At 73.1% G+C, this 51,070-nt stretch carries 43 protein-coding genes, 1 tRNA gene and 2 pseudogenes; 20 read left to right on the top strand and 26 right to left on the bottom strand.

The genetic code is table 11. The features are described from left to right. A pseudogene (locus ABD353_RS17835) lies at nucleotides 1-325 on the top strand (hypothetical protein); the annotation flags it as partial. 37 nt (nucleotides 326-362) lie between these two features. Here the strand turns inward: ABD353_RS17835 and clpB are convergent. Together clpB and ABD353_RS17825 are read right to left on the bottom strand one after the other, a co-directional pair. Continuing rightward, nucleotides 363-2,966: an ATP-dependent chaperone ClpB gene (gene clpB, locus ABD353_RS17830; RefSeq protein WP_344624603.1), complete on the bottom strand. Its 2,604-nt coding sequence runs from the start codon at nucleotides 2,964-2,966 to the stop codon at nucleotides 363-365. A 116-nt stretch (nucleotides 2,967-3,082) separates the two neighbouring features. Continuing rightward, on the bottom strand, nucleotides 3,083-3,997 hold the full coding sequence (locus ABD353_RS17825; RefSeq protein ID WP_344624602.1) for a LysR family transcriptional regulator: 915 nt from the start codon (nucleotides 3,995-3,997) through the stop codon (nucleotides 3,083-3,085). A 70-nt stretch (nucleotides 3,998-4,067) separates the two neighbouring features. Here ABD353_RS17825 and ABD353_RS17820 point away from each other — a divergent pair, with 70 nt between their 5' ends. From ABD353_RS17820 to ABD353_RS17810, 3 genes are all read left to right on the top strand, one after another. Continuing rightward, nucleotides 4,068-5,279, top strand: a complete 1,212-nt coding sequence (locus ABD353_RS17820) for an SLAC1 family transporter (protein WP_344624601.1) — start codon at nucleotides 4,068-4,070, stop codon at nucleotides 5,277-5,279. A gap of 854 nt (nucleotides 5,280-6,133) precedes the next feature. After that, a complete protein-coding gene (locus ABD353_RS17815) occupies nucleotides 6,134-7,108 on the top strand; it encodes a LuxR C-terminal-related transcriptional regulator (RefSeq protein ID WP_344624600.1) in 975 nt (324 codons plus the stop codon). A 98-nt stretch (nucleotides 7,109-7,206) separates the two neighbouring features. Further along, nucleotides 7,207-8,187: a LuxR family transcriptional regulator gene (locus ABD353_RS17810; RefSeq protein WP_344624599.1), complete on the top strand. Its 981-nt coding sequence runs from the start codon at nucleotides 7,207-7,209 to the stop codon at nucleotides 8,185-8,187. 7 nt (nucleotides 8,188-8,194) lie between these two features. Here the strand turns inward: ABD353_RS17810 and ABD353_RS17805 are convergent, their stop codons facing one another. Then, nucleotides 8,195-8,815, bottom strand: a complete 621-nt coding sequence (locus tag ABD353_RS17805) for a hypothetical protein (RefSeq protein ID WP_344624598.1) — start codon at nucleotides 8,813-8,815, stop codon at nucleotides 8,195-8,197. A gap of 400 nt (nucleotides 8,816-9,215) precedes the next feature. Here ABD353_RS17805 and ABD353_RS17800 point away from each other — a divergent pair, with 400 nt between their 5' ends. After that, nucleotides 9,216-9,353 (top strand): hypothetical protein, encoded by a 138-nt coding sequence (locus ABD353_RS17800; RefSeq protein WP_344624597.1) that lies wholly within the window; start codon nucleotides 9,216-9,218, stop codon nucleotides 9,351-9,353. Nucleotides 9,354-9,406: 53 nt separating this feature from the next. On the opposite strand, the gene ABD353_RS17795 is transcribed toward ABD353_RS17800, so the two are convergent. The 5 genes from ABD353_RS17795 to dnaK all read right to left on the bottom strand — a co-directional run bounded on the left by ABD353_RS17795 (nucleotide 9,407) and on the right by dnaK (nucleotide 14,811). Next, a complete protein-coding gene (locus ABD353_RS17795) occupies nucleotides 9,407-10,420 on the bottom strand; it encodes a TrmB family transcriptional regulator (RefSeq protein ID WP_344624596.1) in 1,014 nt (337 codons plus the stop codon). Between the two features lie 209 nt (nucleotides 10,421-10,629). Continuing rightward, nucleotides 10,630-11,136, bottom strand: coding sequence for a heat shock protein transcriptional repressor HspR (locus ABD353_RS17790; RefSeq protein WP_344624595.1), 507 nt, complete (start codon nucleotides 11,134-11,136; stop codon nucleotides 10,630-10,632). A gap of 4 nt (nucleotides 11,137-11,140) precedes the next feature. Then, nucleotides 11,141-12,289, bottom strand: coding sequence for a molecular chaperone DnaJ (dnaJ, locus tag ABD353_RS17785; RefSeq protein ID WP_344624594.1), 1,149 nt, complete (start codon nucleotides 12,287-12,289; stop codon nucleotides 11,141-11,143). Between the two features lie 90 nt (nucleotides 12,290-12,379). Further along, nucleotides 12,380-12,976, bottom strand: coding sequence for a nucleotide exchange factor GrpE (gene grpE / locus ABD353_RS17780; RefSeq protein ID WP_344624593.1), 597 nt, complete (start codon nucleotides 12,974-12,976; stop codon nucleotides 12,380-12,382). Beyond that, nucleotides 12,973-14,811 carry a molecular chaperone DnaK gene (gene dnaK, locus ABD353_RS17775; RefSeq protein ID WP_344624592.1) on the bottom strand — a complete coding sequence of 613 codons (1,839 nt, stop codon included), beginning with the start codon at nucleotides 14,809-14,811 and terminating at the stop codon, nucleotides 12,973-12,975. Before dnaK ends, grpE begins: the two co-directional genes overlap by 4 nt. Nucleotides 14,812-15,129: 318 nt before the next feature. Here dnaK and ABD353_RS17770 point away from each other — a divergent pair, with 318 nt between their 5' ends. From ABD353_RS17770 to ABD353_RS17745, 6 genes and pseudogenes are all read left to right on the top strand, one after another. Further along, entirely contained in the window at nucleotides 15,130-17,346 is a 2,217-nt protein-coding gene (locus tag ABD353_RS17770) for a 4Fe-4S dicluster domain-containing protein (protein WP_344624591.1), read from the top strand. Between the two features lie 94 nt (nucleotides 17,347-17,440). Next, nucleotides 17,441-18,559: a LamG domain-containing protein gene (locus ABD353_RS17765; protein ID WP_344624590.1), complete on the top strand. Its 1,119-nt coding sequence runs from the start codon at nucleotides 17,441-17,443 to the stop codon at nucleotides 18,557-18,559. A gap of 224 nt (nucleotides 18,560-18,783) precedes the next feature. Beyond that, a pseudogene (gene manB, locus ABD353_RS17760) lies at nucleotides 18,784-19,848 on the top strand (mannose-1-phosphate guanylyltransferase); the annotation flags it as partial. A 225-nt stretch (nucleotides 19,849-20,073) separates the two neighbouring features. After that, on the top strand, nucleotides 20,074-21,015 hold the full coding sequence (locus ABD353_RS17755) for a Yip1 family protein (protein ID WP_344624589.1): 942 nt from the start codon (nucleotides 20,074-20,076) through the stop codon (nucleotides 21,013-21,015). A 186-nt stretch (nucleotides 21,016-21,201) separates the two neighbouring features. Then, nucleotides 21,202-22,092: an alanyl-tRNA editing protein gene (locus ABD353_RS17750; protein WP_344624588.1), complete on the top strand. Its 891-nt coding sequence runs from the start codon at nucleotides 21,202-21,204 to the stop codon at nucleotides 22,090-22,092. Between the two features lie 165 nt (nucleotides 22,093-22,257). Continuing rightward, nucleotides 22,258-22,776, top strand: a complete 519-nt coding sequence (locus tag ABD353_RS17745; RefSeq protein ID WP_344624587.1) for an LppU/SCO3897 family protein — start codon at nucleotides 22,258-22,260, stop codon at nucleotides 22,774-22,776. Nucleotides 22,777-22,913: 137 nt separating this feature from the next. On the opposite strand, the gene dcd is transcribed toward ABD353_RS17745, so the two are convergent. Both dcd and ABD353_RS17735 read right to left on the bottom strand, forming a co-directional pair. Then, nucleotides 22,914-23,489 carry a dCTP deaminase gene (gene dcd / locus ABD353_RS17740; protein WP_344624586.1) on the bottom strand — a complete coding sequence of 192 codons (576 nt, stop codon included), beginning with the start codon at nucleotides 23,487-23,489 and terminating at the stop codon, nucleotides 22,914-22,916. 83 nt (nucleotides 23,490-23,572) lie between these two features. Next, nucleotides 23,573-23,794: a hypothetical protein gene (locus tag ABD353_RS17735; RefSeq protein ID WP_344624585.1), complete on the bottom strand. Its 222-nt coding sequence runs from the start codon at nucleotides 23,792-23,794 to the stop codon at nucleotides 23,573-23,575. 320 nt (nucleotides 23,795-24,114) lie between these two features. On the opposite strand from ABD353_RS17735, the gene ABD353_RS17730 reads away from it, so the two are divergent. Continuing rightward, nucleotides 24,115-24,188: transfer RNA gene (locus tag ABD353_RS17730), tRNA-Gly, on the top strand. 78 nt (nucleotides 24,189-24,266) lie between these two features. Here ABD353_RS17730 and ABD353_RS17725 read toward each other — a convergent pair. The 4 genes from ABD353_RS17725 to ABD353_RS17710 all read right to left on the bottom strand — a co-directional run bounded on the left by ABD353_RS17725 (nucleotide 24,267) and on the right by ABD353_RS17710 (nucleotide 27,526). Then, nucleotides 24,267-25,394, bottom strand: coding sequence for a tyrosine-type recombinase/integrase (locus ABD353_RS17725; RefSeq protein WP_344624584.1), 1,128 nt, complete (start codon nucleotides 25,392-25,394; stop codon nucleotides 24,267-24,269). Next, nucleotides 25,394-25,603, bottom strand: coding sequence for an excisionase family DNA-binding protein (locus ABD353_RS17720; RefSeq protein WP_344624583.1), 210 nt, complete (start codon nucleotides 25,601-25,603; stop codon nucleotides 25,394-25,396). Before ABD353_RS17720 ends, ABD353_RS17725 begins: the two co-directional genes overlap by 1 nt. After that, the gene (gene repSA / locus ABD353_RS17715; RefSeq protein WP_344624582.1) at nucleotides 25,603-27,024 is read right to left on the bottom strand and encodes a replication initiator protein RepSA; all 1,422 of its coding nucleotides are present in this window, start codon (nucleotides 27,022-27,024) and stop codon (nucleotides 25,603-25,605) included. Before repSA ends, ABD353_RS17720 begins: the two co-directional genes overlap by 1 nt. A gap of 178 nt (nucleotides 27,025-27,202) precedes the next feature. After that, nucleotides 27,203-27,526: a hypothetical protein gene (locus tag ABD353_RS17710; RefSeq protein ID WP_344624581.1), complete on the bottom strand. Its 324-nt coding sequence runs from the start codon at nucleotides 27,524-27,526 to the stop codon at nucleotides 27,203-27,205. A gap of 184 nt (nucleotides 27,527-27,710) precedes the next feature. On the opposite strand from ABD353_RS17710, the gene ABD353_RS17705 reads away from it, so the two are divergent. The 5 genes from ABD353_RS17705 to ABD353_RS17685 all read left to right on the top strand — a co-directional run bounded on the left by ABD353_RS17705 (nucleotide 27,711) and on the right by ABD353_RS17685 (nucleotide 33,021). Further along, complete coding sequence (locus ABD353_RS17705; RefSeq protein ID WP_344624580.1) at nucleotides 27,711-28,073, top strand: GntR family transcriptional regulator; 363 nt, start codon at nucleotides 27,711-27,713, stop codon at nucleotides 28,071-28,073. A 162-nt stretch (nucleotides 28,074-28,235) separates the two neighbouring features. Continuing rightward, complete coding sequence (locus tag ABD353_RS17700; protein WP_344624579.1) at nucleotides 28,236-29,441, top strand: helix-turn-helix transcriptional regulator; 1,206 nt, start codon at nucleotides 28,236-28,238, stop codon at nucleotides 29,439-29,441. Between the two features lie 1,573 nt (nucleotides 29,442-31,014). Next, nucleotides 31,015-31,170 carry a hypothetical protein gene (locus ABD353_RS17695; RefSeq protein ID WP_344624578.1) on the top strand — a complete coding sequence of 52 codons (156 nt, stop codon included), beginning with the start codon at nucleotides 31,015-31,017 and terminating at the stop codon, nucleotides 31,168-31,170. Nucleotides 31,171-31,200: 30 nt separating this feature from the next. After that, nucleotides 31,201-31,530 carry a hypothetical protein gene (locus tag ABD353_RS17690; protein WP_344624577.1) on the top strand — a complete coding sequence of 110 codons (330 nt, stop codon included), beginning with the start codon at nucleotides 31,201-31,203 and terminating at the stop codon, nucleotides 31,528-31,530. A 657-nt stretch (nucleotides 31,531-32,187) separates the two neighbouring features. After that, nucleotides 32,188-33,021 carry a hypothetical protein gene (locus tag ABD353_RS17685; protein WP_344624576.1) on the top strand — a complete coding sequence of 278 codons (834 nt, stop codon included), beginning with the start codon at nucleotides 32,188-32,190 and terminating at the stop codon, nucleotides 33,019-33,021. Nucleotides 33,022-33,106: 85 nt separating this feature from the next. Here ABD353_RS17685 and ABD353_RS17680 read toward each other — a convergent pair whose 3' ends face one another. Further along, nucleotides 33,107-34,273: a damage-control phosphatase ARMT1 family protein gene (locus tag ABD353_RS17680; protein WP_344624575.1), complete on the bottom strand. Its 1,167-nt coding sequence runs from the start codon at nucleotides 34,271-34,273 to the stop codon at nucleotides 33,107-33,109. A gap of 172 nt (nucleotides 34,274-34,445) precedes the next feature. Between ABD353_RS17680 and metG the strand changes: the two genes are divergently transcribed. Further along, on the top strand, nucleotides 34,446-36,191 hold the full coding sequence (gene metG, locus ABD353_RS17675) for a methionine--tRNA ligase (RefSeq protein ID WP_344624574.1): 1,746 nt from the start codon (nucleotides 34,446-34,448) through the stop codon (nucleotides 36,189-36,191). A gap of 277 nt (nucleotides 36,192-36,468) precedes the next feature. Continuing rightward, nucleotides 36,469-37,221, top strand: a complete 753-nt coding sequence (locus ABD353_RS17670) for a putative protein N(5)-glutamine methyltransferase (protein ID WP_344624573.1) — start codon at nucleotides 36,469-36,471, stop codon at nucleotides 37,219-37,221. Between the two features lie 16 nt (nucleotides 37,222-37,237). Here the strand turns inward: ABD353_RS17670 and ABD353_RS17665 are convergent, their stop codons facing one another. The 6 genes from ABD353_RS17665 to ABD353_RS17640 all read right to left on the bottom strand — a co-directional run bounded on the left by ABD353_RS17665 (nucleotide 37,238) and on the right by ABD353_RS17640 (nucleotide 43,371). Continuing rightward, nucleotides 37,238-37,954, bottom strand: a complete 717-nt coding sequence (locus tag ABD353_RS17665) for a sigma 54 modulation/S30EA ribosomal C-terminal domain-containing protein (protein ID WP_344624572.1) — start codon at nucleotides 37,952-37,954, stop codon at nucleotides 37,238-37,240. 99 nt (nucleotides 37,955-38,053) lie between these two features. Then, nucleotides 38,054-38,431, bottom strand: a complete 378-nt coding sequence (locus tag ABD353_RS17660; RefSeq protein WP_344624571.1) for a hypothetical protein — start codon at nucleotides 38,429-38,431, stop codon at nucleotides 38,054-38,056. An 84-nt stretch (nucleotides 38,432-38,515) separates the two neighbouring features. Continuing rightward, complete coding sequence (ctaD, locus tag ABD353_RS17655; RefSeq protein WP_425555181.1) at nucleotides 38,516-40,267, bottom strand: aa3-type cytochrome oxidase subunit I; 1,752 nt, start codon at nucleotides 40,265-40,267, stop codon at nucleotides 38,516-38,518. Between the two features lie 269 nt (nucleotides 40,268-40,536). Beyond that, complete coding sequence (locus ABD353_RS17650; protein WP_344624570.1) at nucleotides 40,537-41,229, bottom strand: response regulator; 693 nt, start codon at nucleotides 41,227-41,229, stop codon at nucleotides 40,537-40,539. Nucleotides 41,230-41,726: 497 nt separating this feature from the next. Beyond that, complete coding sequence (locus tag ABD353_RS17645; RefSeq protein ID WP_344624569.1) at nucleotides 41,727-42,710, bottom strand: LysR family transcriptional regulator; 984 nt, start codon at nucleotides 42,708-42,710, stop codon at nucleotides 41,727-41,729. 115 nt (nucleotides 42,711-42,825) lie between these two features. Further along, the gene (locus ABD353_RS17640) at nucleotides 42,826-43,371 is read right to left on the bottom strand and encodes a carboxymuconolactone decarboxylase family protein (protein WP_030273068.1); all 546 of its coding nucleotides are present in this window, start codon (nucleotides 43,369-43,371) and stop codon (nucleotides 42,826-42,828) included. A 123-nt stretch (nucleotides 43,372-43,494) separates the two neighbouring features. On the opposite strand from ABD353_RS17640, the gene ABD353_RS17635 reads away from it, so the two are divergent. After that, nucleotides 43,495-44,085, top strand: coding sequence for a TetR/AcrR family transcriptional regulator (locus tag ABD353_RS17635; protein ID WP_344624568.1), 591 nt, complete (start codon nucleotides 43,495-43,497; stop codon nucleotides 44,083-44,085). 28 nt (nucleotides 44,086-44,113) lie between these two features. Here ABD353_RS17635 and ABD353_RS17630 read toward each other — a convergent pair whose 3' ends face one another. The 5 genes from ABD353_RS17630 to ABD353_RS17610 all read right to left on the bottom strand — a co-directional run bounded on the left by ABD353_RS17630 (nucleotide 44,114) and on the right by ABD353_RS17610 (nucleotide 50,975). Further along, nucleotides 44,114-45,820 carry an AMP-binding protein gene (locus tag ABD353_RS17630; protein ID WP_344624567.1) on the bottom strand — a complete coding sequence of 569 codons (1,707 nt, stop codon included), beginning with the start codon at nucleotides 45,818-45,820 and terminating at the stop codon, nucleotides 44,114-44,116. Next, nucleotides 45,817-49,062, bottom strand: a complete 3,246-nt coding sequence (locus ABD353_RS17625) for an FAD/NAD(P)-binding protein (RefSeq protein ID WP_344624566.1) — start codon at nucleotides 49,060-49,062, stop codon at nucleotides 45,817-45,819. The genes ABD353_RS17630 and ABD353_RS17625 overlap by 4 nt, the downstream gene beginning before the upstream one ends. Next, a complete protein-coding gene (locus ABD353_RS17620; RefSeq protein WP_344624565.1) occupies nucleotides 49,059-49,556 on the bottom strand; it encodes a cobalamin B12-binding domain-containing protein in 498 nt (165 codons plus the stop codon). The genes ABD353_RS17625 and ABD353_RS17620 overlap by 4 nt, the downstream gene beginning before the upstream one ends. A gap of 143 nt (nucleotides 49,557-49,699) precedes the next feature. Next, nucleotides 49,700-50,116: a cupin domain-containing protein gene (locus tag ABD353_RS17615; protein WP_344624564.1), complete on the bottom strand. Its 417-nt coding sequence runs from the start codon at nucleotides 50,114-50,116 to the stop codon at nucleotides 49,700-49,702. Then, nucleotides 50,109-50,975 carry a sulfurtransferase gene (locus ABD353_RS17610; protein ID WP_344624563.1) on the bottom strand — a complete coding sequence of 289 codons (867 nt, stop codon included), beginning with the start codon at nucleotides 50,973-50,975 and terminating at the stop codon, nucleotides 50,109-50,111. The genes ABD353_RS17615 and ABD353_RS17610 overlap by 8 nt, the downstream gene beginning before the upstream one ends. Nucleotides 50,976-51,070 lie beyond the last annotated feature (95 nt).

The following is a 51,070-nucleotide window of genomic DNA, read 5'->3' as shown; positions in this document are numbered from 1 at the left end:
GGTGGGGGCCCCGGCCCGGGACGCCCGGGTGGTCGCGGCCACCCGGGCGTGGTCGGCCTGCATGCGGGACGCGGGTTTCGCTGACACCACCCCGGACGGCCTGGTCGCCCGCTACCACGGCCCCGGCCGGCCGACCGCCGAGGAACTGGCCGCGGCCACCGCGGACGAGCGCTGCACCGCGGCCGGCAACCTGGCCGGGATCTGGTTCGCCGCCCTGGCCGGCTACCAGCGGCAGCTGATCGACGCCAACCAGGAGCGGCTGGCGGCCTACCGGAAGTCGGTCGCCGAGCAGGCAGCGCAGCTCGGCCGGGTCGTCGGCGCCTGACCCGGGCCGGCCGGGGCGGGCCCCGGCCGGCGGCGGATCACTTGACCAGCGAGGGCTTCGGCCCGACCGAGAGCCGGTCGTGCTCCTCGTCCCGGTCGACCAGCACGGTGTCGCCGTCGTGCACCCGGCCGGAGAGGATCTCCTTCGCCAGCCGGTCGCCGATCGCCGACTGCACCAGGCGGCGCAGCGGCCGGGCGCCGTAGGCCGGGTCGTAGCCGGTGAGGGCCAGCCAGTCCCGGGCGGCCGGGGTGACCTCCAGGCTGAGCCGGCGGTCGCGCAGCCGGTCGGCGAGCCGGGACACCTGCAGGTCGACGATCCGGCTGAGCTCGTCGGTGCCCAGCGGCTCGAAGACCACGATGTCGTCCAGGCGGTTGAGGAACTCCGGCTTGAAGGCGGTGCGGACCGTCTCCAGGACGAGCTCCTTCTTGCGCTCCTCCGGCGTGGCCGGGTCGACCAGGAACTGGCTGCCCAGGTTCGAGGTCAGGATCAGGATCGCGTTCCGGAAGTCGACCGTGCGGCCCTGGCCGTCGGTGAGCCGGCCGTCGTCCAGCACCTGCAGCAGGACGTCGAAGACCTCGGGGTGGGCCTTCTCCACCTCGTCCAGCAGCACCACGCTGTACGGGCGGCGCCGGACGGCCTCGGTGAGCTGGCCGCCCTCCTCGTAGCCGACGTACCCGGGCGGGGCGCCGACCAGCCGGGAGACCGAGTGCTTCTCGCCGTACTCGCTCATGTCGATGCGGACCATCGCCCGCTCGTCGTCGAAGAGGAAGTCGGCGAGCGCCTTGGCGAGTTCGGTCTTGCCGACGCCGGTGGGGCCCAGGAAGAGGAAGGAACCGGTCGGGCGGTCAGGGTCGGCGATGCCGGAGCGGGTGCGGCGCACCGCGTCCGAGACCGCGGCGACGGCCTCGGCCTGGCCGATCAGGCGGCGGCCGATCTCCTCCTCCATCCGCAGCAGCTTGGCGCTCTCGCCCTCCATCAGGCGGCCGGCCGGGATGCCCGTCCAGGACGCGACCACGTCGGCGACGTCGTCCGGGCCGACCTGCTCCTTGACCATGGTGGCGTTCGGCTCGTCCGCGGCGCGGTCCTGCGCCTCGGCGAGCTCGCGCTCGGCGGCCGGGATCTCGGCGTACATCAGCTTGGAGGCGCGCTCGAAGTCGCCGTCGCGCTGGGCCCGTTCGAGGGCGCCGCGGAGGTCGTCCAGGCGCTCCTTGAGCTCGCCGACCCGGTTGAGGGACTTCTTCTCCTGCTCCCACCGGGCGGTGAGCACGCTCAGGTGCTCCTGCTTGTCGGCGAGGTCGCGGCGCAGCCGGGCCAGGCGGTCCACCGAGGCCGGGTCGGACTCCTTCTCCAGCGCCAGCTCCTCCATCCGCAGCCGGTCGACGGAGCGCTGGAGCTCGTCGATCTCGACGGGCGAGGAGTCGATCTCCATGCGCAGCCGGGAGGCGGCCTCGTCGACCAGGTCGATGGCCTTGTCCGGCAGGAAGCGGGCGGTGATGTAGCGGTTGGAGAGGGTGGCCGCGGCGACCAGCGCCGCGTCCGAGATCTCCACCTTGTGGTGGGCCTCGTAGCGGCCCTTGAGGCCGCGCAGGATGGCGATGGTGTCCTCGACCGAGGGCTCGCCGACCATGACCTGCTGGAAGCGGCGCTCCAGCGCCGGGTCCTTCTCGATCCGCTCGCGGTACTCGTCGAGCGTGGTCGCGCCGACCATCCGCAGCTCGCCGCGGGCGAGCATCGGCTTGAGCATGTTGCCGGCGTCCATCGCGGAGTCGCCTCCGGCGCCCGCGCCGACCATGGTGTGCAGCTCGTCGATGAAGGTGATGACCTGGCCGTCGCTGTCCTTGATGTCGCTCAGGACGGCCTTCAGGCGCTCCTCGAACTCGCCGCGGAACTTCGCGCCGGCCACCATCGCCGAGAGGTCGAGCGCGACCAGCCGCTTGCCGCGCAGCGACTCGGGCACGTCGCCGGCGACGATCCGCTGGGCGAGGCCCTCGACGACGGCGGTCTTGCCGACGCCGGGCTCGCCGATCAGCACCGGGTTGTTCTTGGTGCGGCGGGACAGCACCTGGACGACCCGGCGGATCTCGGTGTCCCGGCCGATGACCGGGTCGAGCTTGCCGTCGCGGGCGGCCTTGGTGAGGTCGGTGCCGTACTTCTCCAGCGCCTTGTAGGTGCCCTCCGGGTCGGCGGAGGTGACCCGGGCGCTGCCGCGGACGTCCTTGAACGCCGCCAGCAGGGCCTTCGGGGTGGCGCCGTTCTGCTTCAGCAGTTCGGCGACGGTGCCGCCCTCGGCGGCGAGGCCGACCATCAGGTGCTCGGTGGACAGGTACTGGTCGTCCAGGTCGGTGGCGCGCTTGCCCGCCTCCTGGAGGACGGCGAGGGTGTCGCGGGCCAGCTGCGGCGCGGCGACGGTGGAGCCCTGTGCGCTGGGCAGGGCGGCGAGCTGCTGGCGGGCGGCGGCGGCGACCTTCGCCGGGTCCGCTCCGACGGCCTCCAGCAGCGGTCGGGCGATGCCCTCCGGCTGCTCCAGCAGCGCCAGCAGGACGTGCACCGGCTTGACGTCCGGGTGTCCTGCGGCGCTGGCCTGCCGGATCGCGGCGGACAGGGCGTCCTGCGTCTTGCTGGTGAACTTGCCGGCATCCACTGGTGGCGTGCTCCTTCCGTTCGGGCATCGAGTCTGCCTCGTACAGCATCCAGTAAGTTGAGTCTATTCCGCTCAACCTTCCCGGTCCAGTGGGTACCGGTCCCGTCACCCGTTGTTCATCCCCGCCGGACGGGCTCCCTGGTCAGGCCCAGCAGCAGCCGGGCGGGGCCGGCGGGCCGGCGTCCGACCGGCCAGACCGCCCGCAGCGGCCGGTGCAGGTCGAGCCCCTCCACCGGGACGGCCACCAGGCGCCGGGTCGCCAGCTCCTCGACCACGGCCAGTTCGGAGAGGCAGACCGGGCCGGCGCCGGTCATCGCGGCCGCCTTCAGCGCGGTCGAGGAGGCCAGCTCCAGGCGGGGCGGCGCCGTCCCGCCGTGCGGGGCGAGCGCCTGGTCCAGCACCTCGCGGGTGCCCGAGCCGGGCTCCCTCAGCACCAGCGGGGTGGCCGCCAGCTCGGCGGCGGTGACCGGTCTGCGGCGACGGGCCCAGGGGTGCTCCGGCGCCACCACCACGACCAGCCGGTCGGCGGCCACCACCGCGCCGGCCAGCCCGGGCGGGGTGCCCGAGCCCTCCACGAAGCCGAGGTCGGCGTCGCCCGCCAGGACGTGCGCCGCCACGTCGGCCGAGTTCGCCGTCCGCAGCGTCACCGCGGTGTCCGGGCTGGCCTTGTTCAGCGCCAGCAGCCACCCGGGCATCAGGTACTCGGCCACGGTCAGGCTCGCCACCACCACCAGCCGGGCGTCCCGGCGGCCGCGCAGCGCGTCGATCCCGGCGTCCAGGGCCTGGGCCGCCTCGACCACGTTGCGGGCCCACTCGACCACCAGCAGCCCGGCCTCGGTGGGCCGCGAGCCGCGCGGCGAGCGCTCCAGCAGGGCGACGCCGATCTGCCGCTCCATCCCGCGGATCCGGGCGCTCGCGGCGGGCTGGCTCACCCCGAGTTCGGCGGCGGCCCGTCCGACGCTGCCCAGCCGGGCGACCGCCAGCAGCAGCTCCAGGGCGCCGATGTCGGGGACCCGCGACGAGAGAGGCATAGAGCCAGGTTATGTCCTCATAGATCGTGGACGGCTACCGGCCGGACCGCCCGCGGCGGAGGCTGCTGGCATGCCCACCCTCACCACCGCACCGCACCCCGCCCCCGCCCCGGCAGCGCCGCCGGCCGCCCCCGCGCCGCCCGCCGGCCACCGGAGCACCGACCGGACAGGCGCTCCCGCGCGGCCCGGCCTCGGCCGGCTCGGTCCGAACTGGTACGCGGCGGTGATGGGCACCGCGATCGTCGCCACCGGCGCGACCGCCGTCCCGGTGGGCCTGCCCGGGCGGACGGGCTTCGCGGCGGTCGTCTGGCTGGTGGCGGTGGCCGCGCTGGCGGCCGTGGCGGCGGCCCGGGCGGTGCAGCTGGTCCGGCACCCCGGCGCCGTCCGCGCGCAGCTGCTGGACGAGCCGGCCACCGCCGTCTTCCAGGGCTGCCCGCCGATGGCGCTGCTCGCCGTGGGGCACGCCACCCTGGTGGCGGGCGCCCCCGTCCTCGGCACCCGCGCCGCGGTCACCGCCGACCTGGTGCTCTGGTGCGCCGGCGCCCTGTACGCGGTCGCCGTCGCCGCGGGCGTCCCGTACCTGATGATCACCCGGCACCGGATCCCGGCCCGCGAGGCCAACCCGACCTGGCTGCTGCCCGCGGTCGCCCCGCTGGTCGCCGCCTCCGCGGGCTCGGCGCTCGTCCCGCACCTGCCGGAGCCCTGGCGGCCGGTACTGCTGTACGCCGGCTGCGGCCTGTTCGGCGCCGGCCTGTTCGGTGTGGCGCTGGTGCTGCCGGTGGTCTTCGCCGGCCTGGTGCACGGGCGGCTCGCCCCGGTGCTCACCCCGTCGCTCTTCCTGGTACTCGGCCCGCTCGGCCAGTCGACCACCGCGGCGGGCGGACTGGCCGACGCCGCGCGCACGGCGGCCCCGGCGCTCGCCGGGCCGGGCCGGGCCCTGTCGGTGCTGTACGGGGTGGCGGTGCTCGGCTTCGCCCTGCTGTGGCTCGTCCCGGCGGTGGCCGCGAACGTGCGGGCCCTGCGGTCCAAGATGCCCTTCGCGATGACCTGGTGGGCCTTCACCTTCCCGGTGGGCACCCTGGTGACCGGGGCGGCGGCACTGGCCCGGCACACCGGTTTCGGCGGCTTCGCCGGGCTGTCCGCGGCCCTGTACGCCCTGCTGCTCGCCGCCTGGGCGGTGGCGGCGGTGCGCACGGCGGCCGCGCTCCCGGCGACCCTCCGGGCGGGTGCGGCGCCCCGTCCGGAGGCGGCCGACGCCCCGGAGCCGGTGCGGAATCCCTGAACGCCGGACCGGCGCGGCCGGCCCGCGGCGCACTTCGGCGGCGTGGCGCAGAACACACCGGGCCGCGAATTGCGGTTATCCCGCGGCGGCGTTCCGGGGCGGCCGGAGCGGACGACGGTAATCCGCCCGGAGATGCTCGGTGCACGAATCCCGCGGCGGCCTTTCCCGGGCATTCGGACAGGCGTCCGGAAGCCGGTGGCACGCGGTGCCATCCGGCGGCTGCCGCCCAGGTCGGAGCCGCTCCGGCAGCGCCGCGGGCCCGTTCGCGGGTACGATCCGGCGCCCGGCGGCGTGCTGCCGCACGAATTCCCCCGCAGGGGGGGATCGGCCGTGTGGAGGGCTCAGGGACGCCGAATGGACGTTTGGTGGGCACCGCACCCCGGGTGGACACCCGGATGTCGACCGGACCGGAGATTTCCGTTCCGCCGCGCGGGCCGGAGACTGCAAGTTCATGCACTTGCGGAAACCTGCAGGCGGTGGCCACTTGTGACTCGGCCGTCACGCTGTGAGGGTGGAACCACGCCAGCCGTCCGGGCAACCGCAGCCCGAGGGACGGTGACTTGCTCTTCAGTGTGGGTGGTGGTGCGTCCGCGCCGCTGCCGCGGGGGGAAGAGCGCCGGCCGGGACGCCATGTGTGGTGATGGCCCCCGGAACCGGACTCGGCGAGGCGTTGCTGCTCCGCCTCGCCGGAAGCGCCTTCGGCAACGGCGTGACATGACGGGTCCCCCGGCCCGCGCGCTCCGTGCGCGCCGGCCGGGGGACGCGTCGAAAAGGGGTACCGAATCCCTCCCGATCCGAACTTGTTGAGATCATGATCCGACACTGAGGGGAAAGTTCGGCAGGGAGACTTCCAGGTGGCTGCGGAACCGACGGACCGGGGCTCCGGACTGCCCGACGAGGCGGGACGCGGGCTCTACCTCGCCGTGCTCGCCCGTGGCGGGCGGATTCCGCTGTCCACCGTCCCCGAGCAGGACCGCGCCGTGGTCGACCAGCTCGTCCGGGTCGGCCTGCTGGTGCCCAATCCGATCGACGGCGCCTACGTGGCGGTCAGCCCGCGCGCCGTGGGCGAGCGGATCGGCTCGGAGATGCGCTCCGCCGCCGCGGACCTGCTCTGGCGGGCCGAACGCCTCCCCGCCGACCTCGACCCGCTCACCCGGGCGTACGACTCGCTCCCCCGGCAGGCGGACGACCCGCAGCGCGCCACCTACGTCCACGGCCGCGAGCGGATCCGCCACCGGATCGCCGAACTCGTCTCCGAGTGCAAGCAGGAGATGCTCACCGCCCAGCCCGGCCCCCGGCAGCCGGCCACCATCACCCTCGCCCGGCCCCAGGACCTCGCCCTGGTGCAGCGCGGCGCCCGGATGCGCACCCTCTACCAGCCGCAGGTCCTCGCCGAGCCGTGGACGCTCGGCTACGCCGCCGAACTCACCGAACAGGGCGCCGGACTGCGCGTCCTCGACGAGTCCTTCGAGCGGATGCTGATCATCGACCGCGCGGTCGCCGTCGTCCCCGCCGCCGACGACTACAGCCGCGCCGCCTTCATCTCCGACCCGGCGGCCGTCGCCTTCCTGGTCAAGACCTTCGAACGGGACTGGGCCCGGGCCGACGTCGTCCAGTGGGCCGAGGTGGACACCCCCGCCGTCGCGGCCTCCGCCGCCAACCGGGTCGGCCGGCTGCTCGCCCAGGGGCTCACCCAGCGGGCCGTCGCCACCCGGCTCGGACTCAGCGAGCGCACCGTCGCCGGACACATCTCCCGGCTGCGCGAGAGGTACGGCGCCCAGACCCTCTTCCAGCTCGGCTGGCTGATGCGGGGGAGCCGCCGTGACTGACCGGACGCGCACGGCACCGCCGCGGATGACATGTCCTGTGACGTTTTCCGCTCGCGAGCGCTCTATCTCCATGGGACGGTCACAGCGGGGAGAGCGGCATGGCTGACGACGGCACGGGAGCGCTCCCGAACGAGGAGGAGCGGGCCCTCTACCGGGCGGTCCTGGCCCAGGGCGGCCGGGTGATGTTCCGCGACGCGCTCGCGGAGAACCCGGAGGCGGTGCTCCGGCTGGTCGAGCTGGGATTCCTGGTGCACCACGCCGAGGACGCCTCGCTCACCGCGGTGAACCCCAGGACGGTCAGCGACCGGCTCAGCGCCGGCCTGCGGTCGGCCGGCACCCGGATGCTGATCCGGGCCGAGCAGATGCCCGGAGCACTGGAGGACCTGGCCCAGGCCTACGACGCCACCCCGCCCCGGGTCGACCGCACCGGCGAGGTCCAGCACGTCCACGGCTTCGGCCAGATCCGGCACCGCCTCCTGCAGCTGGAGGCGGACGCCCGTGAGGAGGGGCTGGCGCTCCAGCCCGGCGGTGCCCGCCCTGCCGGGCACCTGGCGGCCGGCCTGGACCGCGCCCGGGCCTTCCTGGCCCGCGGGGCCACGCTGCGCACCGTCTACCACCCGGGCGCGCGGCTGGACGAGGCGACGGCCGACTACGCGGCCGAACTGACCGAGCTCGGCGCCCGGTTCCGCATCCTCGCCGAGCCCTTCACCCGGATGCTGATCTTCGACCGCCGGATCGCGGTGCTCCCCGCCGCGGCCGACAACAGCAGCGCGGCCTTCGTCGAGGACCCGGCGGTGGTCGGCTACCTGGTCGGCGTCTTCGAGCGCGACTGGGAGCGCGCGGAGCGGGTGCAGTGGCGCACCGCCCCGCAGGACGGCAAGGGCATCCCGGTGCACGAGCAGGTCGGCCGGCTGCTGGCGCAGGGGCTGACCCAGCGGACGGTCGCGAGCCGGCTCGGGCTCGGCGAGCGCACCGTGGCCGCGCACATCGCCCGGCTGCGCGAGCTGTACGGCGCCGAGACGCTCTTCCAGCTCGGCTGGCAGATGCGCGCCGACGCGCCCGAGGAGCGGCCGGAGTGACGCCGCGTCAGCCGGTGGCGATCCCCGGGGACCAGTAGCCGAACGAGTCGCCCTTGGACTGCCGCGGCACCGGGAACTGCTCGCCGGGGGCCGTCCAGAAGCCCTCGCGCAGCGAGAGCGCCATGCCGGCCCAGTCCAGCGCCGTCTCCACGGTGTGCTGCAGGGCGTCCTGCGACCAGCCGTCGTCGAACACCAGCGGCAGCACCGGCGCGACCTGCTCGATGGTGGCGATCAGCGGGTTGTGCGTGATCGCCTCGTCCACCAGCAGCACGATCGGCTTGCGCAGCGCCGAGGCCCAGCCCAGTTCCAGGCTGACACCGGCCGACAGCGGCGCGCCGACGTACGCGAAGACCAGGTCGGCGGTCTGCAGCGCCCGGAAGTCGGAGGGCACCCGGGGCTCGGGGGCGCGGCCGGCGATCGTCCAGGCGTCGCTGTGGTGGGCGCTGTACACGGCCGCGCCGCTGCGCAGCAGGGTCGTCCGCAGGGTGGTCAGCCGGGTGCGGCTGGCCAGGGTCACCACGCTGTCGGCCGGGCCGGTGAGCCGCATCAGCGGTGCGGCCAGGAAGACCCGTGCGCGCCGGCCCTCGGAGGCCTGGGCGGTGCGATGGCGCAGGTAGGGCTCACTCATGTCGACTCCGGGGATTGGCCGCTGGCTGGTCTGGCGTCCGGCGAGCGATTGGCGTCCGGGCTCGCCCCGAGGCGAGTTCCGCTGTGGTGTGGTCGGGGCGGTGCCGTCGTGGCTGCTCGGGCGCCGCGGATGTGGTGTGACCGTGCTGATCGTCCAACGTTCGTGACCGACAAGTCCACCGGCACGTGGTGTCATATGGCTGCCTGGCAGCGAGATGACGCACCCGCGGGAATGCGCCGATCGTGACACCGAGCGTGCTCTTGCGGCATGATTTGGGCCAATGTTCGAGACTTCTCTATTCACTCGGTAGGCATTCCCAGAGGAGGGATCGGTCGCAATGTCTCGTATGCGCCGGTTTGTTCGGCTTGCCGTCGTGCCAGTTGTCATGGGTGCGGCGATATTGACGGGTAGTAATCCGGCTGCGGCCGACAGCGCCTGGACACTCCGCAGCGTGCACGCCGACCAGGCGGCCGCGGCGGAGACCGTGCAGGCCAGGACGGGCTCGCTGTTGCTGCTGGACGACTCCGCCTGGACCTGACGGGCGGCGAAGGTACTGCTCCCGGGCGGGACGGGGCGCCCGGGGTCCGACCGTCAGCCGAAGTCGGCCTGGTCGGCCGGTGACTCCTTCGCCGAGCGGGCGAGCACCCAGCCGAGCTGGAAGAGCGACTCCACCTGGTAGTCCTCGCGCATCTCCGCGATGTGGCGGGCGAGCGTGCGCTCGCTGATGCCCAGGCGCCGGGCGATGACGCGGTGATTGATTCCCTTGAGCATCAGATCGATGATCGTCTGCCGCAGCCGGGAAACCACCTGGGGCGGAACTGTCGGTGAGCCGTCAAAATCCAGGGCCCGACTCCAGTTCCGCTCGAAGACCTCCTCGATCAGGTAGCTGATGACGGCCTGATCGTGAATGAACGCGGCCAAGTTGAGATCGTCGACCACCGGGATCACCGCGGTGCGCCGATCGATCACGATCAATCTGGTGTAGGGCTCGTCCAGCGTTCGGACCCGGCCGCCGGCCGCGGTTATCGAGGCGACATAGTCGCGGGTGGGCGCGTGATACCGGGTGCTCGGGTGGTAGATCGTCCGAATGGTCGCGCCGCGGCGCAGAGTTTCCAGATCCCGGGCGATGACTCCGGCCAGCGCCTCCGGCGGGCGGGGGCCGCCCGGTTGGGCCGCCAGCATCTCCTCGGAGCACCCGCTGACGAGCTGGCCCAGCCGCTGGTTTATCAGCACTTTGCCATGGACGTATTCGATGATCCCGCCCGCCTTGCGCGGGGTGCGGAAGTCCTCGGCGAGGTCCTGGAGGTCGGCCGGCAGGGACACCGCCCGCTGCAGCAGGTCGAGCGCCTTGCGCTGCCACAGGCTGGTCAGCCGGGCCGACAGCTGCTCGGGGTCGACGGCCACCAGCACCGCCGGGTCGTCGGTGTCCGGCACGAGCAGCCCGATGTCGAGCAGCTCGTCCAGGGCCTTGCTGCCCTCCGGGGCCTCCAGGTCGGGGGAGACCCGGCCGTGCGACTTCAGGACGTTGCGGTAGAGCTGGCGGGCCTCGCTCGACAGGACGCCCAGCCCGCGTGGGGTGAGGCCCGGTTCGTCGGTCTCACTCATCAGGCTCCTTGCCATCGGTCAAACCGGTGCGGCGCGGCCGGTACCGCTTCTCCGGGGATCATAGGCGCCCCGGAGCTGCGGGGAGCCCCCGCGCCGGACATTCCCGCCGCCCGTGCACGGTGGAGTACCGCACTGTCTCATCCGACAGCAGGCCGCCGGCACCCCCCGGGAGGAGGGAACCGGCGGCCTGGGAGACCCCTGGGGTCCGGTCAGCGCTTGGGACGCCAGACCACCAGCGCACTGGACTGCTGGACCTGCTGGTACGGCACCAGGTCGCGGCGGTAGGAGGCGTGCACCGCCGCCTCGCGCTGCTGGATGGCGGTGGCGGCCCCGTCGAGGGCGTCGGCGAGCTCCGCCACGCGGGCCTGGAGCGCGGCGACCTGGTTCTCCAGCTCGATGATCCGCTTGATGCCGGCCAGGTTGATGCCTTCGTCCTGGGAGAGGCGCTGGACCTCCCGCAGCTGCTGGATGTCCCGGGCCGAGTAGCGCCGGCCCCGGCCGGCCGTGCGGTCCGGGGAGACCAGGCCGAGCCGGTCGTACTGGCGCAGGGTCTGCGGGTGCAGGCCGGAGAGCTCCGCGGCCACCGAGATCACGTACACCGGGGTGTCCTCGGTCAGCACGTACTGCGGTGCAGGGGTGCCGCGGGGGCGGCGCGGCACCGAGCCGGGAAGGCCCTCGCCGAGGCCCGGGCCGATCGGACTGTCGGGGGTCGTCATCTGGTCACGCTCCCTCCGCCGCCTGGAAGAGGGCGGCACGCGGGTCGTCCGAGGCGGTGGCCTCGCGGTACTGCTCCAGTGCGTTCAGCGCGTCTCCGGTGACGTGCTTGGGGACGACGACCTCGACGGTGACCAGCAGGTCGCCGCGGGTGCCGTCCTTGCGGGTGGCGCCCTTGCCCCGGGCCCGGAGGGTGAGGCCGTTGGCGCTGCCGGCCGGCAGCTTGAGCTTCACCGCGGGCCCGTTGAGGGTCGGGACCTCGATCGTCCCGCCGAGGGCCGCTTCGGGGAAGGTGACCGGCACGGTCACCGTGAGGTTGTCGGCCTTGCGGCCGAACACCGGGTGGGCGTCCACGTGCACGCTGACGTAGAGGTCGCCCGGCTGGCCGCCGCGTTCGCCCTGGGCGCCCTTGCCCTTGAGGCGGATCCGCTGGCCGTCCTGCACCCCGGCCGGGATGCGCACCTGCATCGTCCGGGCCGAGGAGGCGCGGCCGCTGCCGTGGCACACCGTGCAGGGGTCGTCGACGATCATGCCGCGGCCCTTGCAGTCGCGGCACGGGTCGGAGAGGGCGAAGGCGCCCTGGCCGCGGCTGACGGTGCCCGCACCGACGCAGGTCGGGCAGACCCGCGGGGTGGTGCCGGTCTTCGCGCCGGTGCCGGCGCAGGCGCGGCACGGGGCCTGACTGGTCATCCGCAGCGGGACGGTCGCGCCGTCCACCGCCTCGGTGAACGAGAGCGTCACCTCGGTCTCGACGTCGGCGCCGCGCCGCGGCTGGGCCTGCCGGCCGCCGCGGTTGAACAGGCCGCCGAAGACGTCGCCGATGCCGCCGCCCCCGCCGCCGCCACCGGAGCCGGAGAACAGGTCGCCGAAGTCGAAGTTGTAGTTGCCGCCGGCGCCGCCGGGACGGAAGCCCCCGTTGCCGAACAGGCTGCGGGCCTCGTCGTACTCCTTGCGGCGCTTCTCGTCCGACAGGACGTCGTACGCCTCGGAGATGTCCTTGAACCGCTCCTCGGCCTTGGCGTCACCCTTGTTGGCGTCCGGGTGGAACTCGCGGGCCAGCTTGCGGTACGTCTTCTTGATCTCGGCTGCGGTGGCGTCCTTGGGCACGCCGAGGACCTTGTAGTAGTCCTTCTCCACGTAGTCCTTGGTGCTCATGGCTGCCGCCACCTCCCGAAACGTGTCTGAACGGCGCTGCGGAGTCGCACCCCGACGATGTCGGCGTACGACTCCGCAGCACACAGATTGTCAGCTGTCCGCCGCACCGTCACCCTTGGCGGACTCCGGCTTGTCGGCGTCCGGGGCGGACGTGGTCTGGGTGCCCGGCTGGGGCTCCGCGACCGCGACCATCGCCGGGCGGATGATCCGCTCGCCGATCCGGTAGCCGGGCTGGAGGATCTGCACGCAGGTGTCCTCGGTGACGTCCGAGGAGTAGCTGTGCATCAGCGCCTCGTGCAGCGTCGGGTCGAAGGACTCGCCCTCCTTGCCGAACTGCTGCAGGCCCAGCTTGGCGACCACGGTCTCCAGCGACTCGGCGACCGACTTGAAGCCGCCCGTCACCTCGCCGTGGTCGCGGGCCCGGCCGATGTCGTCCAGCACCGGGATCAGCGACTCCAGGATGTTGGAGACGGCGATCTCCCGGACCGTCAGCCGGTCGCGCTCGACCCGCTTGCGGTAGTTCTGGTACTCGGCCTGCAGCCGCTGCAGGTCAGCGGTGCGCTCGCCCGCCTCGCGCTTGGCCGCGGCGAGCTCGTCGGCGCCCGCCACAGCCTCCTCGGCGGCCTTGAGGACGGCCTCCTCGGCGGAGTCGTCGCCGGGCTCGCCGCCCTGCGCCTTCTCCGTCATGCGGCACCGCCCTTGGGCTTCTCGTCGTCGATGATCTCGGCGTCGACCACGTCGTCGTCCTTGGCGCCGGCGGACTCGCCGGCACCGGCCGCCCCGGCGGCGTCGGCCTGCGCGTAGAGCGCGGCGCCGAGCTTCTGGGCGGTGGTGGAGACCTTCTCGGTGGCCTCGCGGATCGCCGCGATGTCCTCGCCCTTCAGCGCCTCCTTGAGCTCGCCGATGGCGGTCTCGACCTCGGTCTTGACGTCGGCGGGCAGCTTGTCGGCGTTGTCGGCGATGAACTTCTCGGTCGAGTAGACGAGCTGCTCGCCCTGGTTGCGGGTCTCCACGGCCTCGCGGCGCTTGTGGTCCTCGTCCGCGTACTGCTCGGCCTCGCGGCGCATGCGGTCGACCTCGTCCTTCGGCAGCGAGGAGCCGCCGGTGACGGTCATCTTCTGCTCCTTGCCGGTGCCGAGGTCCTTCGCGGCCACGTGCATGATGCCGTTGGCGTCGATGTCGAAGGTGACCTCGATCTGCGGCAGGCCGCGCGGCGCCGGCGGCAGGCCGGTCAGCTCGAACATGCCGAGCTTCTTGTTGTACGCCGCGATCTCGCGCTCGCCCTGGTAGACCTGGATCTGCACGGAGGGCTGGTTGTCCTCGGCCGTGGTGAAGATCTCGGAGCGCTTGGTCGGGATCGTGGTGTTGCGCTCGATCAGCTTGGTCATGATGCCGCCCTTGGTCTCGATGCCGAGGGACAGCGGGGTGACGTCGAGCAGCAGGACGTCCTTGACCTCGCCCTTGAGGACACCGGCCTGGAGGGACGCGCCGATGGCGACGACCTCGTCCGGGTTGACGCCCTTGTTGGCGTCCTTGCCGCCGGTCAGCTCGCGGACGAGCTCGGCGACGGCCGGCATGCGGGTCGAGCCGCCGACCAGGACCACGTGGTCGATCTCGGACAGCGCGATGCCGGCGTCCTTGATGACGTTGTGGAACGGGTGCTTGCAGCGCTCGAGCAGGTCCGCGGTCAGCTGCTGGAACTGGGCCCGGGTGAGCTTCTCGTCCAGGTGCAGCGGGCCCTCGGCGGAGGCCGTGATGTAGGGCAGGTTGATCGAGGTCTCGGAGGACGAGGACAGCTCGATCTTGGCCTTCTCGGCCGCCTCGCGGAGGCGCTGGACGGCCATCTTGTCCTTGGACAGGTCGACGCCGTGGCCGGCCTGGAAGGTCTTCACCAGGTGGTCGACGACGCGCTGGTCCCAGTCGTCACCACCGAGGTGGTTGTCACCGTTGGTGGCCTTCACCTCGACGACGCCGTCGCCGATCTCCAGCAGGGACACGTCGAACGTGCCACCGCCGAGGTCGAAGACCAGGATGGTCTGGTCGTCCTTGTCGAGGCCGTACGCCAGGGCGGCGGCGGTCGGCTCGTTGACGATGCGCAGGACGTTGAGGCCCGCGATCTCGCCGGCCTCCTTGGTGGCCTGGCGCTCGGAGTCGTTGAAGTACGCCGGGACGGTGATGACGGCGTCGGTGACCGTCTCGCCCAGGTACGACTCCGCGTCGCGCTTCAGCTTCTGCAGGATGAAGGCGGAGATCTGCTGGGGGTTGAAGTCCTTGCCGTCCAGGTTGATCTTCCAGTCGGTGCCCATGTGGCGCTTGACCGACCGGATCGTCCGGTCCACGTTGGTGACCGCCTGGCGCTTGGCGACCTCACCGACCAGGACCTCGCCGTTCTTGGCGAAGGCGACGACGGACGGCGTGGTCCGAGCGCCCTCGGCGTTGGTGATGACCGTGGGCTCACCGCCCTCAAGAACGCTGACGACGGAGTTCGTCGTACCGAGGTCGATGCCGACCGCGCGTGCCATCGTAAATACCTCCACGGGAGAGTTGAGCGTTACGGGCTCAAGCATGCCTGACGGTTCGGGGACCGTCAACAGCCATGAGTCCGTGTCGCTCAACTTTGCTGCGCGGGCGGCGGAAGGCGGCGGTCGGGCGCGGGCCGGGTGCCGGTCGCCGTCCGGGGCGTCCGGATGGGTGAGTATGTCCTTAGTGACTGTCGCCATACCTTGAGCGTCTTCTGAACAAGTGCTACGGAGCGGTAGGGTCCGGGCGTTGGGTCGCTAAGTTACCGACCAGTACACTGGGGCGACCCCTAGACACCAGCCGCTGGAGACGGAGAGCCGATGCAGCTAGCAGCGATCGTCATCTCGCTGGTCACCACTGTGATCGGCACTGCGCTCGCCGCCCGGGCGGCCGCGTACATCTACAAGGTCGTCCGGACCGGACAGGTCGACACCACCCGCTTCGGACAGCCCGCCAAGCGGGTGAAGACCGTCGCCACCGAGTTCATCGGCCACACCAGGATGAACCAGTGGGGCGTCGTCGGCGTCGCCCACTGGTTCGTGGCCGTCGGCTTCTTCTCCCTGGTGCTCACCCTGGTGAACGCCTTCGGCCAGCTCTTCGACGCCGAGTTCGTGCTGCCGGTCATCGGCGGCTGGCTGCCGTGGGAGATCTTCACCGAGCTGATCGGCACCCTCACCACCCTGGGCATCGCGACCCTGATCGTGATCCGGCTGCTCAGCCTGCCGTCCCGCTCCGGCCGCAAGTCCCGCTTCGCGGGCTCGATCGCCTGGCAGGCCTTCTACGTCGAGTACACGATCCTCGGCATCGGCCTGTGCATCATGATGCTGCGCGGCCTGGAGGGCGCCCTGGCCGGCGTCGAGTCCTACGACCCGGCGTACCTGATCTCGTACCCGATCGTCGCCGCCTTCGACGGCGTCGCCCACGGCACGCTGGTCAACCTGATCTACGTCTTCGCGATGCTGAAGATCTGCATCTCCTTCGCGTGGGCGATCACCATCGGCATCAACCCGTCGATGGGCGTGGCCTGGCACCGCTTCCTCGCCTTCTTCAACATCTACTTCAAGCGCGAGGAGGACGGCGGCACCGCGCTCGGCGCCCTGCGCCCGATGACCAGCGGCGGCCAGCCGATCGACTTCGAGGACCCGGCCGACGACGCCGTCTTCGGCGTCTCCCAGGTCGAGCACTTCTCCTGGAAGGGCATCCTCGACTTCTCCACCTGCACCGAGTGCGGTCGCTGCCAGTCGCAGTGCCCCGCCTGGAACACCGGCAAGCCGCTCTCGCCGAAGCTGCTCATCATGAGCCTGCGCGAGCACGCCTTCGCCAAGGCCCCCTACCTGCTCGCCGGCGGCGGCAAGTCCATGGAGGGCGACGAGAAGGCCACCGCCGAGCAGCTCGCCGGCGTGAGCGCCGAGGCCCTCGCCGAGGCCGAGCGTCCGCTGATCGGCACCGCCGAGGAGGGCGGTGTCATCGACCCGGACGTGCTGTGGTCCTGCACCACCTGCGGCGCCTGCGTCGAGCAGTGCCCCGTCGACATCGAGCACATCGACCACATCGTCGACATGCGCCGCTACCAGGTCATGATCGAGAGCTCCTTCCCGACCGAGGCCGGGACGATGCTCAAGAACCTGGAGAACAAGGGCAACCCGTGGGGCATGGCCACCAAGGCGCGCCTCGACTGGGTCAAGGAGCTCAAGAAGGAGACCGGCATCGAGGTGCCGGTGATCGGTCAGGACATCGAGCCCGCCGAGGTCGAGTACCTCTACTGGGTCGGCTGCGCCGGCGCCCTGGAGGACCGCGCCAAGAAGACCACCAAGGCCTTCGCCGAGCTGCTGCACACCGCGGGCGTGAAGTTCGCGATCCTCGGCAAGGAGGAGTCCTGCACCGGTGACTCCGCCCGCCGCCTCGGCAACGAGTTCCTCTTCCAGATGCTCGGCGCGCAGAACGTCGAGACGCTGAACGCCGCGCTGGAGGACGCCCCGGTCAAGCGGATCGTGGCCACCTGCCCGCACTGCTTCAACACCATCGCCAACGAGTACCCGCAGCTCGGCGGGCACTTCGAGGTCATCCACCACACCCAGCTGCTGCAGCACCTCATCGACGAGGGCAAGCTGATCCCGGTCAACCCCGTCGAGGGCCTGATCACCTACCACGACCCGTGCTACCTGGGCCGCCACAACAAGGTCTACAGCCCGCCGCGCGAGATCATGGACAAGGTCCCGGGCCTGCGCCAGCAGGAGATGCACCGCCACAAGGAGCGCGGCTTCTGCTGCGGCGCCGGCGGCGCGCGGATGTGGATGGAGGAGCGGATCGGCAAGCGCATCAACACCGAGCGCGTCGACGAGGCGCTGTCCCTCAACCCGGACATCGTCTCCACCGCCTGCCCGTTCTGCCTCGTCATGCTCTCCGACTCGGTCAACGGCAAGAAGAACGAGGGCGCCGCCAAGGAGCACCTGAAGGTCGTCGACGTGGCCCAGCTGCTGCTCGACTCCGTCAAGGCCCAGCCGGTCGAGCCCGAGCCGGAGACCGTCCAGGCCTGACCCGTCACGGCACCCCGTCCCGGCCCCGTACGCCCCCGCGGCGCACGGGGCCGGGGCGCGTCCGCCGCCGACCGGTGGCCTAGCATGAGCGCCCATGAGCGACGGCGGGGGCACAGCGCACATCGGCGGCGGCATACCCGGGGGCGGGCCGGACGGCACCGGGCCGGCGGGGGCGGGACCGGCGGGGGTGGGGAGGCCCGCGTACCTGCCCCCGGTGGGCATCGCGCCGCCCGGCAGCCCGACACCCGACTGGGCCGCGCTCGCCGAGTCCAACGAACGGCGGCAGCGCCGCCGCAGGCTGCTGATGACCGGTGGCGCGGTGGCCGGCGTGCTGGCCGTGGCGGGCGTGGTCGCCACCGCCCTCCTGCTGCGCCAGGACGGCCCCGACGGGCCGCGGACCGCGGAACCCACCGCCCCCGCCACCGTGGCCGTCGACGGCCCTCCCAGCGCCGTCCCGAGCGCCTCTGCGGCGCCCTCCGCCCCGCCGTCCGCCTCCGCGTCGGCCGTATCCTCCGCCTCCGCGTCGGCCGGGTCCACCGCCCCCGCGCCGGTACCCACCCGCCTCGACGACGTCCGCGGCGCCCGCCCCGCCGCCCTCGCCCCGGGCGCCGTCCTCGGCACCGCCCCCGGCCACACCGGCCCCGCGCTGCTGCTGCACGGCAGTGCCGACGGCTGGGCGCAGACCTCCGCCGCCGTCGTCGACACCTCGAAGAGCTTCACCGTCTCCGCGGTGGTGCGGAACGACGCGGCCACCGGCGCGCGCGCCGTGGTGACCCAGGGCAGCGGCAGCTACTACTCCTTCTACCTGGGCCGCGACTACTGGGGCAGCCACGACCAGTGGGTGTTCAAGGTGCAGACCGCGGCCGGCGGCGACGACGGCACCAGCCGCCAGGCGTTCTCCACCGGTCAGGCCACCACCGGCCAGTGGGTGATGCTCACCGGCGTGTACGACGCCGGCAGCAGGCAGATCCGGCTGTACGTCAACGGCGCGCCCGCGCAGACCACCTCCGTGTCGGGGATCTGGCAGGCCGGCGGTCCGCTGCAGATCGGCCGCACCCGCTGGAAGAACACCTGGACCGACCCGTGGGACGGCGCCCTCACGAACGTGCAGGTCTGGAGCCAGGCGCTGCCCGCGGAGCGCGTCACCCAGCTCTGGAGGAGCGGCGGAAGGGCCGCCGGCACCCAGCCCGCCGCCGGGTGGCTGCTGCCCTGACCCGCGCCCGATCCGGCGGGGCCCGTTTGTCGGGAAGACACAACTGCGGACCGTGCGGCAGGGCGCGCCTCGGGAGGAAATACAGTAGGCGCTGGACCCGCGGTGCGCGGGTCCGCTGGTGGAAGGCCCGAGGAGCCGTACCAGCCACGCGTCGAACCGATCGACACCGGCCAGGACACGACCACGGCCGGGCCCGTACCGGACATAGGGGAGAAGCTCAGACCATGACCGAGGCGATCATGCTGGTCGGTGGCAAGGGCACCCGGCTGCGCCCGTTGACCACCCACACCCCCAAGCCGATGCTGCCCGTCGCGGGCGTGCCGTTCATCGCTCACCAGCTGGCGCGTGCGGCCGCGGCCGGGGTGACCCGGGTGGTGCTCGCCACCTCCTACCTCGCCGAGGTCTTCGAGGACCACTTCCAGGACGGCAGCCCGTACGGCATCGAGCTGGTCTACCTCACCGAGAAGGAGCCGCTGGGCACCGGCGGCGCCATCCGCAACGCCGCGGCCGGCCTGACCTGCGGCCCCGACGAGCCCGTCCTGGTGTTCAACGGCGACATCCTCTCCGGCCTCGACATCGCCGCGCTGCGCGACGGCCACGTGGCCGCCGGCGCCGACGTCACCCTGCACCTCACCCGGGTGGAGGACCCGCGCGCCTTCGGCCTGGTGCCCACCGACGGGAACGGCCGGGTGCTGGAGTTCCTCGAGAAGCCCGAGACCCCCGAGCAGATCGTCACCGACCAGATCAACGCGGGCTGCTACGTCTTCACCCGCTCGGTGATCGACCGCATCCCGGCGGGCCGCGAGGTCTCCGTCGAGCGCGAGACCTTCCCCGAGCTGCTGGCCACCGGCGCGCTGCTGCGCGGCGTGGTCGACACCTCGTACTGGCTGGACCTCGGCACCCCCGCCGCGTTCGTCCGCGGCTCCGCCGACCTGGTGCTCGGCAAGGTCGACTCCCCGGCGGTGCCCGGCCCGACCGGCGAGGCCCTGCTGCTGCCCGGTGCCCAGGTCGACCCGGGCGCGGTGCTCAGCAACGGCACCGTCGTCTCCGAGGGCGCCGAGATCGAGGCCGGCGCGATCGTCGAGGGCAGCGTGATCCTGCCCGGCGCGGTGATCGGCGCCGACGCCTACGTGAAGGACTCCATCGTCGGCGCGTACGCCGTCATCGGCGCCCGCACCTCGCTGGACGGCACCGTGATCGGCGACGGCGCGACCGTCGAGTCCGACAACGAGCTGCCCAACGGGCTGCGGATCGCCTGCGGCACCCTGCTGCCGGTCGGTGCCGTCCGCACCACCGCGGGCCCCGGCGGCTGCCCGGCCGGCGAGACCGCCGCGGCCGCCGTGCACGGCCCGGCCATCGGCGCCCAGCGCTGACCCGACGGGACCCGACCTGATCCGGGCGGGGCGGGGAGGCCGGGCGGCCTCCCCGCCCCGCTCGTCACAGGACGGCTGCAATCCGGTGCCCGGCCGTTGATCAACCGACGGCCGGTCAGCCCGAGCAGGTACCGTCGATGCGTGGCTGGCAATCGATACGACAACGGGCACGGCGCCGACCCCCGGCAGGGATGGTCCGCGCCCGCCGGCCCGGCGCCGCGGCAGCAGCCGGGCGGCGGGCCCACGGGGGAGCCCGAGTACTTCACCGCGCCCGTCCCGGGCCACCCCGGCGGTCCCGCCGAGGGCTTCGGCGACGGGTACCCCGACGACCGGCAGGGCCACACCCGGGCCTTCCCGGTCGGCCAGGACCCGTACGGCCAGGGCGGCTACGCCGCGGGCCCCTACGGGCAGGACGCGTACGGCCAGGGCGGCTACGGCCAGGACGACGGCGGCTACGGCCAGGGCGGCGAGCAGTACGGCGCCCAGGACAACGTCGCGGTCTACCGGGCCGGCGGCCAGGTGGCGCCCCGGGTCTCCGGGCCGCGTCCGACCTGGAAGGAACTGCTGGTCGGGATCTACCGAGAGCCCGCCCGCACCTTCGACCGGATGCGGGACCACCAGGCCTGGCTGCCCGCCCTCACCGTCTCGCTGGTCTACGGCGTGCTCGCCGTGCTCGGCATGGGCGCCACCCACGACGACATCGTCAACTCCACCTTCTCGGTCGCGGCCTGGGCGCTGATCGCCGCCGCGATCGGTTTCGCGGTGGCCGGCGCCATGCTCGGCGCGGTCACCTACGCGCTGGCCCGCCAGCTGGGCGGTGACGGCCCGTGGCAGTCCACCGTCGGCCTGGCCGTGCTGATCGGCTGGACGAGCGACACCCCGCGACTGCTGCTCGCCCTGTTCCTGCCCACCGACAACCTGGTCGTCCAGGTGGTCGGCTGGATCACCTGGCTGATCTGCGCCGTGCTGCTGACCACCATGGTCCGCCGGGTGCACGACCTGCCCTGGGGCAAGGCCGCCGGCGCGGCCGCCCTGCAGCTGCTCGCGCTGCTCGTCCTCATCAAGCTGCCGACGCTGAGCTGACCCGCGCTCCCGGACGGCCGGCCCCCGCACCGGGGTGCCGGCCGTCGCCGTGTCCGGTCCGCCGCCTGATGCCGCCGGCGCTTCCCGCCGCCGGACGCCCGCTGCCGGGACGGGCGGGCGCACCGGGCCGCGGCGATAGGGTGGACAGTCTGTCCGTCTGCCCCACGCAGTACCCGGAGCACCCTCATGACCCTCGCCACCACCCACGTCAGCTTCCCGTCCGGTGCGGTGACCGGCACCTCGCCGGTGCTGGCCGTGCACCCGCTGGACGGCGGCCGGTACGCCGTCGTCACCGAGGCGACGCCGTTCCACCCGCTCGACCACACCTGGCCCGACCAGCCCGCCGACCTCGGCACGCTCACCGTCGGCGGCGTGGCGCACCCGGTGGTGGACTGCCTGACCGGCGCGGTCGGCCCGGACGGCGGCGAGCTGCTGGTCGGCGCGGACATCCCCGTCCGCCGGGGCGACGAGGAGTGGTCCTGGCTGGTGCTGCACGTGGTCGAGCAGGAGCCCGCCGACGCGATCGGGGCGAGCGCCGAACTCGCCGTCGACGCCGGGCGCCGGGCGCTGCTCTCCGCCTCGCACAGCGGCTGCCACCTGCTCGCGCTCGCCCTCAACGCCGCCCTCGCCCCGCGCTGGCGCAAGGACCCGGGCCGCAGCGACGCCTTCGGTAACCCCGACTTCGACAGCCTCGCGATGGCCACCTCCGTGATGGACACCGAGGCCAGCACCGACACCTACCGGCTCGGCAAGTCGCTGCGGAAGAAGGGCTTCACCACCGAGGCCGGCGAGGACTTCCCGGCGCTCGCGGACGCGATCCCCGCCCTCACCGAGGCCGTCAACGTCCAGCTCGCCGCCTGGGTCGCCGCCGACGCGCCGATCGGCATCGACGTGCCCGGGCCGGAGCTGACCGCCCGCCGGCAGTGGCACTGCGAGCTCCCGCAGGGCCCGGCCCGGATCTTCTGCGGCGGCACCCACCTGCACCACCTCGGCGAGCTCGCCGAGCTGCGCACCGAGCTGACCCTCTCCGAGGACGGCAGCGAGCTGGTCGCCGTCACCCGGCCGAAGCGCGCCTAACTCGCGACGGCCCGCGGAGGTTCCCGGCCCGGGGCGGTGCTCCGTTGCAGATCCATAACGCAGCGTGCGCCTATGCGGCAATTGTTCGAATTGTTCGGCGCGGGGCGGGGTCGCTCTCGGTAGCGTTCGCGTGCATTCAGCACCCGTCCCCAGCCGAGGAACACCATGACGACCCCGCAGCCGCCCCAGGGCCTCCCCACCGACCCGTCCGCGCAGGGCGGCTTCGGTCCCGCCCAGGGCTACGGCCAGCCCGCCCCGGGCCAGCCGGCGCCCGCCTACGGCCAGCCCGCCCCGGGCCAGGTGCCCGACGGGTACGCCCAGGCCGCCCAGGCGGCGGTGCTCGCTCCGAAGAAGAGCCCGATCAAGAAGATCCTCGTCGGTGTCGGCACCCTGGTGCTGATCGTCGCGGTCAAGCTCGGCATCAGCTTCGGCATCGGCTACGCCGCCGCCGACAAGCCCGTGCACGCCAAGGCCGGCGAGTGCGTCAAGGTCACCGGCAGCGACAACGACCCCAAGGTCGACACCGTCGACTGCGGCAGCGCCGACGCCAACTACAAGGTGATCTCGGTCGTCGACAACTCCTTCGACCCGAACGCCTGCAGCAACGTCGAGGGCTCCACCGCGGGCCTGGCCCAGCAGCTGCTCAGCGACAAGTTCGTGCTCTGCCTGGCCGAGAAGAAGTAACCGCGCCTCCCGCGGTCTCCGCGGACGCGGCAGTGGGCCGCCGATCACCGATCGGCGGCCCACTGCCGTTGCGCTCCCCGGGCCCTCCTCCGCGGCCCCGGCAGGGGCGGAGGAGGGCGGTGCCGGACCCGGGCGGGTCAGACCTCGGTGCGGTGGAAGTTCAGGTACGAGCGGGACGGCGTCGGTCCGCGCTGGCCCTGGTAGCGCGAGCCGTACCGCTCCGAGCCGTAGGGGTGCTCGGCCGGCGAGGACAGCCGGAACAGGCACAGCTGGCCGATCTTCATCCCCGGGTACAGCTTGATCGGCAGGGTGGCGACGTTCGACAGCTCCAGCGTGACGTGGCCGCTGAAACCGGGGTCGATGAAGCCGGCCGTGGAGTGCGTCAGCAGGCCGAGGCGGCCCAGGCTGGACTTGCCCTCCAGTCGCGAGGCGACGTCGTCCGGCAGCGTGATCACCTCGAACGTCGAGGCCAGCACGAACTCGCCCGGGTGCAGGATGAACGCCTCGTCGCCCTCCGGCTCGACCAGCCGGGTCAGGTCCGGCTGCTCCTCGGAGGGATCGATGTGCGGGTAGCGGTGGTTCTCGAACACCCGGAAGAAGCGGTCCAGCCGGACGTCGATGCTGGAGGGCTGGACCATCTTGGGGTCGAACGGGTCGATCACGACCCGGCCCTTGTCGATTTCGGTCCGGATGTCCTTGTCAGAGAGCAGCACGCAGTCGAGGTTAAAGGCAACGCGGGGCCACGGACGAATCAGGTACCTGTCGTCCGGGGCCCCGCGGCCGTGCCCGAACACCGTCAGGCGAGGAACTCCACGGCCTCCAGCCGCATCGCGCGTGCCAGTTGCGCCCCGGACAGCTCGCTCACGTCGGCCGGCACCGAACTCCGCAGGCGTCCGCACTGCGGACAGCGGATGAGTCTGCCCGGGCCGAGCCGGGCGGTGCCGAGATTCTGCATCGGGAACGTGGCCGTGCTGAACAGGTGCCCCTCGGCACAACGAACGACGGTGCGCTGCTCCATCGATCCCCTTCCCATACTTCCCCGTGGTCCCCGTCCGCCTCGCGCCCCCGGCGCGGCCCGCCCGGCCTGCCCGGCCCGTCCGGTCCGTGCGGCGGGCCCGGGCGAAGGACTGCGCCGCGGACGCCAGCGTCACATTAGGGGATGTTCCGGACATCACCTGCGGCGGCTCGCCGCCCCGCGCGGCCGGAACGGCCCACACAGTACGCCCCTCGGAGACCCCCTCGCACCGGGCCGGCGGCGCGTTCACGCCATGCCCCGTGCCGCTCCGCGGATGGGGTACAGTGGTGCTTGATCGGGCGACCCATGACGGGCCGTCAGATGCGGGCGTAGTTTAATGGTAGAACATGAGCTTCCCAAGCTTAGAGCGCGAGTTCGATTCTCGTCGCCCGCTCCATGAGGAAACCCCAGGTCGATGACCTGGGGCTTCTTTGTTGTCTGAACCAATTTCGGGATCGCGTGCCCCCGGCGTGCCTTATGCCTCTGTCGGCAGGGGTGTGCCCCGGCCGAGCCGACGAGTGATCTCCGCGTCCATGCCGTCGGCGATCTTCTTGTCCCGCTCGCTGGTTGCGTGCTGGTAGATCAGCGCCGCCCGGACGGAGGCGTGCCCCATGCGGGCCATCAGCTCCTTGAGGCTGGCCCCGGTGGCGGCGGCCATGGTGTTGCCGGTGTGGCGGAGGTCGTAGAAGCGGAAGCCCGGCATGCCCGCCATGGCACGAGCCTTGCGCCAGATCCGTCCGAAGCTGGTCCGGCGGAACGGGGCGCCCTTCTCGCCGACGAAGACGAGTCCCTGCGGCTCCTTCTCGGCGAACAGTTCCAGGTGCATCCGGGCGTCCGGGAGCACGGCCGCCGGGATGGTGATGGTCCGCTTGCCCGCCTCGGTCTTCGTCTCGCCGAGGGCCCGCCGGCCAGTGTTCAGCTCGGGGGCTGCGAGGCGGATTCGGACCGTACCGGCCACGAGGTCGAGGTCCGACCGCCTCAGTTCGGCCAGTTCCTCCGGGCGGAGCGTCGTGAAGGCGCCGAGCAGGACCATCAAGCGCCAGCGAGGGCCCACCAACTCGGCCAGCTCGTAGACCTGCTCGACGGTCGCGATCCCACGCTCTTCGGCCGACTCCTTGCCAGCCCCCTTGATCCGGCACGGGTTGCGGCGGATCAACTCGTCGTCGGTGGCGGTCGCCATGATGGCCTTGAGCAGCCTGTACGCCTTCGCCGTGGTCGTCGGCTTGCCGGTCGCCAGCAGCTCGGCCCGCCAGGTCCGGACGCGCGGCGGCGTGATCTCGTCCAGGTCCCACTCGCCGAAGGTCGGTACGAGGTGCAGCCGGAGCAGGCGCCGGTACAGCTCCTGCGTCGTGGGCATCAGCCCGCGCTCAGTGACCCATGCTTCGGCGTACTTCGTGAAGTTGACGGCCCCGGCGTCCGGGTCGCGCCAGTCCTTCTTGCGGATCGTGGTCTGCATCTCGGCCAGCCAGTCATCCGCGTCAGCCTTGGTCTCGAACGTCTCCGGTGCCGGGCGAAGCAGGCCGTTCGGGTCGAGGTATCGAGCCTGGAAGCGGCCGGACGGGAGCTTGCGAATCCGGCCGAACTGCCGGCGCTTGCCTGCCATCAGGCCACCGCCCGCAGCCGACGGGACCGCCGGGTGACCGGCTGGACGGTGTTGGCGGTGATGAAGTCGGCGAGCGCAGCCGCGGGGATGCGGACGTGTCGGCCGACCTTGACGAAGGCGATGCGTCGTTCTGCGATCAGGCGGCGAGGGAAGCGCTCCCCGCTGGTCTCCCAGGTGCCGAGGCGTTCGGCGACCTCCTTGACTGTCATCAGTCGATCCATGCCAGTTCCTCCCCCTCTCGCGCGAGCTGCGCGTACATCTCCTGTCGATCGGTGGTGCGTCGTTCGTGCAGCTCAGCCGCAATGGTGGCGGCGAGCATGGACTCCCCCGGGCTGTTGCCTGCCCCGGCGAAGGCCCAGTGGGCGACCACGAGGGTTTCGGCCTCGGGCAGGTCGTCCAGGTCCGGGAGACCGGCGGCCAGGAGCCGGTCCCGGAGGTCGGCGCGGGCCTGTTCGGCGCGGAAGTTGGCGCGGACCTGGCGGAGCGCGCCGAGGGTGGTCGAGTAGGTGGGACTCTTGCTGGAGAAGTGGCCGCGGAAGCCGAGCATGTGCGACCAGTGCGCCAGCAGCCGGTCCGGGTACAGGCCGTCCAGGTCCCAGCACGCCTCGATCAGGCGGCGGGTGTGCGCCGGGAGCTCGTAGCGGTCGAGCTCGTGACGCTCCAGGATGCGGCGGTCCACGGTCTCGGTCGTCTCGGCGCTCTTGGTGGCGTACTTGGCGACGTAGGAGGCGACGGCCTGTTCGGCGATCTCCCCGGCGGCGAAGGCCCCGATCGGGCGCACGTCCACCTGCTTGCCCCACTGGAGGACCCGGGCGGGCAGGTCACCGGCACCGGGCACGGGGACGCCAGCGGTGCGGGCGGCGGCGCGGATCGCGTCGTCCAGCAGCGTCACGGTCGCCCACGCTGGCGGCGGGGTGTCCGGGCCGTTGGGGCCGTCGATGCGGATCACGGCGTGGAAGTGCACGGCCCCGCGCCGCTGGTACTCGGCAACCTTCCCGTACGAGATCCGGGCGTGCTCGGGTAGTTCGGTGCGGGTGAGTCCGGCGCGCTTGGCCACTTCCCGGCGCAGGGCGATGGTGAAACGTCGCCACAGGTCGGGGGCGTGGTTGTTCCACAGCACGGCGTGCGCGTAGTCGTAGCGCTCCGGATCGAGTGGGGTGCCGAGCACGGAAGCGCCCGCGGGGTGGGTCAGGCCGCAGCGGCACGCGCCCATGTCGGGCCGGTTGTGGACCAGACCGAACGACGGCGCGGTGAGCGTGGCGAACACCCTCGGGTGGGAGCGGACCGAGGTGGCCACGCCCTTGTTCTGGTCTCCGGTGAGTCCGGCCCGGATCAGGTGGAAGGTGTCGGCCGAGTAGGTGCGGGCGCACGAGGGACAGCGGGAGGCCCGCCGGTTGCCGCAGGCGACCTTGAGGCGGTGGCCGGGTTCGTGCTCGGTCGAGTACCGGTGCCACACCGCGCCGGTCGGGGCGTGGACCAGGGTGCGGAAGCCCTTGAGGTGGATCGGGTTCGCGCAGCCGCCGGTACGGCGGATCTGCTCGTGGAGCTTGGGCAGGTCACCGCGGGAGGCGAGGCGGGCCAGGTCCGCTAATGCGAGCCGGTCCGCCTCGGCGGTGGGCCGGTGGGTCACCACGCGGTCCCTGTCCCGTGGCAGGGGTGGCAGTCGGGCCCGGGAGTCGGCTCTGTGTCCTGGCGGCGGAGCCAGGTGAAACCCCAACCGAAGCACTCCGGGCAGCGGCCCGACTCAGTGGCCGACGGTTCGTCCAGGACCAGGACAACCGTGGTCTCGGCGGTGGTGGTCGGGGCGCTCATGCGGCCACCGCCAGCACTCCGGCCCGCCGGGCGCCGTGGGCGGTGCAGGGACGGAAGTACGGGCTGTCGTCGGTGGCCTCGGCGAGCGGGATCGGCACCCAGCCGGTGTGGCCGTCGTTCTCGGCCCACACTCGGACGTGGCACGGGCAGGCCCCGCCCAGGCCGTACAGGTGGCTCACGCAGTCGCACGGCACGGACAGGCCGACCGTGCCGGACAGCGTACCGTCCAGGTCGACGACCCGCAGCGTGCCGAAGCAGGACGGGCAGGCAACCGCCGAGTTCGAGGCGGGGGAGAGCGAGGGGACCAGCGTTGCAGGCATGATGGAGGCTCCCTTGAGAAGAGGGGCGAAGGGGACGGCGCGTCGGCTTGGCGGCATGAGCGCGCCGTCCCCGCTGCAGTTGCTTGGCGGTGATAAATCTAGTGTGGACTAGCGAGGACTAGTGGGCAACCCCTAGCGTGCGATGTGGTGGCCTAGGTAGGTGGTGCTGGCTACCCTCAACTCCATGAAGGTTTCCGCCGATGACGAGCGCCCGAAGTACGTGCAGGTGGCCGACACGCTCCGGGATGAGATCGAGTCCGGGGCCCTGCGGCCCGGGCAGAAGCTTCCCTCTCACCGGGAACTGGCCCAGCGGTTCGGTATTGCCGAAATGACTGTGCAGCAGGCACTTCGCATCCTGCGGGACCGGGACGGCCTGATTACGTCGGCCGCCGGCAGGGGTAGCTTCGTCCGCTCACACTCGGAGGTCTCGGACTCGGAAGAGTCGGAGCCGAGCGTTAACGAGCAGATCGACCACCTCTCAGCAGAGCTTCGGCGGCTTGCCGAGCGAGTGGCCAAGCTGGAACAGGCGGCAGCAGAACAGTCCTGACTCACCCTCACAGCCTCACCTCCACACATCAGTTCGGATGATCTAAGGATGCGCTGGCCGATCAGTGATGACACTGGGGCAGGTGTCTCCTGATGGCGCACTCGAAAGCAGGCGACAGGGGGAGCGCAGACTGTGGGCACGTCAGCCGGAACCATCGGTCCCATGAGGACCGCATTCAGCAACCTGCTTCGGGAGCTTCGGGCCAGCCGGGGAAAGTCGCTGGCCGATCTCGCCAGCCTGATCCACTTCAGCCGCGGATACATCGGCAACGTAGAGACCGGAGGCAAGTTTCCAGCGCGGGCATTTGCCGAACTCGCCGACACGGCCCTTCAAGCACACGGCGAGCTTGTCCGAGCATGGCAACTCGCCGACGACGAGGAGCGTGCGACGGAACAGACCCGGCGCCTCATGGCCGCGTCGGTGCGAGAGTCCGAAACGCTCGACGCACTCTGCGGAAGCCGTCCGGACACCGGGTTCGTCGGCGAAGCCGTGAGGTCCCTGGCCGTCGCCTACCTTGGGACGCCGCCAGGGCCGATGCTGGCAGAAGCCACACAGCTCCGCAGTGAACTGGTGGACCGCATCAAGAAGGGCGGTGTTCGCCCCGAGGATGAGAACGACCTGGTCCTTGCCGCCGGACACCTCTCAGGCATCCTGGCCTACGCAGCACTGGACCTGGGAAGCCCTGACGCCGCCGTCGCTCACGCGCGCGCCGCATGGAGTTGCGGTGATCGAGTCGGAGACAACGCGCTCCGGGCCTGGACCCGAGGCACGCAAAGCCTGATCGCTCGCTTCCAGAGCGACTACGAGCGGGCCTTGGAGTACATCCGAGACGGGGAGCAGTACGCGGCCGGTGGGACGGCCAAGCCTCGAATCCTCTGTGGGCTCGCTCAGTGCATGGCGAACCTCGGCAACTCGACCGAGGCAAACAGCGCTCTCGATGCGGCTCAGACGGCGCGTGAGCAATCGCGCATACCCGATTCCATGCCCGGTCTCTTCGAGTTCTCCCAGGCCAAGCAGCACTACTACGCCGGCAGTAGCTTGATCTGGCTGAACGGCAGGGAGAACGCCGAGCGGGCCGAGCGCGAGGCTACGCAAGCCATCCGGATGTGGGAGGCCGAGTCGCCCGAGACGCGATCCCTCGACGACGAAGCGTTGGCTCATGTCTACCTCGGCACGGCCCGACTCCAACTCGGTGAACTCGACGGCGGGATGGCTGCGATTCGCCCGATCCTCGACCTGCCGGAAGAGCGCAAGATCTCCTGGATCGGCAAGCGTCTCGACCGGTTCCAAGGCATGCTCCTGCAGCCGCCCTACCGCGGTTCGCTCGTGGCCAAGGATGCAGTCGAGGAAATCCGCGCACTGAACTGAGCGCCATGCCAGCTCGCCTGGAGCCCGACGGGTTCCGGAGTGGGATAGGGAGGTGGTGAGAGTGGAGTGGTTACGAGTTTCGCTACTTCATCAAGGCTCGCTTCGCTCGCGGCGCTCGCCGCACCGCTCGCCGTCGCTCCTGTCTTCGCCCCGTTCCCGGCGGCGGCCGGCGGCGCCAGAGCTGGCGGCCGGAAGTGGCAGAGGTCCCAGACCCGCCGTGGCCGGGGGCGGGCGGCTCCACGGTTTTACCCACCTGCCAGGACCGGGACCCGCACCGAGCAAGAACGGGGGGCCACTCGGCCAAATTGCGGTCAGGCCCAGAAGCCCTGACCGAGTCGCAACAGCTTACGGCCCCCCGATCATGCTCGGACCCGGACCAGACAGGACACCGGCCAAAACCGTTCCGTCGCCCTCGCAGCCGTCTTCCCGTCTCCCCGGTGACGTGGCAAGATCCATGCGACGCGGCATGGAGCCGCAGCTCACGTGTCAGGGGATGTGTTCTGCATGGGCGCCTTTCAGTGGGCCTGTCTTGTGGCCGCCTGGGCTTTCACGCTCGTGCCGGGCATCGCAGCGGTCTCCCGTGGCTGGCTGCTTCCCTGGTTGAGGGGCCGCGTTCCGTCGCCACGGTTGTGGGGAACTGGTGAGATCACACTGGGTCTGGGCATCACAACCGGGATGATCAGCTCGCACTGGCACTCTCTTGCATCGCTGGTTGGAACAACCGCGGGCCTCTGCTTGGGCCTCTGTGGTCTAGGCATCCTGGCGAAGGCGCAGCGTCCCAGTTGAGCCAGCCGCTCCTGAGCAGCTGATGAACTGTGCCAGATATGTGCCAGATCAAGCGGTACGCCACGGCTAGTCAGAGTCACCAGCGGGCCAGTTCGCTGGCCCGCGCCAAGGTGGCATCCACGCAGGTCACGCGGAGTGTCCACCTGCCGCCCTCCGGAGGCGGGGTTCTGGGGATGGCTGTTGGGTGCGCCTGCGGTACGGTGCCCGCCATGACGTCCGAGGAGAAGCAGCCGAGTTGTCCGGAGTGCGAGCAGCCCCTGTCCATGGGGGCAATGGCGCTCTGCAAGCGTGAGGACGACGGGGCGCGTGTCTGCCGCGGAGTCTGGGGATGCGGGCAGGGGCACGTCTGGTGGAAGTGGGCGGACCGCCCGGCTGACCCGTTGGAGGTCTGCCCACATCCGGAGCTGTTCACGGGCTGATTGTCGTGCCCTATCCATGCCCCAAGGAACGGGCATGAGCGGTAAATCACGGTAACCAGCATGCCTCGCCGATCACGCTGTGGATCTCTCCGGATTAGCAAAACTGCATGTCAGAGTCGTTGCATGTGACAGGAGTTGGCGAGATTCCCAAGCTTAGAGCGCGAGTTCGATTCTCGTCGCCCGCTCCATGAGGAAACCCCAGGTCGATGACCTGGGGTTTCTGCTTTGTCCGGGGCTCTCCGGGAGCCGTGCAACAGGTCTGAGTCCGCGCGGTACAGTCCGGCCGACGGCCACCGGGAGGGGCGGGTATGAAGGCCCGGATACGCACGTGCCGGAACGTGCTGTGGAGAGTGATCTGCCTCGCCGGCTTGAGCGCCGAGGTCTTCGCCGGTCACGCCTGGTGGCGGCCGCTGGCGGCGGTGACCCTGCTCCTCGGCGTGGCCACCACGGTCGTCGAACTGCGGGACCACGTCAACGGGCGGCGGTCCGGAGCGCGCGTCGGAACGCACCCGGCCGGCCGATGAGACTCCGTCAGAACATCGCCCGGACCCGCCGTGGGAGCTGATCGTTCTCGGGTCCGCCCCGAGGTGCAGGTCTTCACCGCGGACGGTCCGCTTCCCGACGGGAACTCCACCGCGGAGGAGATCGACAGGCGCTGCGCGCAGCTGCGAGCCGTCTCCGCGCCGGTGACGTCCGAAGAGGCGGCGGCGTTGGCGGCGTGCTTCGGCCCGGACGACTGTTACGGCGTCGCGTGGACGTTGCTGCACCTCGTCGAGACGGGCCCCGGCCCGGTGCCGGTTGTGTCGCCCCCCGGCCCGGACGCCGACGACTGGCACCACGCCCTGTGGGCGCGGTGGGGCGATCCGGGTGACCAGGACACCTAGGCTCCGGCCCGCCCCGTGCAGGGCTACTGCGGCAGCAAGACCTTCCACCGCTGTTCGCGGATCCGCTGTCCGGCGCGTCGCCCGTGAGGCGTACAGTGCGGGCCCTGAGGCGAGGAGGGCGCGTTGGAGAACCCGTTCAGGGGCGGCGGTCCGCTGGACAAGACCGTGCCGTACTGCCAGTTGGCCCTGTCCGTGGCCCTGCTGGGCGACGGCCCGTCCCGGTGGCGCACGGCGGCTCCGCGCTCTGGGCCCTGCTCGGGGCCTCCTGATGGCACTCGCCTGCTACGAGATCTACAAGCAGCTGCGGTCGCGCTTCCGTCGGTAGGGCGGCGCGGGCCCGGGTACTGAGCACCGGGGCACCGGAGTTGATCGAATGGTGCTCGCATGCGAGCGACACGGACCGTGTCGATTGTGTGACGGTGCGTGTGTTAGGTTCCGTGCGAACCGGCAGAGATGACCCCGGCGGTGCGGCAACACCCCGGGGCGCGGCACCAGGAGCGAACACTCCCCATGCACATCCATCGTACCGAACCGGCAGTGAACTTCACGGTATTGCCGAATGTCACCCTGCAGAACCGGCGGCTGAGTTATGCCGCGCGCGGGCTGCTCAATGACCTCCTCTCGCGGAAGGACGGCTGGCGCGAAGACGGCCGGAGCATGGCCGACAGCTGCGTGGAGGGCCGGAGCGCCGTTGCCAAGGCGCTCCGCGAGCTGACCGCGGCGGGCTACTACTGGGTCGTCAAGCACCAGGGCGCGGACGGCAGGTGGTACAGCGCGGTCCACGTCTACGACATGCCGCAGCAGGTCGCACCGGCTGCCGATGTTCCGGGGTCCGGTCGGCCGGACAGCGGTGGACCTGGCACTCCTTTAAAGAACCTGGAAAAAGAACCCACCCTCCCTGTCCCGCCGTTGGAACCGGAACCGGCGGAGGAGGGGCCGGTCGAGGCCGAGCCCGCACCGGCGGAGTCCGGGCCTTCGCCGACAGAGGCCGAGCCTGTACTCGCGGAGCCCGGGCCGACGACCCGCAGGCGGGCCGTCGTGCGGTCGGACGACCGCACGGACGAGGCCGTGTCGGTGCTGTTCCGGGTGATCCGGCCTGAGCCCCGGCTCCGCCTCGGCCGGGCCGAGGCCCTGCGGCTGGCGCCGCTGGTCGCCGGCTGGCTGGAACGGGGCAGCAGTCCCGCCGACCTCTCCCTGGCGCTGCTCCAGTGCCTGCCCGCCACGATCCACTCGGCGTTCGGCGTGCTGCGGCACCGCCTCACCCGCAAGATGCCCCCGGTGCCGGAGGCCCGGCCGCCCGCGGTCGCCCGGTACGCGGAGTGCGACAGGTGCCACGACCCGGTGCCGCGGCCCGGGATCTGCCGCGCCTGCGCCGGACTCGGCGCCAGACAGGTCGCGGTCGGCACCGGCGAGGCGGCCACCCGGCGGGGTGCGGCCCTGGTCCGTGCCGCCATGCGGAGCGCGAGCGGTGCGGCAGCCGCGACCGGCTAGGGCGATGCCTCGACGGTGACGGGTGCACCACCAGGTGCCCCCAGTGCCCCTGAACCGACCTCCCGAGTGCCCTCTGAAGTAACTCCTAGGCGCGGGGGTGGAGTTGGACGAGGGCGTGGGTGCCTTCGGTGCGCCAGGCAGGGGCGGTGGTGTCGAGACGGGTGACGGTGGCCTGCGACAGGCCCGTCACCACGTCGGACTTGAGGGTGCGCAGGGCGGCGACGGGGGAGGGGAAGTGGCCCGCCACATCGGCGAAGGGCGTGGTCGGCGGCCAGTGGCGGTCGTCCACCAGACGGCGGTAGTTGAGGTCGCCCTTGAGGACGGTCAGGGCGGCGCCGGAGAGTTCGGCGCGCAGGTCGGCCGGCATGTCCCGGTAGGGCAGCGGCGCGCAGGAGAACGGGTGGGCCGCCACCCGCAGGGTGCCGCGCTCCACGGCCCGCCAGAGGCGCTCGCCGACCGCCCGGGCCGCGGCCCCGTCCGCCGCACGGAGGCGGCCGACCGCGGCGAGGACGTCCGCCATGGTGGCGTCGGAGACGAAGTACGGCTGCGGCTTCACGTGCAGCACGACCCGGGTGGCCGCGTCCGCGGCCAGCAGGTGGTCGATCAGGACGAGGTCGGGCAGCAGTTCCCGGGCGGCGTTGTCGGCGATCAGGCAGACCGTGCCGCCCCGGGCCCGGGCCAGTGCGGCCAGCAGCGGTTCGCTGTCGTCGGCGACCGGGTCGGGGACGGCCGCGCCCTCCGTCCCGGCGGCCATCCGGAAGCTGAGGTCGGCGCGGTTGCCCCAGAGGGCGGAGGAGAGCAGGGCCCGGGTGCGTTCCTCCTCGGGCAGGTCGGCGAGCGCGTCGAGGGCGGCGAGTTCGCCGTCCACGGCCTCGCCGGCCAGCTCGGCGTCCTTGAAGGGCGCGTAGGGGTCGATGCCGTGCCAGGGCCCGGGCCGGAAGTACCCGGTGGCGTCGAGCAGCCGCCGGTGGAACCAGCTCTCCGCCCACAGGAAGGGCGCCTCGCTCCACGGCCGGCCCCAGAGCCCCACGCCCCGGGCGAGCCACGCCTCGCGGTCGTGGAGGGCGGGGCCGGGCGGCTCCAGCAGGCCGTCGGTGCTCTCGGCGAGCAGCGCTTCGACCGCGGCCCGTTCGGCAGGCCCGTACGGCCGCGCCGCCAGCACCTGCCGGACGAGCTCGGGGTGCCGTTCGTGGAAGACGCCCCACGGGAAGGAGCCGGGGACGTCGATGCGGATCACGGGTGCGGTCGGCACGGCGGGCCTGTCTCTCGGCGGTCGGACGGCGGTCGGACGGCGGTCCTCCCCGACCCTAGGGCAGTCCCGCCCGCAGCGCCGGGACGGCGCCGTGCACCGGGTGCCCGTGCCGCGTACGGTGGCCGGAGGAGCGACCGCACCGGCATCCGCACCCCGACGGGAGCAGCCCGGGATGACTCGGCAGTTGATCACCAGCGCGCTTCCGTACATCAACGGGATCAAGCACCTGGGCAACATGGCCGGGTCGATGCTCCCGGCGGACGTCTGCGCCCGGTACCTGCGCCAGCGCGGGCACGAGGTGCTGTACATCTGCGCCACCGACGAGCACGGCACCCCGGCCGAGCTGGCGGCCCAGGAGGCGGGCCTGCCGGTCGCGGAGTTCTGCGCGCGGGCGCACGAGCGGCAGAAGGAGGTCTACGAGGGGTTCGGCCTCTCCTTCGACCACTTCGGCCGCAGCTCCTCGCCGCAGAACCACGGGATCACCCAGGAGATCGCCCGGCAGCTGCACGCCAACGGCTTCGTCGAGGAGCGGGCCGTCCGCCAGGTGTACTCCGTCGCGGACGGACGCTTCCTGCCGGACCGGTACATCGTCGGCACCTGCCCGCACTGCGGGTACGAGCGGGCCCGCGGCGACCAGTGCGAGAACTGCACCCGGGTGCTCGACCCGACGGACCTGCTGCGGCCGCGGTCGGCGATCAGCGGCAGCGCCGACCTGGAGGTCCGCACGACGAGGCACCTCTTCCTGCTCCAGTCCGCGCTGACCGGCGAGGTCGAGCGCTGGATCGACGACCGCGCCGGCTCCTGGCCGGTGCTCGCCTCGTCGATCGCCCGCAAGTGGCTGGCCGAGGGCCTCCAGGACCGGTCGATCACCCGCGACCTGGAGTGGGGGGTGCCGGTGCCGGCCGACACCTGGCCGGCCCTGGCCGCCGAGGGCAAGGTCTTCTACGTCTGGTTCGACGCGCCGATCGAGTACATCGGCGCCACCGAGGAGTGGGCCGACGCCGCCCCGCCCGGCGAGGTCCGGGACTGGACGTCCTGGTGGTACGAGGCCGACGACACCGTCCGCTACACGCAGTTCATGGCGAAGGACAACGTCCCCTTCCACACCGTGATGTTCCCCGCCACGCTGCTCGGCTCGCACCGCCCGTGGAAGAAGGTCGACCGGGTCAAGGCCTTCAACTGGCTGACGTACTACGGCGGGAAGTTCTCCACCAGCCGGAAGCTCGGCGTCTTCACCGACGCCGCGCTGGAGCTGCTGCCGGCCGACCACTGGCGGTGGTTCCTGATGGCGCACGCCCCCGAGTCGGACGACTCCAGCTTCACCTGGGAGCTCTTCGGGGCCGTGGTCAACAAGGACCTCGCGGACACCTTCGGCAACCTGGTCAACCGGGTGCTCTCCTTCTCCCACCGGCGGTTCGGCGACACCGTCCCGGCGGGCGGCACCCCGGGGGAGGCCGAGCGGCGGCTCGGCGAGCGGGCCGCCGAGCTGCTCGCCGGGTACGAGTCCGCACTCGAAGCGCTGGAGTTCCGCAAGGCCGTCCGCGCCCTGCGCGCGCTGTGGAGCGCGGGCAACTCCTACCTCGACGCCGAGGCGCCCTGGCAGCAGGTGAGGACCGACCCGGAGGGCGCCGCGCTCACCCTGCGCACCGCGATGAACGTGATCCACCTCTGCGCGGTCGTCTCCGAACCGTTCGTGCCGGCCGCCTGCCGGACGGTGCGGGACTGCTTCGCCGCGCCGGAGGGCTCCGCCGCCCGGACCCGGCGCTGGATCGGCCCCGAGGAGGCCCGCTCCCTCGACCTGCTGCCCGCGGGCACCGGCTTCACCGTCCCGCCCGTCCTCTTCGCCAAGGTCACCGACGAGCAACTGGCCGGCTGGACGGCCCGCTTCGGCGGCGGGGCCGGCGACGGACGCCCCTGACACGGTGACAGGACCCGGCCGGACGCACGGAAGGACGGTCGCGAACGGCCCGCCTCGGGTAGGGTGGCGGCACTCCAGCAAGGGACGGATCGAGGAGGTGGGACCCATCGACGCAGGTGCAGGCTGGGTGCTCTCCTCGTACGGCCGGACGGCACGACCGCGGTAGCGGTCGCGGGAGCGCCCCTCGGCGGTTCCCGAAAGGCTCCCGTTGTCCTCTCATTCCTCCCGCAGTACCGGTTCTTCCGACCTCCTCCGCTCGCTCCCCGAATTCCCGCCCGTGGTGGTGCGGCTGCGCGCCGCCGGCTGCGTCTTCGCCGAGGACGAGGCGGAGCTGATCCTCGCCACCGCCCGCTCGGCGGCCGAACTCGACACGATGGTGGCCGCCCGGGCCGCCGGCCGGCCGCTGGAGCACGTGCTCGGCTGGGCGGAGTTCTGCGGCCTGCGGATCGCCGTCGACCCGGGGCTGTTCGTCCCGCGGCGGCGCACCGAGTTCCTCGTCCGGCAGGCGGCGCTGCTGGCCGGCCCCTCCGCGGTGGTGCTCGACCTGTGCTGCGGCGTCGGAGCCCTGGGGGTGGCGCTCGCCGCCGCCGTCGGCCCCGGGGCCGAACTGCACGCCGCGGACGGCGACCCGGCGGCCGTCCGCCGCGCCCGCCGCAACGCCGCCGCGGTCGGCGGCACCGTCCATCTCGGCGACCTCTACGAGCCGCTGCCGACCGGCCTGCTCTGCCGGGTCGACGTGCTGCTCGCCAATGCGCCGTACGTGCCGACCACGGCGATCGGGCTGCTGCCCGCGGAGGCCCGCGAGCACGAGCCGCGGGTCGCCCTGGACGGCGGCGCGGACGGCCTGGACGTGCAGCGGCGGGTGATCGCGGACGCGCCGCGATGGCTCGCGCCCGGCGGGCACCTGCTGGTGGAGACCAGCGAGCGGCAGGCCCCCACCACCCTGGCGGCCTGCACGGCGGCCGGGCTGACCGCCCGGACCGCCGTCTGCGGGGAGATGGACGCCACCGTCGTGATCGGCACGCGGTGAGCCGCCCGGCGGGGGTTCAGGAGGAGCCGGTGATCAGGCCGAGCCGGCCGTCGAACCGCCGGTAGAGCACCCGGCCGCGGCCGTCGCCGGGGTGGGCGTAGAACAGGAAGGGCAGTTCGGCGCCGGCCAGCCGCTCCGCGGCCTGCCGGTCGTCGAGCGCGGGCGCGCCGTGCGGGCTGACGGTCAGCGGTGCCGTGCAGCCGCGCGGCGGGGCGGCGGCGATCGTCCTGGCCAGCCGGTAGCCGGTCGGGCCGACCCGGTAGACGACGGCGTCGGTCTCGGTGGCCGGGTCGGTGAACAGGTGGATCCGGTAGTCCATCGCGTCCAGGGTGCGGGCCGCGGCGTCCGGCGAACACCACACCAGCGACGGCGACTTGACGCGGGCGATGACCTGCGGGCCGGCCGCGGGCGGGATCGGCGGCAGCGGCGGCCGGGACGGCTGCGGCCAGGCCCGCGGCGTCCAGGTGCCGGTGACGGCGGTGATCCGGCGGCGCAGGCCCTCGGCCAGCCGGTCCAACGCCTCGCCGAGGCCGCGCGCGGTCTCCTGCACCCGGATCCGCCGGCCGTCGACCTCGGCGTTGACCTGCGCCAGCCCGGCGGGGGTCAGCCGGACCCGCAGCGACTCGACGAGCGCGTTGGCGCAGTCCGCGGCGGCCGCGATCCGGCCGCGGGCCTCGTCGAGGACCTCGCGCGGGACGCCGTCGAAGGCCTGAACAGTGATCGCCTCGGTCATGTGGACCGCTCCTCCTGCCACTGGTGTCGGACGACTGAACGCACCCCTGTCCTTACCCAACTCCGCGCCCCTGCCCTCCGAAAGGGCCGAACGACCCGGTCACGGGCTCGTCCGGCCGATCCGGGGCCCGCCCTTCCGGGTCTGCCGGGGGGCGGCCGCCGGTGCGACGGCCGCCCAGGTCCGCTCCGCCTCGCGCAGTTCGGCCTCCCGCCGGACGCACCCGGCGAACCACAGGGCGCCGCCCGCGACCGCGGCCGGAGCGAGCACGGCGAGCCCGAGCAGCCCGGGTGCCGGGGTGAGCCAGAGCACGGCGGTGAGCGCGGTGCCGAGCCACCAGGTCAGGCAGCCGAGCGCGGCCGGGCGGGCGGAGCGCGGCCGGTCGTCGCCGGCCCGCAGGTCGGCCAGGGCGGGCAGCCACCAGACGTTGCCGGCCGCCGCGAGGGCGGCCGCGCCGATGGCCGGGACGATGTGGCTCACGGCTGCTCCTTGTTCGTACGGGGACGGCGGTGGGGCCGCCCCCGCCCCGACGGGGGAGGACGGGGCGGGGACGGGGACTTCGGGTCAGTCGTCCTGGCGGTGGCGCCGGCCGACCGGTGTGTCGTACGCCGCCGGGGCGACACCGGCGAGGTGCTCGGCCGGCCTGCCGTGGTGCTCCAGGTGGTCGCGGGCGGCGATGTCGGGGTGGTGCAGGTCGAAGGCCGGGGATTCGGAGCGGATCCGGGGCAGTGCGGTGAAGTTGTGCCGCGGCGGCGGGCAGGAGGTCGTCCACTCCAGCGAGCGGCCCCAGCCCCACGGGTCGTCCTCGGTGACCTTCTCGCCGTACTTGGCGGTCTTCCAGACGTTGTAGAGGAACGGCAGGATCGACAGGCCGAGCAGGAACGAGCCCACGGTGGAGACGGTGTTCAGCGTGGTGAAGCCGTCCGAGGCCAGATAGTCGGCGTAGCGGCGGGGCATGCCCTCGGCACCCAGCCAGTGCTGGACGAGGAAGGTGCTGTGGAAGCCCACCGTCAGCGTCCAGAAGGTGATCTTCCCGAGCCGTTCGTCGAGCATCTTGCCGGTCATCTTCGGCCACCAGAAGTGGAATCCGGCGAACATCGCGTACACCACCGTGCCGAACAGCGTGTAGTGGAAGTGCGCGACGACGAAGTACGAGTCGGAGACGTGGAAGTCGATCGGCGGGGCGGCCAGCAGCACGCCGGTGAGGCCGCCGAAGAGGAAGGTGACCAGGAAGCCGGTCGTCCAGAGCATGGGGGTCTCGAAGCTGAGCGAGCCCTTCCACATGGTGCCGACCCAGTTGAAGAACTTCACACCGGTCGGCACCGCGATCAGGAAGGTCATGAAGGAGAAGAACGGCAGCAGCACCTGGCCGGTGACGTACATGTGGTGCGCCCAGACGGTGACCGACAGGCCGGCGATCGCCACGGTGGCCGCGATCAGGCCGGAGTAGCCGAACATCGGCTTGCGGCTGAAGACCGGGACGACCTCCGAGACGATGCCGAAGAACGGCAGCGCCAGGATGTAGACCTCGGGATGCCCGAAGAACCAGAACAGGTGCTGCCACAGCATGGCGCCGCCGTTGGCCGGGTCGAAGACGTGCGAGCCGAACTTGCGGTCGCACTCCAGGGCGAGCAGGGCCGCCGCGAGCACCGGGAAGACGATCAGCACCAGGACGGCGGTGAGCAGCACGTTCCAGCAGAAGATCGACATCCGGAACATCGTCATGCCGGGGGCGCGCATGCAGATGATGGTGGTGATGAAGTTGACCGCGCCGAGGATGCTGCCGAAGCCGGACAGCGTGACACCCATGATCCACATGTCGGCGCCGACGCCGGGGGAGTGCACCGCGTCGGAGAGCGGCGCGTAGAGGAACCAGCCGAAGTCGGCGGCGCCCTGCGGGGTGGCGAAACCGGCCGCGGCTATCAGCGAGCCGAACATGAACAGCCAGTACGACAGCATGTTGAGCCGGGGGAAGGCGACGTCCGGGGCGCCGATCTGCAGCGGCATGATCCAGTTGGCGAAGCCGGTGAACAGCGGCATCGCGAACAGCAGCAGCATGATCGAGCCGTGCATGGTGAATGCCTGGTTGAACTGCTCGTTGGAGAGCAACTGCGTCCCGGGCCTCGCCAGTTCGGCCCGCATGACGAGGGCGAGCACGCCGCCGACCAGGAAGAAGCCGAACGCGGACCACAGGTACAGCGTGCCGATCGCCTTGTGGTCGGTGGTCGTCAGCCACCGCACCAGCCGGGCCCCCGGGCGCTGCCGCCCGCGGGCGGGCCCGCCGGCCGTCCCCTCCGTCGCCTCGATGGCAGCCACCGGACGCTCTCCTTCGCTCGCTCGCCGAACCCTTGACCGCCGCACGGCGGTTCGGAGGTGTGGCAAGCGGGTGCAGGGGCATCCGGGTGCGCTCCGGCCGGCGGCGCTCCATGCTCCGCCGCGGCCGGTCCGGTGTCCCAGGGCCGTTGGACCCCGCGGCCCCGGGCCCACCGTCCCCGGCACGGTGACGTTCGGCTCCGCCGTCCGACCCCATGCTGCGTATGCGAACCCATAGGGGCGGGAGTCCCGTCGGGCCCCGCGGGGGAAGGTCAGTGGCGGTCGTGCGTCCGGTCGGAGGCCACCTGGGTGGCCAGGACGGCGGCCTGCACCCGGCGTTCCACGCCCAGCTTGGCCAGCAGCCGCGAGACGTGGTTCTTGACGGTCTTCTCGGCCAGGTAGAGCCGCTCGCCGATCTGCCGGTTGGTCAGCCCCTCGCCGACCAGCTGGAGGATCTGCGTCTCGCGTTCGGTGAGCGCCGGCAGCGGGGACGGCTGCGGGGCGTCCGCCCGGCGGCGCAGCCGGGCCATCAGCCGGCCGGTCGCGCCCGGGTCGAGCAGCGACTGCCCGGCGGCCACCGTGCGCACGGCGGAGACCAGGTCGGTGCCGGAGATCTGCTTCAGCACGTACCCCGAGGCGCCGGCCATGATGGCGTCGAGCAGCGCCTCCTCGTCGTCGAAGCTGGTCAGCATCAGGCAGGCCAGCTCAGGCATCCGGGAGCGCAGCTCCCGGCAGACGGTGACGCCGTCGCCGTCCGGCAGGCGGACGTCGAGGACGGCCACGTCCGGGCGCAGCGCCGGGACGCGGGCGAGCGCCTGCTCTGCGGTGGCGGCCTCCCCCACGACGGTCAGCCCGGGGTCGGAGTCGAGGAGGTCCTGCACACCCCGGCGCACCACTTCGTGGTCGTCGAGCAGGAAGACCCGTACCGGACCCCCGGCACCCGTCCGTACCGTGCCGTCGAGCATGGCACCTCTCCTTCCCCGGCCCGTCCGCCGTGGAGGGGCCACCGCATTCTCCCCGGCCGCCCGCGGCCGCCGACAGGGCCGGACGGCCCTGCTTGCGGCACCCGCGGCCGGCCCGGGATCGGGAGGGCGCACCCTGCCGCGGCGGCCGCGGCGACGCCGGACCGAGGAGGCCGACGGCGGTTCTCGTGGAGGTCGACCTGCCCGGGGCGACCACCGGACAGTACGAGGAGTTCCACGCGCGGCCCGCCCGGGAGGACGGCATCTTCGCCGGCTGCCCGGCCCACGTCGCGGCCGTGACCGGCGACGGCGTCCGGGTCGTCGACCTGCGGGACTCCGCGGGGTCGACGAACCGTTTCGCGGAGCGGATGCGGGCCCTCGGCGTCGGAGTGCCCGGCGTGTCGTACACGGTGCACGAGGTGCACCGCCATGACCTGCCGCCGCAGGGCCGACCGGCGGCCGCCGGGCCGCGCGCCGCGGCCCGTACGGCTCCGGTCCGATCAGGCCGGGCAGGTCAGCGCCAGCCGGATCGCGTCCGCCAGCCCCTGGCGGTGGCCCTCGCGGAACTCCTTGGTGCGGGAGGCCAGCAGGGAGACCGTCCACTGCATCCGCGGCACGCCGGGGATCGGCGCCAGGCCCGCGCCGTACGGCTGGGCGGCCAGGCCGGTGGGCAGCATCGCGCAGCCGAGCCCGGCCGTCACGGTGGCGTGCACCCCGTCCATCGAGCCGAGTTCGAGGCTCTCCGGCGGCTCGCCGCCGCGCAGCCGGAGGAACTCCGGCAGCCAGCGCTGCGAGGGGCAGTCCGGGTCGGCGACCACGACCTGGTGGCAGGCGAGCGGCGGTCGCGCCCCGGCGCTGGTGCTGGGGGTGAACTCCAGGTCCTGGACGGGGATCTCGGTCGGCGCCTCGGGCCGCTCGCGGACGGCCGAGGCGCGCTCGGCGAGCACCGCGGTGCGGGCCCGGTCGGCCGCCCGGCCCGGAGCCCCGCTGAGGACCGGGACGGGCGCGGCCGGCGCCGGGCGGTGCTCGCGCCCGGTCAGCAGGATCGCGCCGTCCAGGCCGCCGGCCCGCAGGGCCGCGTGGATCTCCGCGGTGCCCATCACCCGCAGCGCGAGCTGCACACCGGGCAGCAGGCGGCGGCCGAACTGGGCGATCCTGGCGAGTTGTTCACCGTACGCCAGGGCCGGCACCAGGCCGACCCGCAGCCGCGGTGCGGTGGCCGAGGGGCCGCGCAGGGCCTCCTCCATCTCGCCCACCAGGGTGAGCAGTTGGCCGGCGTAGCCGCGGAGGGTGGAGCCCGCGGGGGTGAGCCGCACCCCGTTGGGCAGCCGGTGGAAGACCGGAGCGCCGACCTGCCGCTCCAGGGCGCGCATCTGGGCCGTCACGCTCGACTGGGAGTAGCCCAGTCGGTGGGCGGCGCTGGTGAACGAGCCGGTTCTGATGACCTCGCAGAACGTTCTCAGGGTCTTGACGTCGATGTCCACTGCTGCTGCTCCCGCATGCCGCCCGTGTGGTGCCGGTGTGGTGGTGGAGGCGGGCGCCGGCGGGCGGCGGGGGCGCCGGAGTGCTGGCTCCGGCGCCCCGCGACCGCCGCGGCCGTCAGGCCAGGTCGTGGGCGTCGACCAGCGGGAAGTCGAGCTCCGGCTCGGCGACGTGGTTGAAGAAGTTGGACAGCACGTTCAGCGCGACGTGGCCGACGATCTCGGCGATCTCCGCGTCGGTGACGCCGGCCGCGCGGGCCTCGGCCAGCACGGTGTCGGAGACCCGGCCGCCGCTCGCCATGACCTCGCCGGTCAGCTTGAGCACCTGGTCCATGTGCGGGTCGGTGTCGGTGCCGCGGCGGGTGTCGAGCAGCTGCTCCTGGCTCAGGCCGACCTTGCCGCCGCGCATGGTGTGCGCGGAGACGCAGTAGGTGCAGCTGTTGCGCTGGGCGATGAACAGGGCGAGCTGCTCGCGCTGCTTGGTGCTGAAGGTGCCGCCGACCAGGGCCTCGCGCATCGCCAGGTAGCCGCGCAGGGCGGCCGGGCCGTTGGCGAGCGCCGCGTACAGGTTCGGGACCTTGCCGAGCTGCTTGAGCGTGCTCTCCAGCAGCTCGCGCTGCTCCTCGTTGGCGGTCTCGGTGGTGAGCAGGGGCAGACGGGACATGGCGTCTCCTCGGTTGCGGCGGAGATGGAACCGATCGGTACCAAACAGCTAGGACGGTACCGATCGGTACCGACTTTCGTCAACGCCCATCGAAAAATCAGAACCGAGTGGTACCGTTTGCGGATGCCGAGCAATGCGAGAGAACGACTCCTCACCGCCGCTGAGCGGCTGTTCTACGAGGAGGGCATCCGCGCGGTCGGGGTCGAACGGATCCTGAGCGAGTCCGGCGTCGGCCGCGCGTCCTTCTACCGGCACTTCCCGAGCAAGGACGACCTGGTCGTCGAGGTGCTCCGGCGCCGCGACGCCGCCTGGCGGAGCTGGCTGACCGACACCGTCGAAGCCAGCCCGCGCGGCACCGACGACCTCGCGCTCGCACTCTTCGACGGACTCGCCGAGCGCTTCGCCGCGGCCGACTTCCGCGGCTGCGCGTTCATCAACACCATGGTCGAGGAGGCCGACCCGGCCAGCCCCGCGCACCGGGTCGCCGCCGAGCACAAGGAGAAGGTCATCGAGTACCTCGACGGCCTGCTCGCCGCCGCCGGGTACCGCGGCCACCGCACCCTGGCCGGACAGCTCGCCCTGCTGGGCGACGGCGCGATCGTCGCCGCGCTCCGCGAACGCACCACCGACGCCGCACCCCGCGCCCGGGCCGTCGCCGAGGCGCTGCTCGCCACCGCCGAACGCGAGGAGCACCTGCCGCTGCCCGACTGCTGAACCGGGCCGGCCGGCCGGGGCATCCCGGTCACCCGTCCGCGAACCGCGCGGCCAGCTCCGCGCGGCGCACCTTGCCCGACCGGGTCCGCGGCAGCTCGGCCGCGAACTCCAGCCCGCGCGGCACGAACACGGGCGCCAGTCGCTCCGCCGCCCGCGCCAGCAGTTCGCCGCGCAGCCGGGCGGCCCCGGCTCCGTGCGGCAGCTCGTGACGGGTCGTCACCACCGCGTACGGCACCAGCCCGCCGGCCGGATCGGGACGCGGCACCACGGCCGCGTCCGCGACCTCCGGGTGCCCGCGCAGCACCGCCTCGATCTCCACCGGCGACACCCGGTGCCCGAACGACTTGAACACCTCGTCCAGCCGGCCGAGCAGCCGGATCGAGCCGTCCGCGCAGCGCTCGCCGACGTCGCCCGTCCGGTACAGGCCGTCGGCCAGCGCGGCGGCGGTGCGCTCCGGGTCGTCCGCGTAGCCGGCCATCAGACCGGCCGGGCGCTCGGCGAGGTCGAGGCAGACCTCGCCCGCCTCGCCCCGGGCACCGGTCGCCGGGTCGCGCAGCACCACCGTCCAGCCGGGCAGCGGGTGCCCCAGCGGCGAGATCGGCGCCGGGTCGTCCGGGGTGCGGCCGATCAGCGCGGTGGCCTCGGTCTGCCCGTAGCCGTCCCGCACCTGCACCTGCCAGGCCGCGGCCACCGCCGCCGACACCTCCGCGGTCAGCTGCTCGCCCGCCGCGGTGGCCTCGCGCAGCCGCACGGCCGAGCGGGTGCGGTGCAGGTGCGGCAGCATCGCCCGCCAGGCGCTCGGCGGGGCGCAGAAGCTGTCCGCGCCGTGGTCGGCCAGCACCCCGGGCAGCACCTCGGGCGGCAGGCCGCCGTCCGGCGGCGCCAGCACCACGGCCTCGGCCGTCCACGGGACGAAGAAGCTGCTCCAGGAGTGCTTCGCCCAGCCCGGGGCGGACAGGTTGAGGTGCCGGTCGCCCGGCCGCAGCCCGTTCCAGTACAGGCTCGACAGGTGCCCGACCGGATAGCTGGCGTGGGTGTGCTCGACCAGCTTCGGCAGCGAGGTGGTGCCCGAGGTGAAGTAGCAGAACGCCGGATCGGCGGAGCGCGTCGGCCCGTCCGGCAGGAACGGCACCGGTGCGGAGCGGGTGTCCGGGTAGCGCGTCCAGCCGTCCGCCGGGCGGTCGGTGAGCGCGATCCGCAGCCCCGGCACCGGCAGGCCGTCCAGCAGCGCGGCCGCCTCCGCGGAGCAGAGCACGTGCCGGATCCGGCCGCGCCCGATCCGGTCCGCTGCCTCCTCCCGGGTCACGTCCTGGTACGAGGGCACCACCACCGCGCCCAGCTTCAGACAGCCGAGCAGGCTCTCCCACAGCTCGGCGCGGGTGCCGAGCAGCAGCAGGACGCGGTCGCCCCGGCGCACCCCGAGGCCGGCCAGCGCCGCCGCCAGGGTGTCCGAGCGGGCCGACAGCTCGGCGAAGGACAGCTCCTCGGCCACGGACGTGCGGCCCTCGGCGTCCGGCGGGGAGAGCAGCCGCAGCGCCGGCCGCGGATTGTCCGCGGCCACCACGTCGAACCACTCCAGCGCCCAGTTGAACTCCGCCGCGCGCGGCGGCCGGAAGGCGGCGCAGGCCGCCGCCCGGTCGCCGCGCAGCGCCAGCAGCAGGTCGCGGGCGGCCCGGTACTCCTCGTGCGCGGCCGTCCGGCGGTGCGTCCACCACGCCGCGGGGCGCCCGCTCACCGGGCGGCCCGCCCGGCCAGCGTCCCGGCGGGCTCGGCGGCGGTCTGCCGGGCCTGCGGCGCCGCCTCCGCCAGCAGGGCCTCGGCGATCGCGTCGGCGTCCCGGGTGAAGGCGCCCCACGGGCCCGGCCGGCCGCTGCCGACCTGGGTGAACCAGCGGGTGTGCTCGCTCGGGATGCCGAGGACGAACATCGTCCGCTCGATCCCGCCGTCCGCCCGCACCGGGTGGAAGGGGGTGTCGGTGGTGGCCAGGCCGCCGGTGTCGAACGCGCCGCCCGCCCAGGAGTTGACGAAGGTGCGGATCACCCCGTCGGCGAGCAGGCCGCGGATCAGCGGGTCGCGGTCCGAGCGCAGGTCGGTGCTCGGCACCCGGGCGTCGACCAGCGCGTCCAGCCGCACCCGGGAGTCCTCCACCTGGCCGGACTCGACGGTGAAGCAGCCCAGGTCGCGGTCGGCCCGGAAGCGGGCCGCCGGACCGACCGGCTCCAGCACCCCCGCCGCCAGCAGCGCCAGGAACTGCTCCGAGCGCTGCGCCGGCGGGCCGGTGGAGATCACCGCCGCGACCGGGTTGAAGTCCGCCAGGAAGCGGCGGTGCGAGTCCGGGGTCAGCCCGCCGAAGTCCACCACCGAGCGGATGGTCGCCCGGACGTCGCGCAGCACGTCGCTCGCGGCCTTCACCGGGCCCTCGTAGTTGCCCAGGACGGCGTCCGCGAGGTCCTCGCGCAGCCAGTCGGCCAGCTCCTGCCGGTACTCCGCGGGGGAGGCGAACCGGCGTCCGGCGAACGGCCGGGCCAGGCGCCACAGCGCGTCCAGCGGCTCGCCGGCCGGCCCGAAGCCCTCCGCCAGCACGGCCAGCGCGGCCGGGCTCGGCGGCTCCTCCCGGTGGACGGCCGCCGCCGCCTCGCCGAACTCCCGCTCGGCATCCGGCCCGACGGCGTGCCGCAGCCGGGTGCCGAGCAGCACGATGTTCATCTCCGCGAGCAGCCACGGCAGCACCTGGGACTGGAAGTCCAGCGGCCCGGCGGCCCGCAGCGCGGCCATCCGCTCCGGGGTGAACAGCCGTGCCCGGTACCGGAACTCGGCGGTCTTCTGGTTCCGGCCGCGGGTCAGCAGCGGAATGCCGCTGCGGGAGGCCGGCACGATCCTCGGCTCCCGCCCGCTCGGCAGGTAGCGCAGGCCGCCGCCCTCCGCGGGCAGGAACCGGCCGCCGCGGCCCAGCGTCAGCGCCGAGACCACGTCGTAGAAGGTCAGCCCCATGCCCAGGACACCGACGGTGGCGCCCGGCGGTACGGCGTCCAGCGGCATCTCGGCGGCCGAGTCGCCGACCACGTACCGCAGCGGCGGGTGCTCCTCGGCGAAGTTCAGCCACTCGCGCTGCTGCTCGTCCAGCTCGTTGGTGGGGTGGCCGGAGGCCAGCACCAGCCGGTCCACGGTGATCACGTCCCCGCGGTCCAGCCGGACCCGGTGCACCGGCTCGCCCGTGCCGCCCCCGGCCGGGCCGCGGTCGGTGGTCAGCGCCCTGGCCTTCACCGGACGGATCGTCAGCCCCGGCACCCGGGCGTCCAGCACCAGGCCCAGCACGAAGCGCAGGTACCGGCCGTAGACGACGCGCGGCGCGTACCCCTCCGGGTCGGCGTTCTCCGGATCGGCGACGGCCCACCACTCGGCGAGCGTCGGGCCGGCGCCCGGTCTCGCCGGGCCGCCGTCGGACGGCCCCGAGAACATCGTGACCTCGCGCGCCGGGGTGTTCATCAGGAACCACGGCGACTGCTCCGGCCGCCAGATCCGCCCGGCCCCGATGCAGTACGGGTCCACCGCGGTGACCTCCACCGGCCGGGCCGGCGGCCGCTCGGCGCACCGGGCGACCAGCCGCTCCAGGATCGACAGGCCGCGCGGCCCGCCGCCGATCAGCCCGATCCGCAGCGGCTCGGGCGCGGCCGGCGCGGCCACCGGCTCCGGCGCCTCGCGGGCGGCCTCCCGGTCGTGCTGCTCGGCGACCCGGCGCAGCATCAGCGACAGCCGGTTCGAGGTCATCGCACCGGACCGGCCGACGGTGGCCAGCAGCGGCATCGCGCCGACCTCCGACCAGCGCAGCCGCCCGTCGTCGCCGATCGTGCCGCGGGCCGCACCCCGGTTGTCCGGGTGCAGGCAGTACGGGATGTCCAGGACACCGCGGTGGAAGGCCCGCAGCAGCGCGGTGCCGACGTCGTCGGAGAGCGACAGCACCGCGGTGATCAGCGCCCGCGCCTCCAGCAGCACCTCGCCGGCCTCGCCGGAGCCCTCGCGCGGGGCGTCGGCCAGCTCACGGCGGGTGCGCCGGGCCTGCGCGGCGGCGGCCCGCAGCGCGGTCAGGTTCTCGGCCACCGTCGGGATCCGGTGCGCCTCGGTCTCGGTCTTGACGATGAGGCGCTCCGCACCGCCGCGGACGGCGAGGTCGGCGCTGCGCTTGAGCAGCAGGCCCGCCCCGGCCACGCTCCGCGGGAAGACGCCCATGTACGTGTAGAGGACGACGTGCCGGTCGACGGTCGGCGGCAGCAGCTCCTCGGCGAGCAGGCGGAGGGCGGCGAGCGCCTCGACGTCCTGCTGCGGGCTGGTCTGCTGCGCGTAGCTGAGCGAGACGCTGGTCATGCCGTTCTGGGCGAAGAACAGGCACTCCAGCACCGACATCGCGACCAGCAGCGACGGCGGGCAGAGCTGCCCGAGCAGACAGCCGCCGAAGGACTCCAGGTGCGCGCGGATCCCGTTGGCGCGGCTCTCCTCGGCGAGGAAGCGGGTGGCCTCCCGCCAGGCGGCGACCGACTCGGCGAGCGGCGTGCGCCCGTACGGCAGGCAGTACGAGACCGGGCCGCCCTCACTGGTGCCCAGGCCCGCGGCGGCCATCGTGCGGAAGATCGCCCGCGGGTCGGCGGAGCCGTGCCGCACCTGCACCGGCGTGTGCCGGCCGGCCGCGGCGGCGACCTTGGCGGTGATCCGGGGGCCGTGCCCGACCAGCGGGAAGCCGTTCAGCGGCTTGCCGGCCCGCACGGCCGCGACGGCGGCGCTGTGGTCGCCGACCCGGGTGTAGCTGTCGAGGGTGATGGTGCCGACGGTGCGCTCCGAGAGCCCGGCCACCGCGGTCAGGCCGGCCGCCATCTCGCTGGGGACGGCCATGCCCATGCGGGGCTGGACGACGAGCTCGCCGGCGCCGGCGGCGGCGCGGACGTAGGCGCCGAGGTCCGGTGGGGAGGCGGGTGAGCGGGTCACGCGGCGGCCCGCTCGGTACAGGTGGCGGGCAGCTGGGCCAGGTACGACAGCAGCACGTCGGGCTTGGTGCCGTCGCTGTGCACCTGGTCGAAACCGGCCGCCAGCAGCTCGGCGGTGCGCTGCTCGGCGCCCTCCGGCGAGATGCCCAGCAGACCGCCGATCACCAGCGGGATGTCGCCGGTGCTGCGCTCGGCGCGCAGCGCCCGGGCCGCCCGCAGGCCGTCCAGGTGGCCGTGGCCGTTGACGGAGCTGAACACCACCAGGTCGGGGCGGGTCAGCTGCGCGGTGTCGACGAGCAGCTGCTCCGGCACGCACGGACCCAGGTTGAGCACCGAGTGGCCGTTCTCCTCCAGCAGCAGCTGCAGGTACACGAGGTTCCAGGTGTGCGCGTCGGAGGACCCGGTGGTGAGCAGCACGCGGCGGCTCTCGGCGGGCTCCGGCGCGGCAGCGGCGGGGCGCAGCGGGTACGGCGTCAGGGTTCGGGTGGGCGACATGGCTACTCCTCGGGTGGCGACGGGGCTGTGCCGGGCGGGTACGGGCGCGGCCGCGGGTGGCGGGCGCCCGTCGTGCGGCGGCCGGGTACCGGGGCGCCGTGGTGGGCGCGGCTCCGGTACCCGGCAGCGGTGCGGACGACGGGTCAGGCGCCGGCGCCGACCCCGGTGGTGATCTCGTCCGCCTCGGGTGTGCGGGCCGAGGCCGGGCGGGCCCGGACGGCGAGCACCGTGCAGCCCTCGGCGCTGGACATCTGGTGCCGGGTGCCGGGCTCCTCCACGACGAGGTCGCCGCGGACGAAGCGGCGGCCGTCGCTGTGGTCGAGGACCCCGTCGAGGACGAGCATCAGCTCGTGGCCGAGGTGCTCGTGGAAGTCGCCGTGCGCGCCGGGCGGGAAGCGCAGCAGCAGGGCCGCGGAGTCCTCGCCCCGCTCCGCGTCCGGGCCCCACAGAACGACGAACTCCACGCCCACGCGGCCGGGTTCGGTCCACGGGACCCAGGGCAGGTCGGTCTGGTCGAAGCCGTTGCGCAGTACGTCGCGCATCACCGTCACGTCAGGCACGGGCCACCTCCGAGGTGCGGACGACGCCCCAGGGCAGCGGCCCGGAGACGATCGGGGCGCCCATCAGGGAGCCGAACTCCCGCCAGGCGCCGTCGTAGTTGGCGACGCCGGGGCGTCCGAGCAGCTCGCTCAGCACGAACCAGCTGTGCGCGGACCGCCAGCCGATCCGGCAGTAGACGACGGTCGGCGCGTCCTTGTCGAGCTGGCTGTAGAGCGCCTCCAGCTCCTCCGCGTCGCGGAAGGTGCCGTCCGGGCGGACGGTCGCACTCCACGGGATGTGCTGCGCGGACTCGGCGTGGCCGGGTCGCACGCCCTGGTCGTCCGGGACGCCGGGCGGAGCGGTGCGCTGGCCGAGGTACTCCTCCAGCGAGCGGCAGTCCACCAGGTTGATCGCGCCGATGCCGCCGAGGACGGTGTCCCGGTGGGCGCGCAGCGACGCGTCGAGCGTCCGGACGGGGTACTCCACCGGCGTCCGGACGGGGGCCTCGACGGTCAGGTCGCCGCCGAGCGCCTCCCAGCGGGCGCGGCCGCCGTCCAGCAGCCGCAGTTCGCGGTGGCCGTGCAGCCGGAACTGCCAGTAGCCGGCCGCGGCCCACCAGTTGCTGTTGCCGCTGTAGAACACGACGGTGTCGTCCGGGCCGATGCCGTGCCGGCCGAGGAGGGCGGCGAACGCCTCCGGGCCGATCAGGTCGCGGCGGACGCGGTCCTGCAGGTCGGTCGTCCAGTCGAGGCTGACCGCCCCGGGTATCCGGCCGCCCGGGTTCGGGCCGCCGTCGGTGATCTCGACGAGGACGACGCCCCCGTCGGAGCCGTGGGTCCGGACCCAGTCGCAGTCGACCAGGACGCTCTCGCGGTCCATCGTTACTCCCTTCGGATCGCTGGGCCGGCCGGACCGGCGGCCGGGGGGCCCCCGGCCGCCCGGGGGCCCCCCCGGCGTTTCCCGGCCCCCTCGCG

The organism is Kitasatospora arboriphila, assembly GCF_039528095.1.
GTDB classification, from domain to species: domain Bacteria; phylum Actinomycetota; class Actinomycetes; order Streptomycetales; family Streptomycetaceae; genus Kitasatospora; species Kitasatospora arboriphila.
The sequence above is the reverse complement of the archived record's forward strand: the minus strand, read 5'-3'. Positions and strand labels throughout refer to the sequence as shown.

Coding starts and splice junctions, on each gene's coding strand:
- ABD353_RS17790 (WP_344624595.1), bottom strand. CDS start 11,136: ATGACGACCCCCGACAGTCCGATCGGCCCGGGCCTCGGCGAGGGCCTT.
- ABD353_RS17745 (WP_344624587.1), top strand. CDS start 22,258: ATGACGACCCCGCAGCCGCCCCAGGGCCTCCCCACCGACCCGTCCGCG.
- ABD353_RS17640 (WP_030273068.1), bottom strand. CDS start 43,371: ATGTCCCGTCTGCCCCTGCTCACCACCGAGACCGCCAACGAGGAGCAG.
- ABD353_RS17635 (WP_344624568.1), top strand. CDS start 43,495: ATGCCGAGCAATGCGAGAGAACGACTCCTCACCGCCGCTGAGCGGCTG.
- ABD353_RS17820 (WP_344624601.1), top strand. CDS start 4,068: ATGCCCACCCTCACCACCGCACCGCACCCCGCCCCCGCCCCGGCAGCG.
- ABD353_RS17610 (WP_344624563.1), bottom strand. CDS start 50,975: ATGGACCGCGAGAGCGTCCTGGTCGACTGCGACTGGGTCCGGACCCAC.
- ABD353_RS17710 (WP_344624581.1), bottom strand. CDS start 27,526: ATGCCTGCAACGCTGGTCCCCTCGCTCTCCCCCGCCTCGAACTCGGCG.
- dnaK (WP_344624592.1), bottom strand. CDS start 14,811: ATGGCACGCGCGGTCGGCATCGACCTCGGTACGACGAACTCCGTCGTC.
- ABD353_RS17620 (WP_344624565.1), bottom strand. CDS start 49,556: ATGTCGCCCACCCGAACCCTGACGCCGTACCCGCTGCGCCCCGCCGCT.
- ABD353_RS17825 (WP_344624602.1), bottom strand. CDS start 3,997: ATGCCTCTCTCGTCGCGGGTCCCCGACATCGGCGCCCTGGAGCTGCTG.
- ABD353_RS17765 (WP_344624590.1), top strand. CDS start 17,441: ATGAGCGACGGCGGGGGCACAGCGCACATCGGCGGCGGCATACCCGGG.
- ABD353_RS17735 (WP_344624585.1), bottom strand. CDS start 23,794: ATGGAGCAGCGCACCGTCGTTCGTTGTGCCGAGGGGCACCTGTTCAGC.
- metG (WP_344624574.1), top strand. CDS start 34,446: ATGACTCGGCAGTTGATCACCAGCGCGCTTCCGTACATCAACGGGATC.
- ABD353_RS17700 (WP_344624579.1), top strand. CDS start 28,236: ATGAGGACCGCATTCAGCAACCTGCTTCGGGAGCTTCGGGCCAGCCGG.
- ABD353_RS17805 (WP_344624598.1), bottom strand. CDS start 8,815: ATGAGTGAGCCCTACCTGCGCCATCGCACCGCCCAGGCCTCCGAGGGC.
- ABD353_RS17810 (WP_344624599.1), top strand. CDS start 7,207: ATGGCTGACGACGGCACGGGAGCGCTCCCGAACGAGGAGGAGCGGGCC.
- ABD353_RS17705 (WP_344624580.1), top strand. CDS start 27,711: ATGAAGGTTTCCGCCGATGACGAGCGCCCGAAGTACGTGCAGGTGGCC.
- grpE (WP_344624593.1), bottom strand. CDS start 12,976: ATGACGGAGAAGGCGCAGGGCGGCGAGCCCGGCGACGACTCCGCCGAG.
- ABD353_RS17750 (WP_344624588.1), top strand. CDS start 21,202: ATGACCCTCGCCACCACCCACGTCAGCTTCCCGTCCGGTGCGGTGACC.
- ABD353_RS17665 (WP_344624572.1), bottom strand. CDS start 37,954: ATGACCGAGGCGATCACTGTTCAGGCCTTCGACGGCGTCCCGCGCGAG.
- ABD353_RS17685 (WP_344624576.1), top strand. CDS start 32,188: ATGGCCGACAGCTGCGTGGAGGGCCGGAGCGCCGTTGCCAAGGCGCTC.
- ABD353_RS17770 (WP_344624591.1), top strand. CDS start 15,130: ATGCAGCTAGCAGCGATCGTCATCTCGCTGGTCACCACTGTGATCGGC.
- dnaJ (WP_344624594.1), bottom strand. CDS start 12,289: ATGAGCACCAAGGACTACGTGGAGAAGGACTACTACAAGGTCCTCGGC.
- ABD353_RS17650 (WP_344624570.1), bottom strand. CDS start 41,229: ATGCTCGACGGCACGGTACGGACGGGTGCCGGGGGTCCGGTACGGGTC.
- ABD353_RS17720 (WP_344624583.1), bottom strand. CDS start 25,603: ATGACAGTCAAGGAGGTCGCCGAACGCCTCGGCACCTGGGAGACCAGC.
- ABD353_RS17795 (WP_344624596.1), bottom strand. CDS start 10,420: ATGAGTGAGACCGACGAACCGGGCCTCACCCCACGCGGGCTGGGCGTC.
- ABD353_RS17725 (WP_344624584.1), bottom strand. CDS start 25,394: ATGGCAGGCAAGCGCCGGCAGTTCGGCCGGATTCGCAAGCTCCCGTCC.